The organism is Nonomuraea sp. KM90 (genome assembly GCF_052246675.1).
Classification (GTDB): Bacteria; Actinomycetota; Actinomycetes; order Streptosporangiales; family Streptosporangiaceae; genus Nonomuraea.
In genome coordinates, this window is record NZ_JBQQCB010000003.1 from 283,440 (window position 1) to 339,674 (window position 56,235).

Genomic DNA, 56,235 nt, shown 5'->3' on the forward strand with positions numbered 1-56,235 from the left:
TGGATGATCTCGGTCTTGACGGTCAGGCCCTCTTCCTTGAAGAAGCCGCGTTTCTCCGCGATGAACAGCGACGCCGAGGACGGCACCGGCACCACGCCGACCAGGAGCTGGGTCTTCTCCAGCCCGCCGGGGGACGCGGCACCGGTCGCGCCGCCCTGTTCCCCTCCGCCTCCGCACGCGCTGAGCGCCAGCGCCACTGCCATACCCGCGACTACGATCCTGGTCAGTTGCATCGCCACTGCCTTTCTGAGTCCGGTGATCCGGTGGAGGGGTGAGAGAGGTCAGCGGCGCCCCGCCTCGATGAGGTTGGCGCCGGAGCCGAGTTCCACGACGTCGCTGAGGGCCAGCCCCGCCCGGTCGAGCAGGGAGGCGTACTCGTCGCGGCTGCGTTCGGTGCCGCCGTTGAAGATCGCCAGCATCCGCATGTCGATGTCCTTACCTAGGTGCGGCTCCTCGTCGTCGGGGAGCACCACCTCGAGCAACAGGACGCGCCCGCCGGGGCTCATGGCCTCGCGGACGTTGCGCAGGATCTTGACCGCGTCCTCATCGTCCCAGTTGTGCAGGACGCTGGCCAGCAGGTAGATGTCGCCGCCGGCCGGGACCCCGGCGAAGAAGTCGCCGGCGACGACCTCCGAGCGGTCGGCCAGGCCCGCGTCGGCCAGCGTCCGCCTGGCGTGCTCCACCACGTGTTCCAGGTCGAACAGCAGGCCGCGCATCCGCGGGTTGGCGCGCAGGACCGTGGCCAGGATGTGGCCCTTCCCGCCGGCCACGTCCACCATGGTCGCGGTGGCGGGGAAGGAGTAGCGCCTGACCAGGCCCTCGGTGAAGGCGGCGGCGCGGGCGGTCATGTAGTCGTCGAACAGGGCGCTCGCGCCCGGGCTCCTGGCGAGGTGGTCGTACAGGTTGCCGTAGCGCTTGATGAACGCCGAGCTGCCCTGGCGGACGGTGGCGGGCAGCATGCCCATGGCGTACCAGAAGCCCTCCTCGCCGAGCATGCGGATCGAGGAGCGGACGGAGCCGGGCACGTCCGAGCGCAGCGCCGCGCCCTTCTCCGTGAGTCCGTACGCGTCCGGCCCGGCGGCCGTGACCAGGCCCATGCCGGCCAGCTCGCGCAGGACCCGGCGCAGCGAGGGAGCGTGCGCCCCGCAGCGCGCGGCCAGCTCGGCGGTGTCCAGCGGGCCGCTCGCGAGGTGGTCGGCCACGCCCAGCTCGGCCATGGTCAGCAGGGCCGCGAAGCGCGAGATGTCGCCTACTGCTCCCCACAGGAGGTCTGCGGAATGCGGCATATGTCCTTCCAGAAAACTGGGGGCTTGCCTGCCTCAGACGAACGCGGTGTCCGGCGGGAGCCCGGGAACGCCGCGCACATGATCGTAGCCCAGACGGGGCCGCCGCCGAAGGAGTAACAGGGCGGGTGCCAGGGGCCTTTGCTGGTTACGCCCCTTTCGTGGCAGGCTCGGCTCCGAGCTCATCTGATCATCGGTCCACCCCCTGCCTGCTTGCTGACTGAGGAGGAAATCTGATGAACGCCAAGGAGTACATGGCCGGTGTGTTCGACCGTGCGTCCGGCACCTACGAGCGGGTCGGCGTGCCGTTCTTCGGGCCGGTCGCCGCCGAGCTGGTACGGCGCGCCGCACCCGGGCCCGGCGACCACGTCCTCGACGCGGGCTGCGGGACCGGCGCCTCCCTCGTGCCGGCGGCACGGGCGGTCGGCCCCACCGGCCGGGTCGTGGGCCTGGACCTCGCGCCGGGCATGGTCGCCGCCGCCACCGCCGAGATCGAGCGCCACGGGCTGAGCCAGGCGACCGTCCTGCTGGGCGACGCGGAGCGGGCCGAGGAGCTGCTGCCCGGGGAGCGGTTCGACATGGTGCTGGCGGGGATGATGCTGTACTTCCTGCCGGACCCGCTCGCCGCCGTCCGGTCCATGGCCGGCTTGTTGCGCCCCGGCGGGCGGCTGGCGGCCAGCCTGCTGGTCAGGTCGAGCCCGGCCGAGGCGGAGTTGCTCGGGCTGGTGGCGCGGGCGCTGGAGCCGTACACCACGGGTGCGGGCAGCGCGCCGTTCCAGCACACGCTGGGCGGGCCGGAGGAGCTGAGAAAGTTGTTCGAAGAGGGCGGCCTGAGCGACGTCACCTGCGCGGATGTGGTGTTCGAGGTGCCCGTCGCCGCCGGGCAGGTGTGGGACTGGCTCTGGTCGGCCGCCCGCAGGGCCCCGCTGGAGACCATCCCCGAATCCCTGCGCGGTGAGGCCAGGGCCGCCTTGGACGCGGCGTTGCCGCAGGATGGCTTCGTCCTGGAGCGCACGGTGCGCTATGCCACAGGACGCCGGTAAGAGAGACGGAGAGCATGAGCACGACCCCGAACACCGACCCGCTGCTCGACGCGGTACGCGGCGGTGTGACGATCTACGACCTGGGCAGGCCGCTCTTCGCCGGCATGCCCCAGTCGCCGAACCACCCCGCCTACACCCACACCCTTCCGCGCCGGCACGGCGACAAGGTCCGTCCCGACGGGGGCTCGGCCGCCAACGACCTGATCTTCATGGGCACCCATGTCGGCACCCACATCGACGCCCTCGCGCACGTGTCGCAGGACGGCAGGTTGCACGGCGGCGCCGACGCGGCCGCGGCCTGCGTGGGCGGCCGCTATCCCGATCACGGCGTGCACACGGTCGCGCCCATGGTCCGCCGCGGCGTCCTGCTGGACGTGCCCGGCACGCTGGGGCTGGAGTGCTGCGCGCCCGGCTACGAGATCACCCCGGCCGACCTGGACGCGACCGTCGAGCGGCAGGGCGTCGAGCCCGGCCCCGGCGACGTCATCCTGGTCCGCAGCGGGTGGGGCCGCCACTTCGCCGACCCGGACCGGGAGGTCTACATCGGCGCGGAGTCGGGCGTGCCCGGGGTGGGCGAGGCCGGCGCCCGCTGGCTGGCCGGGCGGGGCGCGCACGCCGTGGGCGCCGACACCATCGCCTTCGAGCGCCTGGCCCCGGGGCAGGGGCACAGCGTGCTGCCCGGGCACCGGGTGCTGCTGGTGGAGTCCGGCATCTTCATCGTCGAGGCGATGGACCTGGACGCCCTGGCCCGCGACGGCGTCCACGAGTTCACCTTCGTCCTGTCACCGCTGGCGTTCGTCGGCGCCACCGGCTCGCCGGTGCGCCCGCTGGCGCTGGTGTCCGCCGCTCAGAAGCGCGAGGTGGCCCGTGGCTGAGCCGACGCTCGGCCGCCGGCTGGCCGACTTCGCGGTCGACACCTCCTACGCCACCCTCCCGGAGGCGGTCGTCGACAGCGTGCGCAAGCGCGTGCTCGACGTGATCGGCCTCTGCGTGGCCGCGCATCGCCTGCCGACCAGCAGGAGCATCCTCGACTACGTCCACGACCAGGGCGGCCGCCCGCAGGCGCACATCGTGGGCGGCGGCGCGCCGGTGCCCGCGGCGCTGGCCGCGCTGGCCAACGGGGTGCTGGCCCACTCCCTCGACTACGACGACACCCACCTGCCCTCGGTGCTCCATCCCAGCGCGCCGGTCGTCCCGGCCGCGCTCGCCGCCGCCGAGCTGGCCGGCGCCTCGGGCCGGGACACGATCCGCGCGATCGCCGTCGGCCTGGAGGTATGCGTACGCCTGGGCATGGCGGGATACGACCCCGAGGCCGGCAACTCCGTCTTCTTCGAGCACGGCCAGCACGCCACCTCGATCTGCGGCACCATGGGCGGCGCCGTCGCGGCGGCCCTGCTGCTCGGCCAGTCCCGCGAAGGCGTGCTCGACGTCCTGGGCGTGGCCGCCTCCACGGCCTCGGGCATCATCGAGGGCAACCGGACGGGCGGCACGGTCAAGCGGCTGCACTGCGGGTGGGCGGCGCACGCGGCGGTGACGGCGGCGGACCTGGTCCGGCGCGGGTTCACCGGCCCGCCGACCGTCCTGGAGGGGCGGTTCGGCTTCTTCGAGGCGTTCCTGCACGGCCGTTACGCCCCCGAGGAGATCACCAGGGGCCTCGGCTCGGAGTGGGCCGTGCCCGGCATCTTCTTCAAGCCCTATCCGGCCAACCACTTCACCCACGCCGCGATCGACGCCGCGATCGGGCTGCGCGAGCAGGGGCTCGACCCCGCCCGCGTGGAGCGTCTGACGCTGGGCGTCCCCGCTCCCGTCATCCGGACGATCGGGCAGCCGATCGAGGCCAAGCGGGCCCCGGAGACCGGGTACCAGGCCCAGTTCAGCGGGCCGTACGCGGTGGTGGCCGGGCTGCTCGGCGGCGGCGGCCTCGGCGCGGGGCTGGCCGACTTCACCGACGAGCTGGCCCGCGACCCGCTGCGGCGCGAGCTCATGGCCAAGGTGGACGTGGTGCCGGACGACCGCGCGACGGAGATCTTCCCGCACCAGTTCCCCGCCGTGCTGACCGCCCGCGACCTCGACGGCCGCGAGTGGCGGCAGGAGGTGCTCGCCAACCGCGGCGGCCCGGCCCGCCCGCTGTCCGCGGCGGAGCTGGCGCTGAAGTTCCGCGACAACGCGGCCGGCCGGCTCTCCGCCGCCACCTCCGAGGCCGTGGCCGGCCTCGCGGGCCGGCTGGAGGAGGCGGACGACGTCGGCGAGCTGCTTCGCCTGGTGGCGGAGTTCGAGCCGGGAGCGTGACCCCTCAGCCGCGGCCGGCCTGCCGGTGCCAGACCAGGACCCGGCGCTCGGCCAGCACGAACAGGGAGTTCACCACGTAGCCGAGCACGCCGAGCAGGGCGATCGCGGCCCACACCCCGGCGCCGTCGAAGCTGCGCTGGGCCTGCAGGAGCTGGTAGCCGATGCCGTCGGTGCCGCCGATGAGCTCGGTGATCACCATGAGGATCAGCGCCAGCGACAGGCTCAGCCGCAGCCCGGCGAAGATCTTCGGCGAGGCGGCGGGCAGGAGGACGACCCACAGCCGCTGCTGGACGGTCAGGTTGAAGACCGCGGCGGTCTCGAGGTAGGTGCGATCCAGCGACCTGGCGCCGTCGATCGAGTTGAGCAGCACCGGCCAGATCACGCCGAACACGATCGTGGCCAGCTGCGTGGCCAGGCCCGCCTGGAACAGCACGAGGAACACCGGCAGCAGCAGCGGCGGCGGGATCGACCGGCCGAACTCGATCAGCGGGTTCACGTAGTCGGTCGCGGTCCTGGAGCGCCCGAGCAGCATCCCCAGCAGGACCCCGATCACCGCGGCCAGGACCCAGCCGCTGAACATGCGGCCGAGGCTGGGCAGGAGGTTGTCGATCGCGCCGTCGGTGAGGAACAGCCGCCCGGCCGGGCCGGAGAACCACAGCTCGTACATGCGGGCGACGATCGTCGTCGGCGGCGGGAAGTCGGTGTCCTCCACCGCGCGGGCGACGAACTCCCAGACGACCAGCACGACCGGGATCGCCCACAGCCTCGCCAGGGCCTTCATGACCCCTCCGTCCGCACCTGGTGCCAGTGGAAGAGGCGGCGCTCGCCGGCCAGCAGGGCCAGGTTCGCGACCACTCCCAGCAGGCCGGCCCAGAACGTGGCCGCCATCATGAGGTCCATCCGGTTGCCGCTGCCCGCCACGTTCACGTAGACGCCGATGCCGGCCGCGCCGCCGGCGATCAGCTCGGCGCTGACGGCCAGGACGAGCGCGATCCCGGCGGCGATCCGGACGCCCGTGGCGACGAACGGGGCCGCGCTGGGCAGGCTCACCCTGGCCAGCACGGCCAAAGGGCCGAAGCCGAAGGAACGCAGGGTGTCCTTGGCCATCGGGTCCACGTCGTGCATGCCGTACAGGGTGTTGATCAGGATCGGCCAGACGGAGGCGTACACGATGACCGAGACCTTCATCAGCTCGTCCACCGGGATCAGCAGGATCGCCAGCGGGATGATCGCCACCGACGGGATCGGCCGCATGAACTCCAGGATCGGCCGGATGGCGCGCTCCACCGGAGGCAGCGCGCCGAGCAGCACACCCACGGGCACGGCCACCGCGATCGCGATCAGCAGGCCGAGCGCCCAGTTCGCGAGCGTCGCGACGACGCCCTCCAGGAACACGCCGTCCGCGAGGATCTCCCAGGCGCCGGCCAGGACGGCGGACGGCGCCGGGAAGACCAGGCCCTCGCCCAGGCCGTAGCGGATGAGCAGCTCCCCGGCGATGAGGAACCCCGCGACGCCGGCCGCGCCGCGGAGCAGTCGTGTACCGGTCATCAGCCCGTCGTCGTCGCGATGACCGACTTCACGTCGATGGGGCTGGTGAGGTACTTGTACTCGAGCATCAGGTCGGCCACCTTCTGCAGGCGGGCCGCGTCGAGCGCGGTCGGGTAGGCGCCCAGGGTGATCGCCGCCGCGGTCTTGGCGTCGATCTTCGTGTACGTCGGCAACATCGCCTCGATCTCCTTGCGGTCCGAGGACGCGAGCTGCTGCGCCTTGGAGATCGCCCGCTGGAAGGCCGCCAGCGTCTTGGGGTTCTCCTTGGCCCAGTCCTCGGTGGCCATCCAGCCCGCGATCGGCAGGTCCGCCGTCGCGCCCGTCATCGTGTCGGCGATCGACCGGAAGCCGAGCGCGTTCGTGTTGGCCGTGATGAACGGCTCGGTGATCCAGCCCGCGTCCGCCTGGCCGGAGTTGATCGCGTTGCCCATCTCGGGGAAGGGCTTCTCTGCGAACTTGACGTCGATCTCGGTGAGTCCGGCGGCCTTGAGCTGAGAGGTCACCGCCAGCGTGGCGATGTTCCTGAGGTTGTTGACCAGGACGGTCTTGCCCTTGAGGTCCGCCACCGTCTTGATGGGGGAGTCCTTCGGAACCATGATGTTGAAGGTGTTGGGCGCCGCCTGGTACATGTCCGCGACCAGCTTGATCTTCTTGCCCTGGCCCACGGCCAGGAACGTCGAGACGTAGTTGGTCTGCGAGATGTCCAGCGCGCCGCTCTCGATCTGCGGCAGCGCCGCCGCGCCACCGGTGATCGTGACCGGCTCCACGGTCAGGCCCTCTTCCTTGAAGAAGCCCTTGGCGTTGGCGATGTAGAGGGCGACGGGGTCCGGGATCGGCAGGGCGCCGACCTTGATCGTGGTCTTCTCTAAGCCCGTGCTGTCGGCGGCGGGGCTGGGAGGCGCGTCACCGCCCCCGCCGCAGCCGGCGAGCACGAGAGCGATGGAAACTCCCAGGACGACTGCCCGGGATCGTGCGTTGCGGGTCATCAAGATCTCCTACCAGGGGGTGGATGGCTCTTGGAGAGCGACCTACGTCACTGGGCGGGAGCGTACCCGAGTAATGATCACTTCGGCACCGGCGTACGTTCTGGGGCGTTCAGGCAGGTCGGGACACGTACCGCCCGATGGGGGAACCCACGACCTTGCCGGACTCCAGCACCCGGTTGCCGCGGACGAACGTGTCCGACACCCTGGCGGTCAGTTCGAACCCTTCGAACGGCGTGTACTCCTGCGTCGACTCCGAGTCCTGCGCCCGCACCGTCCAGGTGTGCGCGGGGTCGACCAGGCAGATGTCGGCGTCGAAACCGGGGGCGATCGTGCCCTTGGTCCGCAGGCCGAACCGCTTGGCCGGGTTCCAGGAGGTCAGCGCGGCGATCCGGCCGTACGGCAGGCCCCTGCGCCGCCCCTCGGTGATCAGGCCGGGCAGCAGGTACTCGGCGCCGCCGAAGCCGGCCTTGGCCACGAAGACGTCGTCGCGCGGCTCGCCGAACTTGAGCTCCTCGCGGCAGCAGGCGTGGTCGCTGACGACCCAGCTCACGGTGCCGTCGAGGACGTACTCCCACAGCGCCTCGACGTCCTCGCGCGGCCTGATCGGCGGGTTCACCTTGCCGCCGATGCCGCTGGCCGTGTCGATGTCGGCGAGCAGATGCCCGATCGTTACCTCGCGCCGGAAATCGATGTGCGGGAACGTGGCCGCCATGCGTACGGCCGCGTCCATGGCCTTGCGGGAGGACAGGTGGAGCAGGTTGACGTTGGCCAGCCCGGTCTCGTGGGCGAGGTAGGAGGCGATGAAGACGGCCAGTCCCTCGGAGTGCGGGGGCCGGGAGGCGCTGTAGGCGGCCAGCCCGCTCAGGTCGCCGGCCTCCTCCACGAGCTTGGTGTAGGCCGTCATGATCTCGGCCGTCTCGCAGTGCAGCGACAGCGAGATCTCGTCCGCCAGCTCGGGCAGCCGCTCCCTGGCCGCCTGCACGCCGCGCATCACGAACTCGAAGTGCGCGTAGTCGTAGCGCTCGCCCTCGGGCAGCATCAGGAAGGCCCGCTGGTCGTCGGAGCGCCCGTGCAGCCCGTGCCCGCCGTAGAACATGAAGATCTTGAACGACGGCACCCCGAACCGCTCGACCAGGTCGGGCAGCTCGCCGATGTGCCCGCTCGACATGGGCGCCAGGTGGAACCCGTAGTCCACGAACGCCCTGCCCTCGGCCTGCTTGAGCACCTCGGGGAAGAACTCGGCGTAGGGGCCGCCCCTGTTGAGGTAGTACTGCCCGGTCCGCATGTACGTGAGCGCCGTCGTGACGCCGCCCTGAGCACTCGCCCGGCTCTCGGACTCGGTGTCCTCCGGCAGCGGGTTGTAGATGCCCCAGTGCTGGTGGGCGTCCACGACACCGGGGAAGGCCAGCTTGCCGCCCCCGTCGATCACCTCGCCGGCCGCGGGCAACCCGGGCTCGACCCGGACGATGCGGCCGTCCGCGATGGCGATGTCCGCGTCGACCGGCTCGTCCCGATCGTGGGTCACGACCTTCACGTTCTTCAGCAACAGCTCGGTCACAGGGGGAGTCTCCTAAGCGATGCGGTGAGCGTCGCGGTGCCAGGCGAGCACGCGCCGCTCCACCATGAGGAACAAGGTGTTGAGTGTGAAGCCGAGCACGCCGAGCAGCAGGACGCCGGCCCAGATGGCCGGCATGTCGGCGTTGTTGCTGGCCAGGTTGAGGAGGTAGCCGATCCCCTCGGTGCTGCCCTTGAGCTCCGAGATGATCATCAGGATCAGCGCCAGCGAGACGCTCAGCCGCAGGCCGGCGAAGATCTTCGGCGACGCGGCGGGCAGGATGATCCGGACGAGCCGGAGATGCGCGGGCACGCCGAACACGGCGGCGGTCTCGATCTTCAGATGGTCGAGGTTGCGCGCGCCGTCGATGGAGTTGAGCAGGATCGGCCAGATGATGCCGAAGACGATGGTCGCGAGCTGCACCTGCGTGCCCATCGTGAAGAGCACGAGGAAGACCGGGAGCATGGCCGGCGGCGGCACCGCCCGGCCGAACTCGATCAGCGGTGAGATGTAGTCGGCCAGCGTGGCGGACCTGCCGATCGCGACGCCGAGGGCCACGCCCACGATCACCGCCACGCTCCAGGCCGAGACCACCCTGACCAGGCTTGGGACGAAGTTCTCGATGGCCTCTTCGGTGAGGATGTACGGCCCGGAGAACCACATCTCGTACATGCGGGACACGATCAGGGTCGGCGTCGGCAGGTACGGGTTCTCCAGGGACCGCGCGAGCAGCTCCCAGCCGCCCAGGATGACGGGGACCAGCCACAACCGCTTGACGATGGTGAGTATCACGTCGCCCGCCACTTGAACAGTCGTCGTTCGGCCCGCACGAGAGCGGTGTTGACGACGAGCCCGATCGCGCCCGCCCACAGCAGGGCCGCGATGACGTCGATCATCGCGTCGGCGCCGATGCCGGTGCTCGCCTCGATGAGGAAGCTGCCGATGCCGCTCGAACCGCCCACGATGTACTCCACGCTGATCGCCAGGATGAGCGTGATGGAGGCGGCCAGCCGTACCCCTGTCGCGATGAAGGGGGCCGCGCTCGGCAGGGACACCCGCCAGATCACCGAGCCGCGTCCGAATCCGAACGAGCGCAGGGTCTCCTTGCCCAGCGGGTCCACGTCACGCACGCCGTACAGGGTGTTGATCAGAATCGGCCAGGAGGCGGCGAAGACGATGAGGGCGATCTTGGCGTTGATCTCGGGCTGGAAGAAGAACAGCGCCAGCGGGATCAGCGCGACGGAGGGGATGGGCCGCAGGAACTCCACGAACACCCTGGTCATCTCCTCCACCACCGGGACCGTTCCCAGCAGCAGGCCGATCGGCACGGCCACCAGCACGGCGAGCGGCAGCCCGATGGCCGCCGCGGTGAGCGTGCCTCGCAGGTCGTCGAGGAAGACGGGGTCGACGGCGAGCGCGGCGGTGCGCGCCAGCGTGTCGGCCGCCGGTGGCAGCCATTTGAGCAGGCCCGACATGCCCAGAATCTGCCAGGCGAGCAGAAAACCCGCCACGCCGGTGGCGTGACGGGCCAGCTTGATCAGCTTGGCGCGGGCGAGCGGGACCCGCTCGCGCCGCGCCGCGGTGACTGTGCTCATCATCCCTGAGAGGCGGAGTAAATCATCGAGGTGACGTCCATCTTCTGCTTGAGCATGCCGGCGTCGACCATGAGGTCCGCGACCCGCTGGATGCGCTGGGCGCTCAGGGAGGTCGGGTAGGCACCCAGGTTGATCGTGGCGGCGGTCTCGGCCGGAATCTTGGTGAACGTCGGCAGGACCTTCGTCACGGCGCTACGGTCCGTGGCCGCGATGTTCTGCGCCTTGGCCATGGCCCGCTGGAACGCGGCGAGCGTCTTGGGGTTCTCCGCCACCCACTTCTCCGTGGCGGCCCAGCCGGTGATGGGCAGGCCGTCGGTCGGGCCGGACATCGTGTCCAGCAGCATGGTGGCGCCGAGGTCCTTCTTGGCCTGGCTGACGTACGGGTCCGTCATCCAGACGGCGTCCACGTCGCCCTTGTCGAGCGCGGAGAGCCAGTTGGTGGTCGGAACCTCGACGTACTCGATGTCCGTGTCGGGGTTGAGACCAGCGATCTTCATGTGCGGGTTCATCGTGAGGGTGCCCAGACCCTTGAGGGCGTTGACGCCGATCTTCTTGCCCTTGAGGCCGGCGACGTCCTTGATGGAGGAGCCCTTCTTCACCATCACGCCGAACGCACCCGCCGCACCCTGATAGGAGTCGGCGATGTACTTGAACTTCTCGGTGCCCGCCTCCTGGATCGTCAGGATGGTGGCGTAGCTGCCGAGTACGACGTCCATGGTGCCGTTGGAGAGCTTGGGCAGCACCATCTGGGGAGCCTGGATCGGCTCCTGCTTGACGTTGAGGCCTTCTTCCTTGAAGAAGCCGCGCTCCATGGCGATGAACAGCGGGGCGGAGTCCGCGCCGGGGTACTGGCCGATCAGCAGGTCGGTCTTCATGCCGGCGGAGGCGCTGGAGCCGGTCGACTCCCCGCCTGAACCGGAACACCCCGTGACGACGAGGGTGGCCACAAGCCCAACCAGAGCAGTGCGCCCTAATGCACCGAACCGCATTGCGGGTCTCCTTTGAACCGAGGGGGGTGAAGTGCGAACGGGAGTGTTCAACGACGGAGGCACCCTAGCGCAGGCAGTACTACTCACCGCAGCCAGTACATAGGAAATTAACGAGATATATGCATATATAGGACGATTGATGTGGTTTTGTCCGATTATCTGGGGTGCCTACCTCTTGACTTGGGGGGCGTGCAATGGGTGTTGTGTTTTGAGAAGATTGTCGGTTTATGTGGTGACTGCGATCTTTGCGGTATTGGCCGATCTCCTGTTGATGTGCTCCAATTAGCTCTCGCCCCAAGGGTGCGTCGGCGTCACACTGCAAACACAGGCAAGACGTGATCTTCGTGCACCAGACCATCCGAGGAGAGGTTGCGGAGGCAAGTGAAGAGTGTTGTCCCCTCTGTGGGCGGGGATCAGGGCTTAGCAGACCAAGCCCCCCGAAACGCATCCCGTAAGCCACAGGCGCCGGTTCCGGGTAAGAAGTCGGAGGCCGGCAGCCGGAGGGCGGGGGCTCGCTTCTCCCTGCGTAACTGGCGGGTACGCTCCAAGCTCGTGGTCCTGGTCGTCATCCCGACCATCGCGGCGCTCACGCTCGGTGGCCTGCGGGTCACCACATCGATCGCCACCGCCAACGAATACGCGCAGGTCAACGAGGTCGCCGTACTGGCGAGCCGGCTGACCGCCCTCGCCCACGAGGTGGAGGCCGAGCGCGACCTGAGCGCCAGTTACGTCGCACAGGGCCGCAGAAGCGGCAGCCCGGCGGACGTCGCCTCCCAGTACGAGCGCGTCGACAAGCTCGTCGTCGAGGTCAGGAGCGGCGTCGAGGACCTGGCGAGCGGCACCAGCCCGCACGCGTCCGAGGCGCTGCGCATCAAGAACCGCCTCGACGAGCTCGCCACCTCGCGCAAGACCGCCATCGACTCCCAGCTCGACGTGAACTCCGTCATCGAGCTCTACGACCGGTCCATCTCGGACCTGCTCTCGCTCAACGACAAGATCGACCGAGGCGCGGTCGACAAGGAGCTGTCGGCGAGCGTCGCCGGCTTCGGCGCCCTGTCCCGGGCCAAGCAGTACGTCTCCACCCAGCGAGCCCTCCTCGTGTCGGCCCTGGCCACCCGGAGCTTCGGCAAGGACGAGCTCGACGCTTTCATCGCCGCCCGCGCCCAGAAGAACAGCGAGCTGAGCACCTACAGGTCGCAGGTCCCCCTGGTGCTGCGCCAGCTCTACGACGACACCGTCAGCGGCAAGGCCGTCGACCGCGCCGAGATCCTCGCGGCCCGGGCCCTGGTCCTCCAGGAGGCCGGCCTCCCCCTGATCGACCGCCAGGTCGGGCTCACCCGTGACGGCGAGGCGTGGTACGACGCCATCACCGAGACCATCACCGGCATGCGCAAGGTCGAGCAGCAGGTCGCCGAGAGCATCGTGCTGCGCAGCCGCACCCTGGAGGGCGCGGAGCAGCAGGGCGCCATCATCGTGGCCGGCGCGATCGTGCTCCTGCTCATCCTCGTGCTGCTGGTCACCGTGATCATGGCCCGCTCGCTGAGCGGCCCCCTGCGCAGGCTGCGCAGGGAGGCCCTGTTCATCGCCGGGCGTCGCCTGCCCGACACCGTCCGCCAGCTCCGCGAGGCGGAGACGGTCTCGGACAACGTCGACGTCGAGCCGATCGGAGTCGCCTCCAACGACGAGATCGGTGAAGTCGCGCGGGCGTTCGACGAGGTGCACCGCGAGGCGGTCCGGCTGGCGGGCGAGGAGTCCCGCCTGCGCAGCAACGTCAACGCGATGTTCGTGAACCTGTCGCGGCGCAGCCAGACGCTGGTGGAGCGGCAGATCACCCTGATCGACGGCCTGGAGCAGGGCGAGCAGGACGAGCAGCGGCTCGGCAACCTGTTCAAGCTGGACCACCTGGCCACCCGCATGCGCCGCAACAGCGAGAACCTGCTGGTCCTCGCCGGCCAGGAACCGCCGCGCCGCTGGAGCAAGCCCGTCAAGCTGGTCGACGTCGCCCGAGCCTCGCTCTCCGAGGTCGAGAACTACGAGCGCGTCGTCCTCCAGGTCCCCGACGGGGTCTCCGTGGCCGGCCAGGCCGTCAACGACGTCATCCACCTGATCGCCGAGCTGGTCGAGAACGCGCTGTCGTTCTCGCCCCGCGAGACCAGGGTGACCGTGTCCGGCAGCCGGATCGACGGCGGCGGCGTGATGCTGTCGATCACCGACTCCGGCATCGGCATGACCCAGGACGAGCTGGCCCAGGCCAACGACCGCCTCATCGACGCGCCCAGCGTGGACGTGTCGGTGTCGCGCCGCATGGGCCTGTTCGTGGTCGCCAGGCTGGCCCACCGGCACGGCATCCGGGTGCAGCTGCGCCCGCACGGCTCCGGTGGCCTGACCGCCATGGTCCTCATGCCCGAGGCGCTCCTGGGCTCGCAGTCCCCCGCCTACCCGGGGGGAGCGGCGGCCCCGGGAATGCCGGGCGGCATGCCCGGCGGCATGCCGAGCCAGGACGAGGGCTTCGGATTCGGCGGACCGCCGTCCGTGCCGCCGCCTCCCGTGCCCCAGTGGGGCGGGGGCGAGTACCGCCCGGGCCCCGGGCACCCGTCGTTCCCCTCCCAGCCGAGCATGGACACGGGCTGGCCGTCGGCCGACACGCGCGGCAACGGCGGTCCCCAGTACGACAGCACCGACGTCTGGGTTCCCTCGCGCAACCCCATGAGCTCGCCGTCCGGCGGCTGGACGAACAACGCCGCCCTGCCGCCGCAGCGCCCCGCCGCCGACGACCGGCCGGACACCGGCTGGGGAGCGGACACCGGCGGATCGGACATGGGCTTCAGGCGGTCACGGTACGAGATGCCGGAGACCGAGTCCGCGGCCACCGGCCCGATCCCCGTCGTGAAGCCCGCCTCCTCGGGTGACGAATACCTGCCGATCTTCGCCTCGGTCGAGTCCAAGTGGTTCGACCAGGGCGCCGAGGGCGAGGCCACCTGGGGATCGGCCAAGGCCGACGCGGGCTGGAACGCGGCCCAGGCGGTGGTGGAGCCGGTACGTGACGGTGCGACGGCGGCGGGACTCCCCAAACGGGTTCCCAAGGCCAACCTGGTGCCCGGCTCGGCGGACACCGTCTCGGCGCCGAAGGGGGTCGCGCCCATGCCGGCCGTCTCCCCCGAACGGGTACGCAGCCGTCTTTCGAGCTTCCAGCAGGGTTTCAGGGCAGCACGAGACGACATCAGCGAGGGAAGAACGTATCCCTCCGGTCCGAGAAGTGTTGAGAGCAGGGATGAACGCGCATGAACGACCTGAGCCAGTCGGCACGTGGGGTGGATTGGTTAATCACCGACTTCGTCAGCACGGTCCCGGGGGTCGCACACGCCGTGGTCGTCTCGTCCGACGGTCTGCCGCTGGCGGCGTCGGCGGGTTTTCCGGCGGATCGGGCTGACCAGCTCGCCGCGATCGCGTCCGGGCTGGTCTCTCTGACACAGGGCGCGGCCCGGGTGTTCGAGGGCGGCGCGGTGAACCAGACGATCGTGGAGATGCAGCGCGGGCTCATGCTGATCATGTCGATCAGCGACGGTTCGTGCCTCGCCGTGCTGGCGGCCCCCGACTGTGACATGGGGTTGGTGGCGTACCAGATGACGCTGATGGTCGATCGCGCCGGTCAGGTACTGACTCCGGCTGTGCGCGCGGAGCTGCGCGCCAGCCAGACCAGGTGATGTAGGTGACGAATCCCACGTGGAACAGCGGAGGCTGGAACAGCGGCGGCTGGAACAGCGGTGGCTGGGAGCCGCCGCCGCCCCAGCCACCCAGCTCCGACCCCGCCTCCCCGGTACGGCCCTACGCCGTGACGGGCGGGCGGACCGCGCCCAAGGTCAAGCTGGCGATGGAGGCCCTGGTGTCCTCGGCGACCGCCGAGCACCGGGAGTTCTCGCACATCACGCCCGAGTACAAAGCGATCAGCCAGCTCTGCCTGCAGGTCCGATCGGTGGCAGAGGTGTCGGCGCTGCTGCGGATCCCGCTCGGCGTGGTGCGTGTTCTGATCGCGGACATGGCGGCCGAGGGCCTGGTTCGGGTGCATCAGCCGCAGCTGGATGAGGGTAGGCCGGACGTCAACCTGCTGGAAAGGGTGCTAAGTGGACTTCGCAGGCTCTAGCCCCGGATTGACCTCGACGAAGATCGTGGTCGCCGGCGGGTTCGGGGTTGGCAAGACGACGTTCGTCGGTGCCGTGTCGGAGATCATGCCGTTGACGACGGAGGCCGTCATGACGGATGCCTCCGCCGGAATCGACGATCTGGGCATGACACCGCTGAAGTCGACCACGACCGTGGCCATGGACTTCGGCCGCGTGTCGCTGGACCGCGACCTCATCCTGTACCTGTTCGGCACGCCCGGACAGCACCGCTTCTGGTTCATGTGGGACGACCTCGTACGCGGTGCCATCGGCGCGGTCGTGCTGGTCGACACCCGCCGCCTGGCCGACAGCTTCCCGGCCATCGACTATTTCGAAGAGGCCCAGCTCCCGTTCATCGTGGGGGTGAACGGGTGGGACGGCCAGTACGCGCACAGCGACTCCGAGGTGCGCGACGCCCTTACCCTGGCCCCGCACATCCCGATGGTGCGGCTCGACGCCCGCTCCAAGGACTCGGTCAAGAGCGCTCTGATCAACCTCGTCGAGCACGCTCTCACGGTCCGGATGGCCGTGCCAGGCTGGAGCGGCTAGCGGAGCGGATAGGCTGGAGTCTTAGACGTACATTCGCTTCGAGGACTGGCCAACCACGTGTTCGAGACGCTATCCGACCGGCTGACATCGGTCTTCTCCTCCCTCCGATCCAAGGGGCGGCTGTCCGATGCCGACATCGACGCCACCACCCGTGAGATCCGCATCGCCCTGCTAGAGGCCGATGTCGCACTGCCGGTGGTCAAGGCGTTCGTCGCCCAGGTCAAGGAGCGTGCCCGCGGTTCCGAGGTCTCCCAGGCGCTCAACCCGGCGCAGCAGGTCGTCAAGATCGTCAATGACGAGCTGATCGGGATCCTCGGCGGCGAGACCCGCAGGCTTCGCTTCGCCAAGACGCCACCGACGGTCATCATGCTGGCGGGCCTCCAGGGCGCGGGCAAGACGACGCTGGCGGGCAAGCTGGCCAAGTGGCTGCGCGAGCAGGGTCACGTGCCCATGCTGGTCGCCGCCGACCTGCAGCGGCCCAACGCCGTCCAGCAGCTCCAGGTCGTGGGCGAGCGCGCCGAGGTCGCGGTCTACGCGCCGGAGCCCGGCAACGGCGTGGGCGACCCGATCTCGGTCGCCCGCACGTCCATCGACGAGGCCAGGCGCCTGCAGCACGACATCGTCATCATCGACACCGCGGGTCGCCTGGGCATCGACCAGGAGATGATGAAGCAGGCCGCCGACATCCGCGACGCGGTCTCGCCCGACGAGGTCCTGTTCGTGGTCGACGCCATGATCGGCCAGGACGCCGTCACGACGGCGCAGGCGTTCATGGAGGGCGTCGGCTTCGACGGCGTCGTGCTGACCAAGCTCGACGGCGACGCGCGCGGCGGCGCGGCGCTCTCGGTCCGGCACATCACCGGCCGGCCGATCATGTTCGCCTCCACGGGCGAGAAGCTGGAAGACTTCGACGCCTTCCACCCCGACCGGATGGCCTCCCGCATCCTCGACATGGGTGACATCCTCACCCTGATCGAGCAGGCCCAGAAGACGTTCGACGAGGAGCAGGCCGCCAAGATGGCCGGCAAGCTCACGTCGGGCGAGAACTTCACGCTCGAGGACTTCCTCGAGCAGATGATGATGGTCCAGAAGATGGGGCCCATCAAGAACCTGCTCGGCATGATGCCCGGCATGGGGCAGATGCGCGACCAGATCAACTCCATCGACGACCGCGACCTCGACCGCATCGCGGCCATCATCCGCTCGATGACCCCGGCCGAGCGCCAGGACCCGAAGATCATCAACGGTTCCCGCCGCGCCCGCATCGCCGCCGGTTCCGGCGTCACCGTGAGCGCCGTGAGCAACCTGGTCACCCGCTTCTTCGACGCGCAGAAGATGATGAAGCGGATGGCCGGCGGCATGGGCATCCCCGGCATGCCCGGGGGGCGGGGCAAGGCGAGCAAGGCGCAGAAGAAGGCCAAGAAGGGGCGGCGCGTCAGCGGCGACCCGCGCAAGGCCGCGCTGGGCAAGGCCGCCGCCGAGGAACCCGACGGGGAGCAGCCCGCGAAGGGCGGCGTGCTGGGCAACCTGGGCGGCAAGCTGCCGCCGGGGATGGAGCTCCCGCCCGGCTTCGACCCGTCCAAGCTGCGGCTGCCCGGCCAGAAGTAACCGGTCGGCGCCCGCCGCCGCGGCGGCGGGCGTACGCCGATATCCGGTCCTTGCCGGACCTTTGCGGTGCGCTGCCGTGACAAGTCGTAGGCAGTGCCGTCGATCTGGCACAATGACATGTTGGAACACCGTGACCAGGTGGGTGCCCTCTCATCTCCCACAGGTCACGCCTGTCCCTGGAGCGTCATCCCGTCGTGCCCCACTCGGCGAGGTGCCGTTCACCCACGCTCGAATGCAGGAGAGACCACACCCGTGGCAGTCAAGATCAAGCTCAAGCGGCTCGGCATGATCCGCAACGCTCAATACCGTATCGTCGTCGCCGACAGCCGCACCAAGCGTGACGGCCGGGCGATCGAGGAGATCGGCCTGTACCACCCGAAGGAGCACCCTTCGCGCATCGAGGTCAACGCCGAGCGTGCGGCTTACTGGCTGGGTGTCGGCGCGCAGCCGACCGAGCCGGTGCTCAAGCTGCTCAAGCTCACCGGCGACTGGCAGAAGTTCAAGGGCGAGCCCGCCCCTGCGCCGCTTCTGGTCGCCGAGCCCAAGCCTGACCGGCACGCCCTCTACGAGGCCGCGGCCAAGGAGACGCTGTCCGGTGGCGACACCGGCACGGCCGCCACCACGCCGAAGAAGGCCAAGAAGAAGGACGAGGCCGAGGCCGCCCCCGCCGAGACCCAGACCGAGGGCGAGGCCTGACGTGCTCGAGGAGGCTCTCGAGCACCTCGTTAAGGGCATCGTCGAACATCCTGACGATGTCCGGGTCCGCGCACGCCGCATTCGCAGCGGGCGCGTCCTGGAGGTCCGGGTGCACCCCGAGGACCTGGGCAAGGTCATCGGACGCGGCGGGCGCACCGCCAAGGCGCTGCGCACGGTCGTGAACGCCCTGGCCGACGGGAAGTACGTACGGGTCGATCTGCTCGACCTGCACGAAGCAGTCCGTTAGCGTCAGGTTTGCGCGCCCTCATCGGTCTCGTTCCGATGGGGGCGCTTGCGTTGATAAGAGAGGGCAGGTTCACGTGCAGCTGGTCGTCGGCCGGATAGGCCGCCCGCACGGTGTACGCGGTGACGTGACCGTGGAGGTGCGCACCGACGATCCCGAGCTGCGCTTCGCGGCCGGCATCTCGATCGAGACGGACCCCGCGGACCGGGGGCCGCTCGTCGTCACGTCCCGCCGCTGGCACAAGGGCATGCTGCTGGTGTCGTTCGAGGGGGTCGCCGACCGCGACGCCGCCGAGGAACTGCGCGGCACCATGCTGGTCATCGACTCGGCCGAGGTGACGCCGTCCGACGACCCGGACGAGTTCCACGACCACCAGCTCATCGGGCTGGCGGTGCGGACCGTCTCCGGCGAGCCGGTCGGAGAGGTGGCGGACGTCCTCCACCACGGCCAGGACCTCCTCGTGGTGCGCCGCGAGGGCCAGGACGACGCGCTCATCCCGTTCGTCAAGGAGCTGGTGCCCGAGGTCGATCCGGAGGCGGGGCGGCTGGTCGTCGATCCGCCCGAGGGGCTGCTCTGATGCGGCTCGACATCGTCTCGATCTTTCCCGAATACTTCGCCCCGCTCGACGTCTCGCTGATCGGCAAGGCGCGTGAGCGCGGCACTCTCGACGTACACGTGCACCAGCTCCGCGACTGGGCCCACGACGTGCACAAGACCGTGGACGACACCCCGTACGGCGGGGGGCCGGGCATGGTCATGAAGCCCGAGGTGTGGGGCGAGGCCATCGACACCGTGATCGCCGCCGGCCCCGAGGGCCCGGACGGCGGGTTGCCGCGGATGATCGTGCCGACGCCGAGCGGGCGGCCGTTCAGCCAGGAGCTGGCGCAGGAGCTGGCGGGGGAGCCGTGGCTGCTGTTCGCGTGCGGGCGCTACGAGGGCATCGACTCGCGGGTCATGGCCGAATACTCCTCCCGGCTGCGCGTCGACGAGGTCAGCATCGGCGACTACGTGCTGGCCGGTGGCGAGGTGGCGGTGCTGGTCATGGTGGAGGCCGTCGGCAGGCTGCTGCCCGGCGTGCTCGGCAACGCCCAGTCGGCCGTGGACGACTCGTTCGCGCCCGGCTCCATGCAGAACCTCGTCGAGGGTCCCGTCTACACCAAGCCGCCCGTGTGGCGGGGACACGAGGTGCCCGCCGTGCTGCTGTCGGGACATCACGGAAATGTCGCCAGATGGCGGCGCGACGAGGCGATCCGGCGTACCGTACGGAACCGGCCCGAACTGGCGGCGGCGCTCGACCCCGCGACACTGGACAAGCACGACAGAAAGCTCCTTGAAGAGCTCTCGTTTCGCCTCCAGCCGGAAGATATGGCAAACTGAATCGCTGCCAACCGTCGTACGGTTGGTCCGTCATGCCCGGGAAACGATCCCGGGTTCATCAAATCAGCAAGCGCGTCCGCCGCGAGCCTCGGCCGGGTGGACCTCCGCGTGCTCGCGAGGACTTGAGGACAGCTCTCATGCACACGAAGATCCAGGAGCTCGAGAAGGCGACCCTGCGCGGTGACGTGCCGGCGTTCCGCCCGGGTGACACGCTCGAGGTTCACGTACGAGTCGTCGAAGGCAACCGCTCCCGCATCCAGGTCTTCAAGGGCTTCGTGCTGCGCAGGCAGGGCAGCGGCGCCCGCGAGACCTTCACGGTCCGCAAGGTCAGCTACGGTGTCGGCGTCGAGCGCACCTTCCCCGTGCACAGCCCGGTCATCGAGAAGATCGTGCTCGTGACCCGCGGCGACGTGCGCCGGGCCAAGCTTTACTACATGCGCGACCTGCGCGGCAAGGCCGCCCGCATTCGCGAGAAGCGCGAGACGACGGCCGCCAAGTAGGCTCCGTTGTTCTCTTCCGATGGCCCGCGCACCGCGCGGGCCATTCGGCTTTACAGGGCCGTTTCCTTTATGTGGAGCGACTCGTGCGTGGGTGTAACGTCGGTCGAGGCTTGTCGAGCCGGTGCATCATCTAGGCTCGTCAGCGATGACTAGCGAGAGCCAGGAGCACGGCGCGGCGCGCCGCCCTGTCGAGGACGAGGTGGACGTGGTCGCCGAAGAGACTCAGAAGCCGGCCAAGGGTGAAAAGACGGAGAAGAAGGGGTCGTTCTGGAAAGAACTTCCCGTTCTTATCGTCGTAGCCCTGGTGCTGGCCCTGATCATCAAGACGTTTGTGGTCCAGGCCTTCTACATTCCGTCGGAGTCGATGGAGAACACCCTGCTGAAAAACGACAGGGTCCTGGTCAACAAGCTCGTCTACCACACCCGCGACATCGAGCGGGGAGACGTGGTGGTGTTCTCGGGAGTCGACTCGTGGGACGGCGAGTTCCAGCTGGAGGAGCCGCCCAACGCGTTCGCGGCGTTCTTCCGGTGGGTCGGCACCGCGTTCGGCGTCGTGCCCGGCGAGAAGGACTACATCAAGCGGGTCATCGGCGTCGGCGGTGACCACGTCAAGTGCTGCGACTCCAAGCAGCGCATCACGGTCAACGGCACCCCCATCGACGAGGAGAGCTACCTCTATCCGGGGAACGTGCCGTCCGACAAGTTCTTCGACATCACGGTGCCGGAGGGGCGGCTGTGGGTGATGGGCGACCACCGCTCGGTCTCGCTCGACTCCCGGTCCCACACCGGTGATCCCGGCGGCGGCTCCATTCCCGAAGGTCAGGTCATCGGCCGGGCCTTCGTGATCGTCTGGCCGTTCAACCGGTTCGACTCGATCGACATCCCTGACACGTTCGCGCAGCCCGCGCTCCAGGCACTCGGCGGGTCCGTGCCGCTGGTCGCCGGGTTCGGGCTGGCCGTACCCTTGGTGCTGGTTCGTCGGCGCCTGCGGAGGAGGCGTTGATGGCCGTCACCAAGAAGGCGGAGGGCGTGGGGAAAGAGAAGAAGAAGGGCGGTTTCCGCGAGACCGTTCTGCTGCTCATCATGGGCGTCGGCATCGCGCTGCTGCTGCAGGCGTTCGTGGTCGGCTCGTTCTACATCCCGTCCGTGTCGATGGAGAACACGCTGCTGGTCAACGACCGCGTGTTCGTCAACAAGCTGGCGGGCAAGCCCGAGCGCGGCGACATCGTGGTGTTCAAGGGCTGGAACGGCGAGGACACCATCAAGCGGGTCATCGGCATCGGCGGCGACAAGGTGGTGTGCTGCGACAAGCAGAAGCGCATCACGGTCAACGGCACGCCGCTGGACGAGCAGTCCTACCTCTACCCCGACGATTTCGCTTCCGGCGATAAGTTCGACGTCACGGTGCCCCCCGGGAAGCTCTGGCTGATGGGTGACCACCGCAGCGCCTCGGCCGACTCCCGGGCCCACATGGAGGAGCCCGGAGGCGGCTTCATCTCGGAAGACGCGGTGGTGGGCAAGGCCGTGGTGCGCTACTGGCCGCTGTCGCGGGGCTATCTCTTCTCCCGTCCTGACACTTTCGACAAGGTCAAGTAGCGGGGGCTTTCGGTCGCGGTTTGCGGCGATTGGGGCGTACGCTGCCTGTGTCATGACAGTTGCGTTCCGCCCTCGACCGAGCGTCGTCCGGCGCGATTCCGGACTCTACGCCTATGAGCGGGCGCTCGCCCGCCGCGGCCTCACCCCTATAGCGGGCGTCGACGAGGCCGGGCGTGGCGCGTGCGCGGGGCCGCTCGTGGTCGCCGCCGTCATCCTGCGCAGGCAGATCGACGGCCTGGCGGACTCGAAGCTGCTCACCCCGCTGGTGCGCGAACGCCTCTACGACCAGATCATGCGCGTCTCTCACGTAGGCATAGTGATCATCCCGTCGGGGGAGATCGACGCCAAAGGTCTTCACAAATGCAATGTCTCAGGAATGCGGCGAGCCGTCGCACAGTTGCCCTGTGACCCGGAGTACATCCTGACGGACGGTTTCCCGGTGCCGGGCCTGCCGGCGCCGTCGCTGGCCGTGTGGAAGGGGGACCAGGTGGCCGCATGCGTGGCGGCCGCGTCCATCGTGGCCAAGGTGACCCGGGATCGCCTCATGGTCGCGCTGGACGAGCGCTACCCGCAGTACGGCTTCGCCGAGCACAAGGGGTATGTCACACCAGGACACCGGCTGGCGCTGGAAACGCACGGCCCGTGTCCCGATCACCGTTACTCCTTTGTCACGGTGGCGAGGGGGATGGGTGAAAATGAAATGGGGGCCGGGGTTGCCTGAGCAGGCAAACCGGGGGACCGGTACGACAGGAGGACCGCGATGAGCGCAGAGGATCTCGAAAAGTACGAAACCGAGATGGAGCTGCAGCTTTACCGCGAATACCGTGATGTCGTCGGTTTGTTCACATACGTGGTGGAGACTGAGCGGCGGTTCTATCTGACCAACTCGGTCGACCTCGACGTCCGTACCGCGGAGAACGGCGACGTCTTCTTCGACGTGAAGATGCAGGACGCTTGGGTGTGGGACATGTATCGGCCGGCGCGGTTCGTCAAGAATGTGCGGGTGGTCACGTTCAAGGATGTGAACGTGGAGGAGCTCGCCAAGGCGGACCTGGAGATGCCGAAGGAAGGGTTCTCGGGGTAGCGAGGGGTGGGCCGGGGTCCGGGGGTGGATTCGAGCTTCGGGACGGCTCAGGCGTGGGCTCGGGGCTGTGGCGGCTGGTGGCGCCCCTGGCCATCGGCTGAACCTCGACCACCGGCTCGCCGGTGATCCCCGTCTTGGCCCGGGCCTGTGCGTCTATGCCTGCCGCCTGTGAGAGGCGGTGGGGGGTGTGTGGTGTTGGGCCGGTCGGGTGGCTGGTTCAGCCGCGGGGCCGCCTGCCTGGTACGGCCGCCGACATCTGGTCGGGGATGCCGCCCGCCGTCTCGATGCGGGCCTCCCGCACCTGGTCAAGGGTGTCCCCGGCCGTCTCGAAGCGCCGCCGATGTCTGATCAGCGGTGGCTCGCCCGTCTTGACACGGGCCTTCCGCACCTGGTCAGGGGGGCCGCCGCTCTCTCGACAGCGCCGCCCACATCTGACCGGCGGTGCCGCTGTCGTATCGACACGGCCTTCCACCCCTGATCGGCCGCGCCACCGCCTCATCGGGACGTTCGCCACCTACAGCTGGTCGGCCACGCTGCCGCCGCACCCTTCACCGCCATGGCCGTCGTCCACGCCGGGACAGCCAACGTTGCTCGCCGTCCCAGCACGGCGCGCCTATCCGCCCCCGGGTTTGGCCACACCCCCGGCCTCTTGGCCTGTCGGCATCCACACACCGGTGGCCATCTGGACTCCCTGCACGGCCGTCACCCACGCCCTTCCTCCGACGCGCTTCCTCCCACGCGCTTCCTCCCACGCGCTTCCTCCCACCGCCCTTCCTCGCACATCCTCCCGCGGCCCCTGACGCCCTCCCAAGCCCTGCTGACATCCTCCCTACGGCCTGGAACCGCGCCGATCCCGCCCACCGGGCCGCGCCGACCGGGCCGCGCCGACCGGGCCGCGCCGACCGGGCCGCGCCGACCGGGCCGCGCCGACCGGGCCGCGCCGACCGGGCCGCGCCGACCGGGCCGCGCCGACCGGGCCGCGCCGACCGGGCCCCCGGCTAGCGGCCCCCGGCCTTCGCCAGCTCCGACCCCGGTCCGCCAGCTCAGGCCCCGGTCCCAGCCTCAACCAAGGGCCGAGTCAAGCTGAGCCGTGCCGACCCGAGCCGTTATCCACAACCCCCACTCAACCCACCCCCGCCATCCCCAGAACCCCGTTCGGTCCCGCCACCACCACCCCGCATCCACGAAGGTCATGACCAGACCCGCACCGATCGACCGGACGGAGATGGCACATGGCCACGGAGAGCAAGCTCGAGCTAGGCAAACGCGGCGAACAGGCAGCCGTGACCTACCTGGAGGCCGAGGGGATGAAGGTGATCGAGCGCAACTGGCGCTGCCGCCATGGCGAGATCGACATCATCGCGGAAGAGGGCCCCAACCTGGTCGTGGTCGAGGTCAAGACCCGATCGAGCAGATCCCACGGCTCGGCCCTGGAATCGGTGAGCCCAGCCAAGCTCGCCAGATTGCGCATGCTCGCCGCAAAGTGGCTGACCACACAGTCCTCCCACACGTACGAGACCGTACGAGTCGACGTGATCGCCCTGGAGCGCTTCGCCGGAGACTTCGCCCTGCGCCACGTACGGGGGGCGATCTAGGTGGCCGTGGCCCGCACCCGCAGCGTGGCCCTGGTGGGCGTCGCCGGCCGCACTGTCGAGGTCGAGGCCGACGTGGGCAACGGCCTGGCCGGCATCCACCTCATCGGTCTGCCGGACACGGCGCTCAGCGAGGCCCGCGACCGGGTGCGATCAGCGGTCGTCAACAGCAGTTATCCCTGGCCCGACGCCCGCATCATCGTCAGCCTCTTCCCGGCCAGCCTCCCCAAGCGCGGATCGCAGTTCGATCTGGCGATCGCGGTGGCAATCCTGGGTGCGGCAGGCGTGGTCCCCGCCGAACGCATCGCGGAGCCGTTCTTCCTCGGAGAGCTCGGCCTCGACGGGCGCATAAGACCCGTACGCGGCGTGCTTCCCTCCGTCCTGGGCGCGGCCAAGCACGGCGATGTCACGGTGGTCGTCCCGTCGGCGAACTCAGCGGAGGCCGTCCTCGTACCTGACGTGAAGGTGGTCCCCGTCGCCCACCTCCGCCAGCTCGTGGAGTGGCTGCGCAAGGGAGACGACCCACCCGAGGCCGAGGTCGAGGAGTGCCCCGAGCCGCCCAAGTCCACCGTCGTCCCCGACGTCGACCTGTCGGATGTCGTGGGCCAGCCGACCGCCCGGCGCGCCCTCGAAGTCTGCGCGGCCGGTGGCCACAATCTCTGGATGCTCGGTCCGCCTGGCACCGGCAAGACCATGCTGGCCGAACGCCTCCCCACCCTCCTGCCGGATCTGGAGCTCGACCACGCCCTGGAGGTCACCGCCATCCACTCGGTCGCAGGCGTGCTCCCGACCAACGCCCCCATGATGAGCCGGCCTCCCTTCATCAGCCCGCACCACACAGCGACCTCGGCCGCGATCATCGGAGGCGGCAGCACGATCGTCCGCCCCGGAGCCGTCTCCCTGGCACACCGAGGGGTCCTGTTCATGGACGAGGCCCCGGAGTTCCCGCGCCATGTCCTGGACGCGCTCAGGCAGCCGCTGGAGTCCGGCCGGGTGACGGTGTCGAGGTCGGCGGGCTCGGTCACGTTCCCCGCCAGGTTCATGCTGATCCTGGCCGCGAACCCCTGCCCCTGCGCCCAGGCCGAGGACCAGGGCGAAACCTGTAAATGCTCCCCCACGATCAGACGCCGCTACCTGGGCAGGCTCTCGGGCCCACTCCTCGATCGCATAGACATGAAGGTCACGGTCGCCCGCTCCACCAGACGCGAGCTCCTGGCCGACCGCCAGTTCGTGGAGACCAGCAAGACCGTGGCCGAACGCGTCCTGGAGGCCCGCGAACGAGCCGCGAAACGCTTGGCCGGCACTCCTTGGCGCTCGAACGCCGAGATTCCCTCCTCCATCCTCCACGCCGACTACCGCCCGTCCGCAGAAGCCATGCGCCCCATGACGTCCTGCCTCGACTCGGGCGCCCTCACCGCCCGGGGCCTCGACCGCGTCGTACGAGTGGCGTGGACCCTCGCTGACCTGGCCGGCAACGACAAGCCGGGCCAGGACGAGACAAACGCCGCCCTGAGTTTCTGGCTAGGCGTGAAGTCGTAGCGCCCCGCAAATCCAGCAAGCCCCCGCAGAAACCCACGACTCAACACCCCACCCCTTAGCGACCCCTCCACGTCCCACGACCTGTAGGAGCCCCCATGCCCGCCCTCCACGCAACAATCACCCACCAGCCCCAGTCACCCACATCTGCTTCCCTGACCACCCCACCCCCAGCACCGGCAAGCATCGACATACCACTCGCAGCCACCGACGAGACCCCACAAGCCCCCGCAACCAGCACCCCACCACATGAGATCTCGCTCCACCCCGAAGCAGGAACCGTCAGCAGAGCCAGCCCCAAGAACGAGGCTGAGTCCGTCACAGAGACGCCCATGGCACGGCCCACCCAAGCCAAGACGCACACCCAACCCGGAACGGGAACCCACCCTCCGACGGACACTCACTCCAAGACGGACACCCAACCCCCACCCGGAACCCCAACCCGAACTGGAACAGGACCCGGAACTCGAACCGGAACTCGAACCGGCACTGGCCCCGGCACTGGCCCCGGCACTGGAACCAGGACATCAACTCAGACCGAAGCCGAGGCCAGAGCCGCCCTCATGCGGGCCACCGACGTAGGAGACACCACCATGGGCCGCCTCGTCGCCCAGTACGGCGCTCATCGAGCGGTGGAGGCGATCCGCACCCGCACCCTCCCGCCGGAATTCGTCTCCCGGGAAGCCGAGCGAGACCGCTCACCAGACCACCTCACCTCCCGCCTGAACACGTGGTACGCCCGCCTGGCATCCGCCAACCCCGCAGCCGACATCGAAGCAGGAGAAAGATCCGGCGCCAGATTGATCATCCCCGGCAGCCCAGAATGGCCCACCCAGCTGGATCAACTAGGCCTGAGCCGCCCCCTGGCTCTGTGGGCCCACGGCACAGCAGATCTCCGCTTCTCCTGCCTCCAATCCGTCGCCGTGGTGGGGGCAAGGGCAGCAACCTCGTACGGATCGCACATAGCAGCCGAGTTCGGCGTCGGCCTCAGCGAGTCAGGCTGGACCGTCGTGTCAGGCGGAGCGTTCGGAGTGGATGGCGCGGCCCACAAAGGTGCCCTGGCCGCAGGTTCACCCACTGTCGTGGTCCTGGCCTGTGGTGTGGACATCTGCTACCCGACCGGCCACGACACCCTGTTCGCCGCAGTGCGAGAGCAGGGTGTCGTGATCAGCGAGTGCCCACCAGGCGTTCACCCGACCCGAGCGCGCTTCCTCATCAGAAACCGCCTCATAGCCGCCCTTTCCATGGGAACGGTGGTAGTGGAGGCCGCCCTCCGCAGCGGCGCCCTCAACACGGCAACCCACGCCCTGTCCCTCAACAGACACCTGGGAGCGGTCCCCGGCCCGATCACGTCGGGCATGTCAGCGGGTTGCCACAGACTCCTCCGAGAACGAAAAGCGGTGTGCATCACCTCACCGGAGGAAATGATCGACCTCGTAGGCGTGATGGGCGACGACCTGGCCACACAATCCCGAGCCCCAGCCGTCCCCAGGGACAAACTCAACGAGCCGACCAAAAGAGTCCTTGACGCGATCCCCGCCCGAGGCGGCGCAGGCCCCGCCTCGATCGCGGTGGCAGCCGGCTTGGGCCTGGACACGACGTTGAGCGCACTGGGCGGCCTGGCAGCCGCAGGGTACATAGAAAGAACCGAGAACGGCTGGCGCCTCCGCAAACAGACCACTACATACCGCAAAGCCTCCGACTCCGCCGCCCTGGACCCCCCACCCACCCCACAACCCGACCCCGCCGACTCCCCACCACCCCCGGACGACTTCCCACCCCCGGAGTACGACCACCCCATCTCCTAGGAGACCACCACCACAACTCAGGACTGGCCGCTCACGACCTCGCACCCCGTTCGCAATTCGTAGACCAACGACTTCAAGTGCCGTGGCCACGCAGAATGGCAAGGGGCATGGCCGACAAGTCGTCCCAGATCCACTCCACGGCGCCGGCCATCAGACGCGATCTTCATACGGAACCCAACAAAGTAGGGGCCACCGGTACAGGTTCTGCCTCGCCGCTGTCGCTCAAGCAGCACACTGATTCTGCGGCCATCGTTATGCTCTCCTTCGGTCTCGACCAAGACCCTCTTAGGATCAAGCGGTGGCCGTCACCATTTCACCGGCCGCACGTCGACGTCAGGGCGACTTCGTCGAAGGTTCCCGCGACCAGGGCATTGGCCTGAGATGTGACGCTGTGAGAGCAAGGATCGGGCCACCCTCATCGGGCGGGCATCGCCCTTGCGAGTGGGATCTAGGCACAAGGCGGTGACCAATGGTCGCGGCGGCGACCGGTCAAGCGCGCTCGCACTCGCCCTTCACCCCAGCCCGGGTCCGCCTCGACCCGGATTCGTCTCGACCTTGGCCCGCCTCTGGCACCCGGCCTGACCTCGGCCCGGTTACGACCTCGGCCCGGGTCCGCTCCTGACCCAGCCCGCCTCTGGCCCCGGCTCGCCTTGTTCCCGGTCCCGGTCTTGGTTCCAGCTGCCCATGGTCCCGCTTCGGACCGGGTCCTGTCCCCGGCCTTGGTCTTGGACCTGGGGTCAGCTCGGTCCTCGGTCTCGGTTTGGTTCGCGGTGTCGGTGTCAGCCCGGACACGCTCCGGATTCAGGTTTCGTCCAGGCTCTGGATGGCCGTCGGCCCCTGCCATTGATGGCCTTCACCCTCGGTCATCGACTGCCGTTGCCCTCGGCCCCTTGGCAGTCCTTGCCGTTGAACGGTGCTTGCCCTCGGCGGTCCTTGCCCAGCCCTTTAGCCGTCCTCGGAATTCGTCTCCGGTTCCGGTTCCGGTTTGAGGTTCGGTGTTGAGGTTGGCTGGGTCTCGGATCAGGTGCCGGGGTCGGGCTCGGTCCTGGTTTCAGCCTCGGAGGCGGATTCGGGGTTGGAAGGTGGCGTCTCGAGAGGGAACAGGATCGGGCTGAGCAGGTATTGGGCGCGGTCCGGGGTGGATTGGTTGGCCAGTCGGGGCGCGATGGCGCTGCGTAGGTCGCTGATCAGGTCGTGGAGTTCGTCGTGACTGAGCCAGACGGCGTGCTGCCGGTATCCGACGAGATCCTCCACCGGGTCGGCGTGATCTCGGTCGAGGTAGGCGTTGAACTCGGCCAGCAAGATAGCCATGGCCGTGGCGAAGCCGCGCCGGTGATCGTCGAGCGACAGCGATTCGACCATGGCGTTGTCGATCACCGCCAGGTCCTGGCGCAGGCGATATCGCCGCTCCACCGCTCCCCGTACCCGCCGCTCGTCGGCCACCTCCAGGATTCCCCCGGTCGCCAGCAGGTCGATGTGGCGATAGAGCGTGGCCTTGGAGACGTCGGGGATTCGCGCGCACAGCTGGGAGGTCGTCAACAGACGCCCTCCACTCATCGCGTGTACGACGCGCAGCCGTACGGGGTGTGCCAGGAGCTCCAAGGTGTCCACGTGCTTATGGTCTCATATATGCTACCTTTCTCAACAATGAGAACAATGGAGGTGATAGTCGATGGGAACTGATCAGCTGGCTACGGCCGTTGCGGTCGTGGAGATGGCGCGCGACGGGCGCTTCGGTGAGATCGGGGAGATGTTCGCTCCGGAGTTGCGGGCGGCCGTGTCCGATCAGGCGCTGCAGGTTGCTTGGACGATCGAGATGGGCAAGCGGGGTCCGGTTTCCGCCCTCGGGGAGCCGGTGGGGGAGCCGGTCGACGCTGGATGGGTACGCGTGAGCGTTCCGGTCGTCTGTGAGCGTGATGGGTTCACGGTGGTCATGTCGGTGGATGACGCCGGCGCACTGCATGGGCTGCAATTCGTGCTCGCGACCACCGCCACGTGGGCACCGCCGGACTATGCCGTGCCGCAACTCTTCGTCGAGCAGGACATCACGGTCGGGTCGGGAACTCTTGCCGTGCCCGGGACGCTGAGCCTGCCGCTTGGTGCCGAGCCGCGGCCCGGCATCGTGCTGCTCAGCGGAGGCGGGCCGTTCGACCGCGACGAGACCATCGGGCCGAACAAGCCACTCAAGGATCTCGCGTGGGGGCTGGCGAGCCGGGGCGCGGCCACCCTGCGGTTCGACAAGGTGACGCATACGCACAGCCAAGTGACGAGCGCGCCCGACTTCACGATGGCCAGCGAGTACGTGCCGCACGCGGTCGCCGCCGTACGCGCCCTCCAGAACCAGCCGGGAGTCGATCCCACGAGGGTGTACATCCTGGGGCACAGCATGGGAGGCAAGGTCGCTCCGCGGGTGGCGGCCGCCGAACCGTCCGTGGCCGGTCTGGTGATCCTCGCCGGTGACACGCAGCCGATGCATCGTGCCGCCGTACGCGTCGCCCGCTACCTCGCCTCCCTGACCCCCGGCCCGCCCGCAGACGCCCTCGTGAAGGGGATCATGGAGCAGGTGGCGATGGTCGACAGCCCTGACCTGTCGCCCTCGACACCGGCCAAGGCGTTGCCGTTCGAGCTGCCCGGCTCGTACTGGCTGGACATGCGCGCCTACGACCCTGTAGCGGCCGCGGCGGCGCTGGACAAACCGATGTTCATCGGTCAGGGAGGCCGCGACTATCAGGTGACCGTCGCGGACGACTTGTCGGGGTGGCGGGACGGTCTCGCGCACCGGCCGGATGTCACGATCCGGGTGTACGACGCCGATAACCACCTGTTCTTTCCGGGCGTGGGTCCGTCAACGCCCGCGGAGTACGAACCTGCGCAACATGTCGATCCGGCTGTCGTCGGTGACATCGCGGAGTGGCTGGCATTGCGGGGCGGGGCCGCTCTCTCCGTGTGACGCCCCTTGATCGGGTGCGGTTGGGCGGAGCTGGTGGGCAGCTGTTGGGGGTGGTGGTGTCAGTGGGGGTGCGGTGGCCGCCGATGAGCCGATGTGACCGGTACGCCGATGCGGTCAGTACGCGGGTCACGTCACGGCCGATGCGCCGATACACCACCGATAGGCCGATGCGGGGTTCGGCGGATTGGTGGGTTGAGGTGGTGTGGCCGCTGTGGCCGGTGTGGGCCGCTTCTTATGGCGGGTGTGATGGCGGATGGCCCCCTGTGCTGGGTGCGAGAGGGTCTGGCAACTATGAGCGGCGGCGTCGATGATGTTGTGGGTTGATCGAATGCGGTCTCGTCTTTGGGGCTGTGGACACCCGGGATGATCGATCGCGGCGGCGTGGCGACGCCTTCGGTAGTGGCCTGTGGCACGGCGGGCAGGCGCGAAGCGTCCGGATCGGCTCCGTAGGCGCGCACCGTCGCTTGCCTGTCGAGCCCTTTCGTGCGGAGCGGACAAGGTGCGTTTGTCGGTATCGGTGGTTGGTGCCTGTGGCAGGGCTTCGGCAATTGGTGGTTGTTGCGGTGCGACGGGCGCTTTCAGGGTGCGTCGGTTGTTGCGGTGAGTTGGATGGTTCGGTATTGGTCGTCGTGCGGGCGGCCGATCTACGGCCTTTGGGTAGTTCCGGTGCCGAAGGGGGTGGGGCGTGGACAGGGATGAGGTCGTAGCGGAGTTCGGGCGGTATTTGCGGCTTGAGCGTGATCTTTCTCCGCATACCGTTCGGGCGTACCTGACCGACGTCAACTCTCTGCTCGACCACACCGGTGGAGTGCTTGAAGGCCTTGATATCGGGATGCTCAGGGAGTGGTTGGCTGGGCAGCATGCGGCAGGGAAAGCGCGGGCCACGCTGGCCCGCAGGACGGCCTGCGCCCGTACGTTCACCGCGTACTGCTATCGCCGGGGATGGCTGACGGTCGATCCCGGGCTGCTGCTTGGGAGCGCCAAGGCGCCTCGGCCTTTGCCGGCCGTACTCGATCAGCGGCAGGCGGAGGCCGTTCTGGAAGCGCCCCCTACGGGGGAGCCCAAGGAACTGCGGGATCAGGCGCTGCTTGAGATGTTGTACGCCACTGGTGTGCGGGTGAGTGAACTCTGCGCGCTCGATGTCGATGACGTGGACCGCGAGCGAAACGTCATCAGGGTGTTGGGCAAGGGGCGCAAAGAGCGGTCGGTGCCGTTCGGGGCGCCTGCTCTGCGGGCGTTGGACCGGTGGTGCATCCATGGGCGGCCATTGTGGGTGCGGGCCGGGTCGGGGCCGGCTCTCTTTCTCGGGGTGCGGGGTGGTCGCATTGACGCGGGGACCGTACGGCGAGTGGTGCACGCTCGGCTGGCTCAAGTAGATGGGGTGCCTGACATGGGTCCGCATGGGTTGCGGCACAGTGCGGCGACCCATCTGCTCGAAGGCGGTGCGGATCTGCGTAGCGTTCAGGAGTTGCTTGGGCATGCGTCGCTGAACACCACGCAGATCTATACACATGTCTCGATCGAGAGGTTGCGTGCGGCCTATCGGCAGGCGCATCCGAGGGCGTGATCGGTGAGTGGGCGCCGTTCGGCTGGGGTGGTTTGGTGGGTGAGTGGGTGAGTGGGTGAGTGGGTGGATGGCTTTCGGAGGTTGAGGTCGGGGTTGGTGGGTGATTGATCGGTCCGTACGCCCATGTCGGGGTGGTTTCAACGCGGGCCGGGGGACGTTGGAGGGCGGCGTTTGCGTGTCTGGCTTCTGTGACGCCGGCGCTTGCGGTGTTGGCCCTTGGGCGGGGTGTGCTGGATTGGGCGGGTATGGCGTTTGAGGCGGGTTCGGCGTAGGGCGACGATCAAGATGACGGTTCCTAGCACTGTCCCGAGGCCGATGATCGTGGTGGTGGCGTCTGTAGCGGCGGTGAGCGGTGTTGTGGCGGCGCGTGTTAGGGACTGGATGCTCTCTGTTAAGCCGCGGTCGCGCGGCGGCGGTGGGATGGCTGTCTGGGGAGTATGGCCGTTGTTGTCGCTTTGGCTGCTCTGGCGGCTGTAAGAGGCGGTGACGGTGAGAGTGAGGTCGGCGCTTGTGATGGGTGGTGGCGTGATCTGAAGGGACTCTGCTGGTGCCGCTGACCGGTGGTGTGTGCGATCGAGTGGTTGCTGCTTGCTCGGCATGGTGATGTGGGGTGGGCGATGGGACATTCGGGGACTGGCGGCAACAAGCCTGTTCGGGGGTGGAGAGTTATGGGTTTCAAGAGGGTTGAGGTGGTCGGCGGTTGTTGTCTTGGGCCAGAAGGGGAGTAGGCGGGTGGGGGCGTGGCCCAGGAGTTGGAGTGGGTTGAGGTAGCGGGCGTCGCGTATGAGACCCCAATGCAGGCACGACTCCTCGCAGTGCGGTTTCGCGGCTTCTAGAACGCCCAGTTTGGCTCCGGGTGCTATGGGATCGCCGCGGCGTACAGAGGCTGTCACCGGAAGGTAGGTCGTGCGTAGGCCGTTGGGATGATCGATGGTGACGACGCCTTTGCCGGCGACGGGGCCGGCGAAGCGGATTGTGCCTGGGCCTGCCGCCAGGACCGGAGTGGCAGCGGGGGCGGCCAGATCGATGCCACGGTGGCCGGCGAGCCAGGGCTCGGGTGGTGGGGTGAAGCGGCGCACGATCCGGGGCTGTCCGTCCAGCGGCCAGCGCCAGGTGGAAGGAGAGGCTCTGGCTGGGGTTGTCGGCGTTGACAGGACCAGGGCCGTGGAGATGAGCGCCAGCAGCGTGGCGGCTCTTCTGGAAGCTGTTGAGGGGTGGCGTTCGGGTGATGGTGGTGTTCTGGTCGGGTCGCGGTTGGGCAGCGTCGGTGCTGGTGGGTGGTGGGCGGAGGCTGGGGTCGGTGTTCGTGGGTGGGGGTTGAAGTGTGGTGTCTGGTTCGTTCTGGGGTGGCGGGATGGACTAGCCGGTCTTGGTCTATGGGGGATGGGATTGGCGAGGTGGAGCCGTGGCCACGGTCGAGGCTGTGGCTGTGAGGGGGGCTTGGTCGCGGTGGGTGTTGGGGCGTGGGGGATGTTGGTGCGGTGGGCTGCGGGAGTTGGCGAGAGGGTCGGCGAGGCGGGGGTGGGGGTGGTGTGGGTGTTCATGGTGGGCAGTTTGGCTGCGGCGCCTCGGGTTGCGAGGCGGTGAACCTCGTTCTGTGGATGAAGGGGCGAGCCGGTGTCTGGCCTGTGGATGAAGCGGTTGGGCGGTGGTGCTGAGGCGGAATGATGAGGTGCGGGTTCAAGGGCTGCGGTCGGAAGTGAACCTGCGGTCGGAAGGTGGGGCGGCGGCCTACGGCGGGTCTGCGGTCGGACGGCGGGGGCTGCGGCCCGACGGCGGGAGCTGTGGTCCGGGGGCGGGACCGTAGGGACTGGCGGTGTGGAGGGTGGGGTGCCGGTTGGGAGAATGAGGCCGGCTGGTTAGAGCCAGGAATGGCGCCTGGAATCGATCAAGTGGTTCACGGACTTGGTGAACGACGGGGCGGGAACTCTGAGGTCGGGGGATGCGAGCTCGGGGCGATGGGGGCGATGGGGGCGGATGGGAGACGTCCAGATCCAAATGGTGCTCAGGGCTATGCCTGCCGCGCAGATGAGGACGACTGAGCGCAGGCCGAGGAGTTCGGCCAGGAAACCGCCAGCGAGGCCGCCCAGGGCGAGGACGCCTTGCACTGCGAAGGTCATGGTGGCGTTGACGCGGCCGCGGAGCTCCGGGGTGGTTTCGCGGAGGATGATCGCACCCATGCAGGTGGCGAAGGCTACGACTATGCCGCCTGTGATCGTGCCGGTCAGGGCGAGTAGCGAGAGTTTCCACCACAGGGGGCCTGTCAGCAGGCCTACCGCGAGGATTTCCACGGGGAAGAAGATCACTGCGAAGAGGAGAATGCGGTTCTCGCCGTAGCGCTTGCACAGGCGGGCCGTTATCCAGGCTCCGAGCAGGCCTCCGGCTCCGCTCAGGGCGATGAGGACGCCGATCAGGCCCTTGGGGATGTTGAGGGTGTTCAGCATGTAGAGCATGTAGACGGCTGTGTAGGCCATGGCGAAGAAATTGATCGTTACGCCGGCGCCGAGGAGAGCGCGTAGCACCGGGTGGGTGACGCTGGCCTTCAGGCCTTCCACGACGTCGCGCCACATGCCTTTGGAGGCCGCCGGGGTGGTCTGCTCACGGGTTCTTATCGTGCGCAGCAACAGGGCTGAGGTCAGGAATGACAACGCCTCCGCCAGTACGGCCAGAGGCGCTGTGAGGAGCTGTACCAAGAGGCCGGCCAGGCCGGGGCCGCTGACTGAGGCGACTGAGTAGGAGGCATGGAAGCCCGCCATCGCCTCGGTGCGCTGGGTCGGCTCGACCACTGCTGCCACATGAGGGAAATTCGCGGCTTTGAAGAGCACCCCAGCTGTGCCGATCACGAGGGCCACGACGATCAACCAGACGACATTCAGTACGCCGAGGAGCCAGGCGACGGGGATCGTGGCGGCGGCTGCGCAGGAGACAAGTTCGCAAGCGATCATCAGCGGGCGGTGGCGGGTGAGCCGGTCGGCGATGGCGCCCGACTGGAGGCCGAACAGGAGAGCCGGGACGGAGGCGGCGGCGGTCAGCATGCCCATCTGGGAAGGCGAGGCGGTGAGCAAGGTGATCGCGGTCATGGGGATGGCCAGCTTGGACACTTCTGAGCCGGTGATCGAGATTGTCCGAGCTGTCCAGAGCAAGCGGTAATCGCGTTGTTTTCTCAGGGGGATGGGGGAAGGAGGGCTGGAGTGATCGATCACGGTGTTTGGAGGGTGCGGGGGCGTTGCCGCTTTGGGTGGTTCGGGGGTGTGGTCGGGGGTGGTCTGAGTGCAGTTCAAGGGGGTGGGTGGTGGTGTTGGTGATGGGATCCGAGGGCTTGGGTGCTGGCCTGCACCGGTCCGGGTCGTCCCGTTGTCGGCCGCCGCGGTCCCGGTCATCTCGGTCTTGGAGGCCGTGGTCCCGGTTGTCCCGCTGCTGGTCGCCGTGGACTCGGCCGACCTGTTGTCGGCCGCTGCGGTCCCGGTTGCTCTGCTGCTGGCGGCCATCCCAGTCCCCGTGCAGTCGGCCGCCGCGGCGGGTGGCTCGGGGGTGGCGTTCTCGGCGCGTGGGGTGCTGGGAATCTTCTGAAGGGAATGCTTCATAAGTGTGAAGGTATTCCTTCACAACTGTGAAAGCAATGCTTCGGATCTGGGGATGGGTAGTACCTTTGGCACATGACGCAGGGCAGCGAGGGGCTCAGTGATCCCAGGGCGATGCGGGCGCTGGCTCATCCGGCGAGGTTGATGATCCTGAACAGGCTTGCCGTGGAGGAGAGCGCCACCGCCACCGAAGTGGCGGAGATAGCGGGGATCACGCCTAGCGCCGCGAGCTATCACCTGCGGATGTTGGCCAAGTACGGGTTCGTGGAGGACGCGCCGCCACGGGGAGATGGCAGGGAGCGGCTGTGGAAGGCCGTGGACAAGCGGCTCAGCGTGGGGATGGAGCCCGATGATCAGCCTGAGGTTCGGGCTGCGAAGGTCTCGTTGATCGCGGCGTTTCGGCGAGAGGTCAATGAGGAGGCGGAACGGGCCCTGGCGCATGTCGACCAGGAATCCGCGGAGTGGCGTGACGCGACCCTGTTCGGCCGGTATCGGATCAGGGTTGACGCTGAGGAACTGGCGCGGCTGAACCGGGAGATCGAGAAGTTGCTCGAGCCGTATGCTGCGCGGCATCGGAGCGAGAAGGTTGCGCCGGAGGGGGCCAGGATCGCGGAAGCGCAGGTCAATCTGTTTCCGGTCGCGCCGAGGGCGGTGCCGGGGCTGCCTACCGAGGACCATGACGCGCCGCGCCCTGAGTGAGCTGCGCCAGTGTGGCTGTGGCGGTGCGGTTTGTGGCAGGGGGGGTGGCAGTGGGGTGGGGACGCGCGACGATCTGCGAGTACGGGGTGGCGCGCGGCGAGGCCGGGGTGGGTCGGTGGTGCTTGCTGAGCTTGGGTGGTGCCAGGCGATCCGAGGCAGCGGGGGATGGCGTGCGTGGTGAGGCTGTGCCGATGGGTGGTGTCGCGGCAAGCGACGGCGTGGGTAGTGGCGCGTTGTCTTGGGACGGCTGTGGTGTGTTGATGGTTGTCGTTATCGCAGCTCCTCATGGTGGTGGGTAGGGCACGGCCGACTGGACGGTCGGTTGAGCGTCCTGTTGCCTTCCCCAATGGTTGGGTGGGCTAGGGCCTTGAGGTGGTTGGTGGCGTCTGGGGTGGGGGCTGGTGGGGTGGCCCATGGGTCTTTTGAGGTGGGTGGGTGGTGGTGTCGCGGAGGGGTGGGATGTCCGTTTGACCGCAGACGGTCAGCCTGGGGTGGTGTGGGAGGTAGACTTTTCGATGGCCTGTGACCACAGGCCGACTTCGCATGCCCCATTGCGGACCGTGCCATCGGTCCGGGCCAAGTGCCCGGCGGGAGCGGGTTCGGGGCATCAGGGCGGCAGACAGCGCGCTGCCGCGGCACAACCGAGAACCGCGCCCATCCGCAGGGCGCCCAGACCTGGAGGACCAGCACATGGCCCCCGTCGTCACCATGCGACAGCTGCTCGAGAGTGGCGTTCACTTCGGTCACCAGACTCGGCGCTGGAACCCGAAGATGAAGCGCTTCATCTTCACCGAGCGCAACGGCATTTACATCATCGACCTGCAGAAGTCTCTGTCGTACATCGACCGCGCCTACGACTTCGTGAAGGAGACCGTCGCTCACGGCGGCACGATCCTGTTCATCGGCACCAAGAAGCAGGCTCAGGAGGCCATCTCCGAGCAGGCCGCCCGTGTCGGCATGCCGTATGTCAACCAGCGTTGGCTGGGTGGCATGCTCACCAACTTCTCCACCGTGCACAAGAGGCTGCAGCGTCTGAAGGAGCTCGAGGAGCTCGACTTCGACAACGTCGCGGGCTCGGGGCTCACCAAGAAGGAGCTCCTGATGCGCCGCCGCGAGAAGGACAAGCTCGAGCGTACGCTCGGCGGCATCCGTGACATGGGCCGCGTGCCCAGCGCGGTGTGGATCGTCGACACCAAGAAGGAGCACATCGCGATCAGCGAGGCCAAGAAGCTTGGCATCCCTGTCGTCGCGATCCTCGACACCAACTGCGACCCCGACGAGGTCGACTACCCGATCCCGGGCAACGACGACGCGATCCGCGCCGTCGGCCTGCTCACCAGGGTCGTCGCCGACGGTGTCGCGGCCGGTCTGATGGCTCGCTCCGGCGCCGCTCGCGGTGACGAGAAGCCGGCCGCCGCCGAGCCGCTGGCCGAGTGGGAGCGCGAGCTCATCGAGCAGGGCACCGGCGAGCGCGCGGCCGACGAGGCCGTGGCGGCTCCTGAGGCTGCTGCCGAGGCCGCTCCCGAGGCCGCTCCGGAGGTTGCCGCTGAGGCTGCTCCCGAGGCTCCCGCTGAGGAGAGCGTCGCTGCCGCCGAGGAGAGCGCTCCGGTTGAGGCCCCCGCTGCCGAGGGTGAGACCGAGCAGCAGGCCTGAGGTCTGAGCCAGAGGCCTTGGTGAGGGCGCGGGTAGGCTGCTGACGGCCCCGGATTCGAGGGTCGGCAAGGGCTTACGGCAGTTCGGCCGCAGGCTTCTCGTGACCTGAATGAAGGTCTCGGGTGGCCGGGGCTCCTGGCGACAGGGGCTCGGGCGGCCGGACTCGTGAGATTCCGATCTTGGGTGGCCGGGCTCCTGGCATTTCGATCGCGGATGGTCGGGGTGCGAGGGGTCGGCCAGCAGGGTCGGGAGCAGTGTCCTGATCATGGCTTGGCCGCGCAGGGCAGGCGTTCCTGACAGGAGCACAGCCTGCGCCAGCAGGGTTGTGGCGCCGGGTGAGGGCAGTTGCCCAGGCTCGGGTGAACACGGCGATGCAGGGCAAGGCGAGCGGAACAAGCAAGGCAACGTGACAGCTGAATATGGAAACCACCGGCGGGTCAGAGTCCTGGGTGGTCGGTCAGGCAAGGTGCGTGTCCTGGCTCGGCAAATGGCTGAGCTAGGACGGCACGCCGGGCGAGGCGACTCCAGGGCTCAGGCGGTAAGCCAGGCCGAAGCGACGTGGTACCGGGCCGAATCGAAGTAGTGCCGGCCCGGACCGAAGCAATGCTGGGCCGGACTGAAGCAGTGCTGGGCCGGACGGAAGCGTCAGGCGTCGAGGTGAGGTGGGTGGTCGGACAGGGCTGGGGCGGGTGCCTCGGTCAGGCCCGATGGCCGCCGAGCCGAGATGGCACGACGAGGTTAGGCGCAGTGAGGTCGATCGCCGGGCTGAGCTCAGAAGATGGGCGAGGTGAGGTGGTTGGCGGGCCGGGAGCGCGGTGCTGAGGTGAAGCGGTCGCCGATCCGTGGTGGTGCCCTGGTGAGGCGATTGCCGATCCGAGGTGTGCTGCCCAGGTGAGGCGGTGGCTGCTCCGAGGCGGTGTCCAGGTGAGGCGAAGGTCGAATCTGGGTGCCGGGCCTTGGTGGGCGGCGGCTGAGCCGGGGTTACCGCGTTCGGGCCGGCTGGTGGCTGATCTTCGGCACGGCGCCGGGGTGAGGCGATTGCCGTCCTACGGTCCGGTGGGCCTGGTGAGGTGGTTGCCGAGCTTCGGTGCGAGGGCCGGGGTCAGGTGGCTGGAGCGGGGCCGTGAGCTTATGTGAGGCGGTGCTGAGCTGAGGTGGTAAGCCGAGGCAAGGCTGGGCAGTATGCCGGGCGAAGCAGCAGCAGAGCCGGGCTGAGCCGAGCCCCGCGCAAGACAACGCTCCTGTACGGCACACGCCTGCCGTACGAACCCAGGGTGGGTGACCGGATCCCGGTGCCCGCCCGATCCACGATGACGACGACGAAATCCCACAAGGAAAAAGAGCAATGGCTTCCGTGAACATGGCCGACGTCAAGCGGCTTCGCGAGATCACCGCTGCCGGCATGATGGACTGCAAGAAGGCGCTGGAGGAGTCCGAGGGCGACTTCGACCGCGCCATCGAGCTGCTGCGTCTCAAGGGCGCCAAGGACGTGGGCAAGCGTGAGGCCCGTACCGCGTCCAACGGCCTGGTCGCGCTCAAGCAGGACGGCGACTCCTCTGCCGCGCTGCTCGAGCTCAACTGCGAGACCGACTTCGTGGCCAAGGGCGAGCGCTTCCAGGAACTGGCCTCCCAGGTCGTCGCGCACGTCCTCGAGACCAAGCCCGCCGACGTGGCGGCGCTCCTCGAGTCCGCCTTCGACGGCAAGACCGTCAAGGAGCACCTCGACACCGCCAACGCCGCGCTCGGTGAGAAGATCGAGATCCGGCGGTTCGCGGTGCTGGAGGGCGGCTACATCGGCGCCTACATGCACAAGACCGACCCGGCCCTCCCGCCGGCGGTCGGCGTGCTGGTCCAGCTGGACAAGCCGAACGCCGAGGTCGCCAAGGACATCGCGCAGCACGCTGCCGCGATGGCCCCGCAGTACCTCAAGCCGGACTCCGTGCCCGCCGAGGTCGTCGACAAGGAGCGCAAGCTCTTCGAGGAGATGACCCGCGAGGAGGGCAAGCCGGAGGCCGCCATCGGCAAGATCGTCGAGGGTCGCGTGAACGGCTGGTACAAGGACTTCACGCTGGTGCAGCAGGCCTTCGTCAAGGACAACAAGAAGAGCGTGGGCAAGTACGCTGACGAGAACGGCGTCGAGGTCCTCGGCTTTGTCCGCTTCAAGGTCGGTCAGGCTTAGGCTTAGGCAAGCTGCCAGCTCAACGATCCACCGAATGAAGGAGGCCGCCGCCGTGCAGGACCACCGGGAGTCAGCCCACGAATCCACACGGACGGCGGCTTCCTCATCTCAAAACCCGCAAGGTCCACTCAGGTGGAAGCGGGTGATGCTGAAGCTGTCAGGAGAGGCGTTCGCCGGCAGCGAGCCGCTGGGCATCGATCCGGTGGTCGTCGATCACCTGGCCGATTCGATCGCCGAGGCGGTCAAGGAGGGCGTGCAGGTCGCGGTCGTGGTCGGCGGCGGCAACATGTTCCGTGGCGCCACCCTGTCGCAGGGCGGCATCGACCGGGCCAGAGCCGACTACATGGGCATGCTCGGCACGGTCATCAACTGCCTGGCACTGCAGGACTTCCTCGAGCGGCGAGGCGTGGAGACCCGCGTACAGACCGCCATCACCATGCAGCAGGTCGCCGAGCCGTTCCTGCCGCGCCGCGCGATCAGGCACCTCGAGAAGGGGCGCGTGGTCATCTTCGGCGCGGGGCTCGGCTCGCCGTTCTTCTCCACCGACACCGCGGCGTCCCAGCGGGCCCTGGAGATCGGCGCCGAGGCGCTGCTCAAGGGCACGCAGGTGGACGGGATCTACGACTCCGATCCACGCAAGAACCCGGACGCGGTCAGGTTCGACCATCTTGACTACGGCGAGGTGCTGCTGCGTGACCTCGCGGTCATGGACGCCACCGCGATCAGCCTGTGCAAGGACAACGATCTGCCGATTGTGGTCTTCGACCTCATGGGCGAGGGCAACATCCTGCGAGCGGTGCGCGGTGAGAAAATCGGCACGCTGGTGAGTCCCGCAGGCAAATGAGGGAGCGAGCCCGACACCGCCAGCTAGAAGACAGGGAGCCGCTGTGATCGACGAAACCCTCCTCGAAGCCGAGGAAAAGATGGACAAGGCCGTTTCGGTCGCGAAAGAGGACTTCGCGAGCATCCGTACGGGCCGCGTCACCCCCTCGATGTTCAACAAGATCAACGCCGAGTACTACGGCACGCCGACGCCGATCCAGCAGTTGGCGTCGTTCCACGTGCCCGAGGCGCGCATGGTGCTGATCCAGCCTTACGACAAGAGCTCGATGACCGCGATCGAGCGGGCCATCCGCGACTCCGACCTCGGCGTCAACCCCACCGACGACGGTAACGTGATCCGCGTGACGTTCCCGGAGCTGTCCGAGGAGCGCCGCAGGGAGTACATCAAGGTCGCCAGGAACAAGGGCGAGCACGCCAAGGTGTCGATTCGCAACATCCGTCGCTCCGCCAAGGAAGTCCTCGACAAGATGATCAAGGACGGCGATGCGGGCGAGGACGAGGTCAGGCGGGCCGAGAAGGAGCTCGACGACCTCACCCAGAAGCACGTCGCCAAGATCGATGAGCTGCTCAAGCACAAGGAAACCGAGCTGCTCGAGGTCTGAGCGGCGCGCCGCACGGCGGACCGCGTCCAGTGGGCCGCCGCAGGTCTGCACCTACGGCCCTCGCCCGACGGCGGGGGCCGTGGCTCTTGGAGAACTCTGTGGAAGAACGTACGGCTGGCACCAGCTCGAGCGGCGGCAGCCGTACCGGTAGGAACCTGCCTGCCGCGATCGCGGTGGGCGTGGTGCTGGGCGCACTGGTCATCGGCACCGTCTACACGATCAAGGAGCTGTTCCTCCTGGTGGTCGCCGGGGCCGTCGGCGTCGGTGTGCTCGAGCTGACCAAGGCCTTCGCCACCCGTGACATCAAGGTTCCGGCCGTGCCGGTGCTGGTGGGCCTGGTGGCGATGCAGGCGGGGGCGTACTGGGGCGGGCCGCTCTGGTTGCTGGCCTCGTTCGCGGTGTTCGCGTTCGTGCTGCTGATCTGGCGGATGTTCAGCGACGGCACGGAGGGTTACGTACGCGACGCGTCCGCGTCGGTGTTCACGCTGTTCTACCCGGCGATGCTGAGCGCGTTCGTCGCGCTGCTGCTCAGCGAGGACGACGGCAGCCACCGGGTGGTGATCTTCATCGCGGTGACCGTGGCGAGCGACATCGGCGGATACATCGCGGGCGTGCTGTTCGGCCGGCACCAGATGACGGTGATCAGCCCGAAGAAGACGTGGGAGGGCATGGCCGGCTCGATCGTCGCGTGCGTCGCGGTCGGGGCCTGGCTGGTGACGTGGCTGCTCGGCGGGGAGCTCTGGCAGGGTGCGCTGATCGGGGCGCTGGGGGCGCTGCTGGCCACCGTGGGCGACCTGATCGAGTCGATGATCAAGCGGGATCTCGGCATCAAGGACATGGGCACGATCCTGCCGGGACACGGCGGGCTGATGGACCGGCTGGACTCGCTGGTGACGACGCTGGTGCCGGTCTGGCTGCTGATGACGCTGTTCTTCTAGTGCCGCTGAGCTTCCACAGATTGCTGTTCTGGTGCCGCTGAGTCTGCTCTTCTAGTGCCGCTGGGCCTCCAGGGCCTGTGTGGTGACGGGGGAGAGCCAGAGCCAGCGGACGGCCTCGCCGCCGAACGCGAATCCTGACATGTCGGGCATGTGGGGTGGGTTGGCCTGCATGAGGACGCCCGAATACTGCGCGCCCAGCGGGAACGTCGACGGATCGTGATACCACTTCGCCGTGTGCCCGTGGCCCAGCCACGTGACCGAGTGCCAGGGATACTGTGACAGCCACACCAGCAGCAACGCCGCGTCCCGCGGGTCCTCGCGGGTGGCCACGGCCAGCTCGATCCGGGCGTACGCGCCCGGTTTGTCGATCCACTGCTCCACCGTCGGCATCCGCTGGCAGCTCATCCCGACCGTGGACAGCACGGTGAAGGCGCGGTCGTGGTGCGGCGGGCGTTCGGTGATGCCGACGGTCGGCAGCCGCTCGCCGCTGGCGTCCCAGTATCGGCCCGCCGGTCCCAGCGCCCGGTCCAGGTGGCCCATGACGAACTGCTGGAACGACGGCCAGGAGCCTTCGCTGTGCCGCCAGCGCCAGTAGGATCTGGCGTTCGAGATACGGGGTTGCAGCCCTTCGAGCGCCTCCGACAGCGCCCACGCGAACGGTGACTCGCCCACCGCGTCACGCGCGTAGCCGGGCATGCCCCGGCTCATGTCGGCCCAGCCGGGGATGACCGCCAGCAGGTCGTCGTCCTCGTAGAGGGCCACGCCGTCGCCCTCCTCGAACCACAGCGGGCTGAGTTGCCCGAGCGGCCGGCGGCCCTCCGGGTGCAGCGTGTTGGGCCTGGGCATCAGCGGCGGCAGGCCGGCGTTGATCCGGGGAAGGTCCACCACGGGCGGGGCGGGGCGATGGTTGGCCAGCCAGACGGCGCCGTGGACCGTGCCGTCGGGCGAGCACAGGTAAGCTACCGAGGAGTCCTCGTCCCGCTCGACCACGAGCGTCCGGCTCCCGTACGGGTTGCCGGCGGCGAGCACGACCTCGGTGCCACCCTCGCCAGATGCCGACCGAAAAATCGCCATACGAGATGACTGTAGATCGGGCGGCGACCAAGACGCGAGCCGTACCGTGACCAGGAATGCCACCTCCGATCCGAACGTTCACTACCCTGGTCGACAACCCCTCAAGCAAAGGCAGTAACGTGTCCCAGCCTCCAGGTCAGCTCACCTTCGTCGCGCCCCGGCGGGCCAAGCCCGCCCGGCATCTGGCCGACCTGTCGATGGCCGACCGGCGGGCCGCGGTCACCGAGCTGGGCGAGAAGGCCTTCCGGGCCGACCAGCTCTCGCGCCACTACTTCGAGCGCCTGACCACCGACGTGGCCGCCATGACGGATCTGCCGGCGACGTCCAGGGAGAAGCTGTCGGCGCTGCTGCCCGACCTGCTCACGCCGGTCAAGGAGCTGACCACCGACGGGGGCACGACCCGTAAGACGCTGTGGCGGCTGTTCGACGGCGCCCTGGTGGAGTCGGTGCTCATGCGCTATCCCGACCGGGCCACGATGTGCGTGTCGTCCCAGGCCGGTTGTGGCATGAACTGCCCGTTCTGTGCCACGGGCCAGGCGGGGCTGACCCGCAACATGTCGACGGCCGAGATCGTCGAGCAGGTCGTCTCCGGGGCCCGTGCGCTGGCCGCCGGGGAGGTGCCCGGTGGGCCCGGGCGGGTGAGCAATGTCGTGTTCATGGGCATGGGCGAGCCGCTGGCCAACTACAAGCAGGTGATCGGTGCGGTGCGCCGCATGGTCGAGCCGGCGCCGCACGGGCTGGGCATCTCGGCGCGGGGCGTCACGGTCTCGACCGTCGGGCTGGTGCCGGCCATCGGCAAGCTCGCCGACGAGGGGCTGCCGGTCACGCTGGCGCTGTCGCTGCACGCGCCGGACGACGAGCTGCGCGACACGCTGGTGCCGATCAACACGCGGTGGAAGGTGGCCGAGGTCCTCGACGCGGCCTGGGCGTACGCGGCCAGGACGAAGCGGCGGGTCTCGATCGAGTACGCCCTGATCAAGGACATCAACGACCAGGAGTGGCGGGCCGACCTGCTCGGCAAGCTGGTCAAGAACAAGCTCGTGCACGTCAACCTGATCCCGCTCAACCCGACGCCCGGGTCCAAGTGGACGGCCTCGCGGCCGGAGGACGAGCGGGCGTTCGTGCGGCGGCTGCAGTTCCACGGGGTTCCGGTGACGGTGCGCGACACGCGCGGGCGCGAGATCGACGGCGCCTGCGGGCAGCTCGCCGCCGCCGAGTAGCCCCACCCGCAACCGGCACAGCGCGCCGTCGAGTAGCCACTCCCGGCACAGCGCGCCGCCGAATAGCCGCTCCTGGTACGGCGGCTCCCGGCGGTGGCAAGTCCGGCGCAGGGGTCAGTGGGGGCGATGGAGCGGGTGGCGAAGTACGGCGGCTTCCGGCGGTGGCAGGTCCGGCGCAGGGGTCAGTGGGGGGCGATGGAGCGGGTGACGAAGCCCTCGACGAGGTCCGCGATCATGGCCGCGCCGCGCCCGTTCAGGTGGATCGTGTCGGTGGTGAGCTGGAGGCCCCGGCGCTTCGAGATCGTGTCCAGGCTGCGGCCCAGCAGGAAGTGCTGCATCGCGGCTGTTTGCGCCAGCAGGCCCTCCGCGCGGTAGGGCGTTCCGGGCGTCCGGCCCCGCCCCTCCAGGTACGCGGTCATCCGTTCGTTGAGCGGCAGGTACGTGACGCCCTCCCGAGCCGCGACCCGGCGGACGATGTCGCTGTACTCGGCCGCCCGCCGTACCGGGACCGAGGCGAGGTCCTCGCCGATCACCGGCAGGGAGATCAGCGCCACGCGGGCCATCGTCTGGTCCTGCAGCCGCCGGGCGACGGCGGCGAGGTTCGCGGCGTAGTCCGCGGCGGTGGGGTCGGCGGCGAGCTTCCAGCGCCTGCGCAGCGCCCGGGCGCGCTTGCCGCTCAGCGTGGCGTTCGCGTCGTTGGTGCCGATCAGCACGGTCACCACGTCCGGGTCCTGCGCGATGACGGCGTCGAGTCGCTTGACCAGCTCGGATGACGGCTCGTGGTTGACCCCGGCGTTGATCACGGTGTCATCGGGCAGCCGGGCCCGGAGCAGGGCCACGTAGTCGGCGCTCACCTGGCCGCGCGTGATGCTGTCGCCCAAGCAGATCAGTTTCACCGTCGCCTCCTCCATGGGTGGGTGAGTGCTTACTAACCTACACCCTCCGCCGGACCCACACGTAGGCTCCCAGGCCGACGACGCACCAGGCCAGCGAGATCGAGGCGAGCTGGGGGAACTGGGCGACGAGGTCGCCGGAGTTCGCGGCCTTCATCCAGCGCAGCAGCGGGACCGTGAGCCAGTACAGCGAGGTGGCGCTGACCAGCAGCATCGCGATGAAGCCGAACAGCAGCGTCATGATCGACACGGCCGGGGACGGGAGGACGGCGCGGCTGGTGATAGCGCCGAGCGCGGTTCCGGCCAGCGCGGACAGGGCGTACAGGAGGAGGGCCGCGCCCAGCACGCCGGAGGACGGCGATCCCGTGATGCCGAGCAGCATGGCCCAGCCGAGGGCGAGCGCCGCCAGCACGGCACACGCCGCGAACGCCGCCAGCAGCCCCGCCACCACCTCCCTGCCCCGCCCGCCGACCTGGACCGCCGACATCTCGCGCTGCCGGTCGGGCTCGGTGTCGAGCAGGCTCCTGGCCGTCCAGGCCAGGACGGGGATGATCAGGACGCCGCCGTCCGTGAGCACGGTGGCCTCCTCACCCCTCGGCGCCCGGTTGCCGTGGATGACCGCCTGCATGGCCAGCATGAGGAGGAGCGCCTGGTAGACGCGGTGCGAGCGGACGTACGCGGCCAGGCGGAAGGCGGCCAGGGCGATCACCGGGTCTCCTCGATCTCGCGCGTCCGGTAGCCCTCGTCGCGCATCCTGGCCAGGAAGCGCGGGAGCTCGTCGGCGGGCAGGGTGACGGCCACGGTGACCGGTGCTGTGGCCTTGGAGCGTTCGGCGGCGGGCGCCGCCGTGCCCTCCTTGAGCCGTCCGTCCACCACGGACCACTGGCGGACACCCGGGAGGCCGCGCAGGCCGCCCTGGTGGTCGCTGGCGATGACGATGCCGCCCCGGCCCGCCACCTCGGTCGCGATCGAGGGCAGCGTCTCGCGCGTGTCGACGTCCAGACCGGCGAACGGCTCGTCCAGGATCAGCAGCCCCGGCTCGGCCATCAGCGCCTGGACCAGGCCGACCTTGTGCGCGCTGCCCTTCGACAGGTCGCCCAGCGGGGTGTCGAGGAGGTGCCCCATGTTCAGGCGCTCGGTCCACGGCTCCCAGCGGGCGCCGCCGCGTACGCGGGACATGTGCCGCAGGTAGGCCGTGACCGTGAACGGCTGGCCCGTGGGGAACCGGTCAGGGGCGAAGCCGACGACCGGCGGGCGGTCGGCGATCGTGCCCGCCGTCGGCCGTGCCAGGCCCGCCAGGAGGCGGAGCAGAGTCGACTTGCCGGCTCCGTTCACGCCGGTCAGCTCGATCACGTCGCCGGGGGCGAGGTGGGCATCGGCGTCTTCGATGACGAAAGAATCACGCCTTCGGTAGCGGAAAGAGACCCTGGACAGACGCATGGTCCTGTAACGGTATATGTCGGGTCGCAGGGCCGTCATAAAGGTCCGACAATGGAGGGACCCCAGCACATCTCAAGAGGAGTGAGGCTTGAACCGCTTTCCGCGCGTCATGGGTATGCGTTCAGGCTATGACCCCGTCGAAGTGGACGCCCTGATCGGACGGATCGAGGCGACCCTGGGCCGGGGATCGCACACCCTGGAGCCCGTCACCGCTGACGAGGTACGTACGGCCACGTTCCGCGCCAAGCGCGGCGGCTACCAGGAGACCCCGGTGGACTTCGCCCTGGAGGCCTTCGTGGTGGCACTGGAGACCCAGGCCAAGCGCCCCGTACGCCTGGCCATGGCCGAGCCCACCGGCGAGCTGCTCCGCGAGGAGTGGTTCGAGTCCCAGGCCGCCCGGGTGGAGCGCGTGGCCTTCCGCCCCGGCCGCATGGGCACCGGCTACAACGAGGACGAGGTCGACACCTTCCTCGACCGGATCGTGGCCACGCTGCGCGGCACGACCGACTACCCGCTGACGGCCAAGGAGGTGCGGGAGGCGAAGTTCTCGACCGTGATGTTCAGGTCCGGCTACCTGATCGCGGACGTGGACTCCTTCCTCACGGGCATCGCCGAGGTACTGGAGCAGCGGGTCTAGGCGGCCTCCACCGCGGTGAGGAGGCCGCGCAGGTCGGGCAGGACCCGCTGGACGACCGTCGGGTCGGCCGGCCGGTCGCCGTGGCGGTTGATCCACACGCGGGGCAGACCCAGCCGGTGCGCGGGCACCAGGTCGTGGAAGTAGCTCTGGGCCACGTGCACCCACACCTCCGGCTCGTACGAGCGCCGGAACAGCTCGAAGTGCGCCTCCGCCGGTTTGTACGCCCCCGCGTCCTCCGCCGTCACCACCGCGTCGAACGGCACGGGCAGCCGCCGCCGGGTCTCGGCGATGAGGTCGCGGTCGCAGTTCGTCAGCAGCGCCAGGCGCCACCCGGCCGCGCGCAGCGCCGACAGCTCGGGTCCTACCTCGGGGAACACCGGCCAGTACGGCAGCGTCGCGGCCAGCACCGAGGCGTCGTCCGCGGCCAGCTCCACCTTCTCCTCCGCGCACGCCCTGCGCAGCGCCTCCGCCAGCACGTGGCGGTAGCGCAGGCCGGGGGACTCGGTCTGGACGGCGTGCTCGTGCCGGTTGTACGCCTCCAGCAGCCGTGCCCCCTGCCCGGGAGCGATCAGCTCGGCGCTGGTGAGGATGCCGTGCCGCCAGTCGATCAGAGTTCCGAAACAGTCGAACGTAGCCCATCGCATAGGTCTCATAATGACGGTCATGGCAATCTCCGTGCGTTCCATCCGGCCGGACGACCTGCCCGTGGTCACGCGGGTGATCAGCGGGAGCTGGCGCGGCACCACCCTGATGGTCCTGGGGCGCGGCGAACTGGTGGACACCACGAAGCTGCCCGGGTTCGTCGCCGAGGTGGCCGGTGAGGTGGCCGGCGTCGTCACGTACATCGAGGACGGGGACGCCGTGGAGGTGGCCTCGCTCGACGCCGTGCTGCCCGGCAGGGGCGTCGGGCGGGCCCTGCTCGACGCCGTGCGGGCGGCGGCGGCCGAGCGCGGCGCGGCCCGGCTCTGGCTGGTCACCACCAACGACAACACGCACGCCCTGCGCTTCTACCAGCGTTACGGGTTCGACCTCGTCGCGCTGCGCAGGAACGCCATGGACCGCGTGCGCGAGCTCAAGCCCGGCATCCCGGCCGAGGCCGACGGGATCCCGATCAGGCACGAGCTGGAGCTCGAACTGCTCCTCGATCCCTAGCGCGACGGCCGTGGCGGCCCGGAGCGGTCAGGCGGTCTTCGTGCGGTGCAGCAGGGCGACGATCACCGAGGTCACCGGGGCGGCCAGGAAGGCGCCGGCGATGCCCGCGATCACGCTGCCCACCGTGATCGCCACCAGGATGACCGCGCCGGGCAGGTCGAGCGCCTTGCCGTAGATCTGCGGCGCCAGCACGTGCCCCTCGATCTGCTGCACCGCCACGGTCACGGCCACCACGATCAGGGCCACCAGCACGGCCTTCGACACGAGCGCCACCACCGCGGCCAGCAGCCCCGCCATGAACGCCCCCACCACCGGCAGGAACGCCCCCACGAACGTCAGCACCGCCAGCGGCAGCGCGAGCGGCACCCCGAGGATCCACAGCGCGATCCCGATGAAGAACCCGTCGGCCGCGCCCACGATCGCGATGCCGCGGATGTAGCGGCCGATCACCGAGAAGACCAGGTGGCCGGTCTCGGCCAGCCGCGTCCTGGCCGAGGCCGGCGCCAGGCCGATCAGCCAGCGGAAGAGCCTGTCGCCGCCGTGCACGAAGTAGACCGACAGGATGACCGCCAGCACGGCCCCGATGACGATCTCGCCCACCGTCCGCACCCCGGCCAGGGCCCCGCTGGTGACCTGCCGGCCCTGGGTGGACAGGTAGTCCCTGGCCTGGTCGATGAGCTGCCGGTCGTCGAGGCCGAACCGGGCGGTCAGGCCGTGCAGGTCGTCGAGCACCTTGCCGACGCTGTCACGCAGCTGCGACACGCTGTCCACCGTGGGCGGCACCAGCAGCGCGAAGAGCGCGCCCGCCAGCAGGAGGCCGCCGGTGAAGACGATCGCGGTGGCGAGCGCCCGGCCGAGCCCGCGTGACCTGAGCCACCTGGCCGGGGGCAGCAGCAGGGCCGTGAGGAAGACGCCGATGATGATCGAGATGGCCACCGTCCGCACGTGGTAGAGGCAGAAGAAGGCCACCGCGATGACCGCGAACCAACCCAGCAGCCGCCACGGCCCCATCCCCTGCCCCCTATCGTGCCTGGTCAGAGGAGTTCCCCCAGGTGATCGGGGGCAACCCTGCTCAGCCGGGCGGTGCCAGGCTCGGGCGCTGGGAGCGCTTGTTCGCCTCGTACGTCTCCCGCGCCGCGTACGTGGCGCTCGTCGTCGCCACCTGCGCCACGGGCACGTCCCACCACGCCTCGGAGGACGGCGCGTCGTCGGCCAGGGGGTCGGTGCGGACGTAGATCACCGTGGTCTCCGCCGCCGAGCGGGCCGCGTCGAGCGCCTTGCGCAGGTCGGAGATCGACTCCGGGCGCAGCACCGTGGCCCCGAGGCTGGCCGCGTTGGCCGCCAGGTCCACCGGCAGCGGGCCGCCGTCGCGGCGCTGGTAGGAGGTGCCGAGCCGCTCCGCGCCGACGCTCTCGGACAGGCGGCCGATGGAGGCGAAGCCGGAGTTGTCCACCAGGACCACGACCAGCTTGACGCCCTCAGAGACGGCCGTGACCAGCTCCTGGGCCATCATCAGGTAGGAGCCGTCGCCGACCAGCACGAACACCTCGCGCTCCGGGGCCGCCATCTTCACGCCCAGCCCGCCGGCGATCTCGTAGCCCATGCAGGAGTAGCCGTACTCGACGTGGTAGCTGCCCGGGCCGCTGGGGCGCCAGAGCTTGTGCAGGTCGCCGGGCATCGACCCGGCCGCGCACACCACCACGCCGTCGTCGCCGGCCGCCGCGTTGACCGCGCCGATCACCGCGGACTGCGCGATGAGGGGCCCCTCCGCCGCGTACGCCGCGTCCACGGCCGCGTCCCACACCCGGGTGAGCTCGGCGGCCCGCTCGCGGTAGGCGGCGGGAGTGCTCCAGCCCGCGCACGCCTCGGTCAGGTCGGCCAGCCCCTCGCGGGCGTCGGCGACCAGTTGCAGGCCGGACAGCTTGGCGGCGTCGAAGCCGGTGATGTTGAGGTTCACGAATCGGGCGCCAGGGGCGAAGATCGTCCTGGAGGCGGTGGTGAAGTCGCTGTAGCGGGTGCCGACGCCGATGATCAGGTCGGCGTCGCGGGCCAGCGCGTTGGCGGCCGTGGTGCCCGTCGCGCCGATGGCGCCCATCGCCAGCGGGTGCCCGTGGGGCAGCGCGCCCTTGCCCGCCTGCGTCTCGGCCACCGGGACACCGTGCGCCTCGGCGAACGCGCGCAGCTGCCCGGTCGCCTCGCTGTAGATCGTCCCGCCGCCGGCCACGATCAGCGGGCGTTCGGCCGCCCTGATCAGCTCGGCGGCCCGTGCGAGGGCCGAGCGCTCGGGGCGCGGCCGGGGGATGTGCCAGACCCGGCGGGCGAACAGCTCGTCCGGCCAGTCGAACGCCTCCGCCTGCACGTCCTGCGGCAGCGCCAGCGTCACCGCGCCGGTCTCGGCCGGGTCGGTGAGCACCCGCATGGCGGCCAGCAGCGCCGAGGGCAGCTGCTCGGGGCGGTTGATCCGGTCCCAGTAGCGGGAGACCGGCTTGAAGCAGTCGTTGACCGAGATGTCGTAGGAGCGCTGGTCCTCCAGCTCCTGCAGCACCGGGCTCGCGACGCGGGTGGAGAAGATGTCGCCGGGCAGCAGCAGCACGGGCAGGCGGTTGATGGTCGCGCCCGCCGCGCCGGTGATCATGTTGGTCGCGCCGGGGCCGATCGAGGTGGTGCAGGCCAGGGTGGCCAGCCGGTTGCTCGCGCGGGCGTAGGCGGCCGCCGTGTGGACCATCGCCTGCTCGTTGCGGCTCAGGTGGTAGGGCAGGTCCTCGGTGGAGGTGGCCAGCGCCTGGCCGAGGCCGGCGACGTTGCCGTGGCCGAAGATGCCGGTGCAGCCGCCGAAGAACCGGCGCTCCGCGCCGTCGCGCTCGCTCCACTGGTGGGCCAGGAAGCGTACGACGGCCTGCGCGACGGTCAGCCGGATCATGGGGTCCTCCCGAACGGCAGTCTGGGGTCGATGGGCCGGCCGTCCCAGGAGGCGCGGATCCAGGCGTGGCGGGGGTCGTCGCAGAACGCCATCGAACGTTGCTCCGCGGGGCCTGCCAGGACGTTCAGGTAGTAGAGGTCGTAGCCGGGGGCGGCCATCGAGGGGCCGTGGTAGCCGTACGGGACGAGCACCACGTCGCCCGAGGAGACCTCGGCCAGGGTGTCGATCTGGCCGCGCTCCGAGGAGTAGACGCGCTGGTAGCCGATGCCCTGGTCGGCGACCTCGAAGTAGTAGATCTCCTCCAGCACCGCCTCGCCCGGGTTGGGGGTGTCGTGCTTGTGCGGCGGGTAGGAGGACCAGTTGCCGTCGGGGGTGAGCACCTCGACGGCCATGAGCTTGTCGCAGCCGTCGAACGCGTCGGGGGAGCAGAAGTTGTTCACCTGGCGGGTGGCCTGGCCGGCGCCCCTGATCTCGACGGAGACCTCGGCGGCGGCGACGTAGCGGGGGGCGAGCGCGCGGGTGGCGCGGGCCGAGGGGAGCGCGATCCGCCCGGAGCCCTCCAGGGTCACATGCGTAGAAATCGGGATATAGGCGAAATCAGAGGGGCCGTCGAAGACCGACGACCGGCCGTTCAGCACGAACAGGTCACCCGGGATCGTGACGGTGCAGGAGCCCGCCAGGGGGAGCACCAGCAGCTCCTCCTCGCCGGTGTCGAACGAGATCGGGGCGTCGGTCAGGTCGGCGATGCGCAGGCCCGAGTAGGTCCAGCCCGCCAGGGACGGGGTGATCTCCACCGACCAGGGGCCGCTGGCGGTCTTGCCGTACGGAAGGTAGGTCATGCGCGGGCCTCTCGCACCAGTGCCGCGGCGCCGTCCACGGCCGTGGCGACGTCGTCGTCCGGAGGGTAGAGCAGGGCGCGCCCGACGACCAGGCCGCGCACGCCGGGCAGGCTCAGCGCGCGGTGCCAGTCGGCGTAGGCGGCGTCGATGTCGGGCGGGTCGCCGCCGAGCAGCAGGGCGGGCAGCGTGGTGGCGGCCATCACCCGCTCCATCTCGGCCACGGCCGGAATCTTCAGCCAGGTGTAGGCCGAGGTCACGCCGAGCGCCTGGGCGACGCTGATGGCGCGGATCACGGCGTCGGGCGACAGGTCGTTGCGCAGCACGCCCGACTCGGAGCGCAGCGACCAGAACGGCTCCACCATGGCCACCAGCCGCCTGCGGGCCAGGTCGGTGACCGCGCGGGCGCACGACTCCAGCGTGGCCACGGTCGCGTGGTCGGAGGGGTCGATGCGGCAGAGCATCTTGCCGCCGTCGAGCCGCATGGTGTCGATCGAGGCGGCGTCGAAGCCGGTGAAGCGGTCGTCCAGCTCGAACACCGAGCCCTGCAGGCCGCCCCGGTTCATGGAGCCGAAGGCCAGCTTGCCCTCCAGCGCCCCCAGCAGGAGCAGGTCCTCCAGGACGTCGGGGGAGGCCAGGATGCCGTCCACCCCTGGCCTCGACAGGGCCAGGCGCAGCCGGTCGAGCAGGTCGGTGCGGCTGGCCATGGCCAGCGGCCGGTCGCGTACGCCCAGGGCGCCGCGGGCCGGGTGGTCGGCCGCGATGATCAGCAGCCGCTCACCCTCGCCGGGCAGGCCGCGCCGCTCCCGGCGGGCAGCGGCCGCGGCGATCTCCTCGGGGCTGGTGGCGCGGATGTGGGTGAGCCGCCCATAGTCGGCCGCCCTGGACAGCGTGATGTCGCTCCAAAGCGCGCCCCGTTCAGCAGATCGTCGACCTCGGCGGTCGTCGGCATGGCGTCGGCGCAGGCCAGGCGGGCGGCCACGAAGGCGCCGGCCGCGTTGGCGAAGCGCAGCGTGCGCTCCAGCGGCCAGCCGCGCAGCAGCCCGAGGCAGATGGCGCCACCGAACGCGTCTCCCGCCCCGATCCCGTTGACCACCTTCACCTCCATGGGCTCTACCAATGCGCTCTCCTCGGAGGTACGCGCGAAAACCCCTTCGGGGCCCATTTTCACGATCGCGACGCGTACCCCGGCGTCCAGCAGCGCCTGCGCGGCGGCCTCCGGATCGCGTACGCCGACCGCGACCTCGACCTCCTCCAGGTTGCCCACCGCGACGTTCGCCCGCGGCAGGGCCCGCCGCGCCGCCTCGTGCGCGGCCTCCGGCGACTCCCACAGCGCGGCCCGGTAGTCGAGGTCGAACACCGTCCACCCGGACGAGCGGACCGCCAGCGCGGCGGCGTGGGCGGCGGCGCTCGGCTCCTGGCTCAGCCCCGTCAGCGAGAACCAGAACAACCCCGTCGCCGCGATCGCCTCCAGGTCCAGCATGGACGGCGAGAGCTGCAGGTCGGGCGGGTGCTCGCCGCGGTAGAAGTAGATCGGGAAGTGGTCGGGAGGGAAGATCTCGCAGAACGTCACGGGCGTCGGCGGGCCCTCGATGGTGTGCACGAAGGCGTCGTCCACGCCGAAGCCGCGGATCGCCCGGCGCACGTAATCACCGAACGGGTCCGCCCCCACGCCGGTGATCACGGCGGGGCGCAGCCCGTGGCGCGCCGCGGCGACGGCCACGTTGGTCGGGCTGCCGCCGAGGAACTTGCCGAAGGTCTCGACGTCGGCCAGCCCGACACCGGTCTGCAACGGATAGACGTCGACGCCGCAGCGGCCGATCGTGATCAAGTCGTACAACAGCACCTCCAGGGACGGAGCTTACCCGCGACACTATGGCATATTGTCATGACATCTGGATGTCCGCTATGTTGCGCAATGTGCCCCGGCCGAAACCCCGGCGCCGCACATCGCATAGTGTCGGACGGTTAGATCGCTCCCGGTCGAGCAAAGACGCAGCATGCGGGCACATCCTCGAATTATGGCCAGGTCTTTACGTCATATGGATGTCATGACATATTGGCCCATGGCTCCTCCCTTTTAGGACACGTCGGAGGGTTTGCATGGCATTGCGGAAACGGTCGATGGGTGTGGTCGCGGTCATCACCGCGGCCGGTCTGGGGCTCGCCGCCTGCGGCCAGTCGTCCGGCGGGGACGGTGACGCGATCGAGCTGACGATCGCCCAGAACGCCATCGCGGGCGGGAAGAACGCGGCGGCCGCGAAATACATCGCCGACTGGGTGATCCCCAAGTTCGAGGCGGCCCAGAAGGCGAAGGGCAAGGACGTCACGGTCAAGTTCGTTCCCAGCGGAGTGGACGACGAGCAGTACAAGACCAAGCTCTCCCTCGACCTCAAGTCAGGCAAGGGCGCGGACGTGATCGACATCGACAGCATCTGGGCCGGTGAGTTCGCCGAGGCGGGCTACATCAAGCCGCTGTCGGAGCTGGTCGGGGCGGAGGCGGACAGCTGGGACGGCTGGGCGCAGATCCCCGAGGCGGTGCAGGGGATGGCCGAGTTCAACGGCAAGAAGTACGCCCTGCCGATCGGCACCGACGGCCGGGTGCTCTACTTCAACAAGACCCTCTTCGCCAAGGCGGGGCTGCCGGCCGACTGGCAGCCGAAGAGCTGGCAGGAGGTCCTCGACGCCGGGACCAAGCTCAAGTCCTCCGGCGTGCCCGTGCCGATCCAGATCAACGCCGGCACCGCCATGGGCGAGGCCACCTCGATGCAGGGCGTGCTGCCGCTGCTCGCGGGCGCGGGCGGCGAGGTGCTCAAGGACGGCAAGTGGAGCGGCGCCTCCCAGCCGCTGAAGGACGCGCTCGGCCTCTACCAGAAGATCTACGGCGGCGGCCTCGGCGACCCCAAGCTCCAGCAGGAGGCCAAGGGCCGCGACAAGTCGTTCCAGCAGTTCGCCGAGGGCAAGATCGGCATTCTGATGGAGGGCGACTACTTCTGGCGCGGCGTGGTCAACC

At 69.2% G+C, this 56,235-nt stretch carries 56 protein-coding genes (2 of these 56 running past the window's edge); 33 read left to right on the top strand and 23 right to left on the bottom strand.

Annotation, left to right across the window (positions count from 1 at the left end; translation table 11 throughout):
• Positions 1-203, bottom strand: the 5' portion of a protein-coding gene (locus ACTWPW_RS05790) for an ABC transporter substrate-binding protein (protein ID WP_443168120.1). The gene continues 748 nt to the left of window position 1, outside the view; the window shows 203 of its 951 coding nt (coding positions 1-203); the start codon lies at positions 201-203; the stop codon falls past the left edge of the window.
• A 78-nt stretch (positions 204-281) separates the two neighbouring features.
• Positions 282-1,286 (bottom strand): methyltransferase, encoded by a 1,005-nt coding sequence (locus ACTWPW_RS05795; protein ID WP_375115032.1) that lies wholly within the window; start codon positions 1,284-1,286, stop codon positions 282-284.
• 233 nt (positions 1,287-1,519) lie between these two features.
• Between ACTWPW_RS05795 and ACTWPW_RS05800 the strand changes: the two genes are divergently transcribed.
• From ACTWPW_RS05800 to ACTWPW_RS05810, 3 genes are read left to right on the top strand one after another with little or no spacing between them, the layout of a single operon-like run.
• On the top strand, positions 1,520-2,326 hold the full coding sequence (locus ACTWPW_RS05800; protein WP_375115033.1) for a class I SAM-dependent methyltransferase: 807 nt from the start codon (positions 1,520-1,522) through the stop codon (positions 2,324-2,326).
• 14 nt (positions 2,327-2,340) lie between these two features.
• A complete protein-coding gene (locus tag ACTWPW_RS05805; RefSeq protein WP_375115034.1) occupies positions 2,341-3,201 on the top strand; it encodes a cyclase family protein in 861 nt (286 codons plus the stop codon).
• A complete protein-coding gene (locus ACTWPW_RS05810; protein ID WP_443168121.1) occupies positions 3,194-4,615 on the top strand; it encodes an MmgE/PrpD family protein in 1,422 nt (473 codons plus the stop codon). The genes ACTWPW_RS05805 and ACTWPW_RS05810 overlap by 8 nt, the downstream gene beginning before the upstream one ends.
• 4 nt (positions 4,616-4,619) lie before the next feature.
• Here the strand turns inward: ACTWPW_RS05810 and ACTWPW_RS05815 are convergent, their stop codons facing one another.
• The 7 genes from ACTWPW_RS05815 to ACTWPW_RS05845 all read right to left on the bottom strand — a co-directional run bounded on the left by ACTWPW_RS05815 (position 4,620) and on the right by ACTWPW_RS05845 (position 11,246).
• The gene (locus ACTWPW_RS05815; protein ID WP_375115036.1) at positions 4,620-5,396 is read right to left on the bottom strand and encodes an ABC transporter permease; all 777 of its coding nucleotides are present in this window, start codon (positions 5,394-5,396) and stop codon (positions 4,620-4,622) included.
• Positions 5,393-6,163 carry an ABC transporter permease gene (locus tag ACTWPW_RS05820; RefSeq protein ID WP_375115037.1) on the bottom strand — a complete coding sequence of 257 codons (771 nt, stop codon included), beginning with the start codon at positions 6,161-6,163 and terminating at the stop codon, positions 5,393-5,395. The genes ACTWPW_RS05815 and ACTWPW_RS05820 overlap by 4 nt, the downstream gene beginning before the upstream one ends.
• Complete coding sequence (locus ACTWPW_RS05825; protein WP_443168122.1) at positions 6,163-7,149, bottom strand: ABC transporter substrate-binding protein; 987 nt, start codon at positions 7,147-7,149, stop codon at positions 6,163-6,165. Before ACTWPW_RS05825 ends, ACTWPW_RS05820 begins: the two co-directional genes overlap by 1 nt.
• 109 nt (positions 7,150-7,258) lie before the next feature.
• Positions 7,259-8,707 (bottom strand): dihydroorotase, encoded by a 1,449-nt coding sequence (locus ACTWPW_RS05830; RefSeq protein ID WP_364114720.1) that lies wholly within the window; start codon positions 8,705-8,707, stop codon positions 7,259-7,261.
• A 12-nt stretch (positions 8,708-8,719) separates the two neighbouring features.
• Positions 8,720-9,508: an ABC transporter permease gene (locus ACTWPW_RS05835; protein WP_375115039.1), complete on the bottom strand. Its 789-nt coding sequence runs from the start codon at positions 9,506-9,508 to the stop codon at positions 8,720-8,722.
• Positions 9,493-10,302: an ABC transporter permease gene (locus ACTWPW_RS05840; protein WP_375115040.1), complete on the bottom strand. Its 810-nt coding sequence runs from the start codon at positions 10,300-10,302 to the stop codon at positions 9,493-9,495. The genes ACTWPW_RS05835 and ACTWPW_RS05840 overlap by 16 nt, the downstream gene beginning before the upstream one ends.
• A complete protein-coding gene (locus ACTWPW_RS05845) occupies positions 10,299-11,246 on the bottom strand; it encodes an ABC transporter substrate-binding protein (protein WP_375115041.1) in 948 nt (315 codons plus the stop codon). The genes ACTWPW_RS05840 and ACTWPW_RS05845 overlap by 4 nt, the downstream gene beginning before the upstream one ends.
• Before the next feature lie 594 nt (positions 11,247-11,840).
• Between ACTWPW_RS05845 and ACTWPW_RS05850 the strand changes: the two genes are divergently transcribed.
• From ACTWPW_RS05850 to ACTWPW_RS05915, 14 genes are all read left to right on the top strand, one after another.
• On the top strand, positions 11,841-14,573 hold the full coding sequence (locus ACTWPW_RS05850) for a nitrate- and nitrite sensing domain-containing protein (RefSeq protein WP_375115042.1): 2,733 nt from the start codon (positions 11,841-11,843) through the stop codon (positions 14,571-14,573).
• Positions 14,570-14,992 (top strand): roadblock/LC7 domain-containing protein, encoded by a 423-nt coding sequence (locus ACTWPW_RS05855; RefSeq protein WP_346104683.1) that lies wholly within the window; start codon positions 14,570-14,572, stop codon positions 14,990-14,992. Before ACTWPW_RS05850 ends, ACTWPW_RS05855 begins: the two co-directional genes overlap by 4 nt.
• 5 nt (positions 14,993-14,997) lie before the next feature.
• Positions 14,998-15,429, top strand: coding sequence for a DUF742 domain-containing protein (locus ACTWPW_RS05860; protein WP_375115043.1), 432 nt, complete (start codon positions 14,998-15,000; stop codon positions 15,427-15,429).
• Between the two features lie 7 nt (positions 15,430-15,436).
• Positions 15,437-15,997 (top strand): GTP-binding protein, encoded by a 561-nt coding sequence (locus ACTWPW_RS05865; RefSeq protein WP_195899383.1) that lies wholly within the window; start codon positions 15,437-15,439, stop codon positions 15,995-15,997.
• A gap of 57 nt (positions 15,998-16,054) precedes the next feature.
• Positions 16,055-17,605 (top strand): signal recognition particle protein, encoded by a 1,551-nt coding sequence (ffh, locus tag ACTWPW_RS05870; RefSeq protein WP_375115044.1) that lies wholly within the window; start codon positions 16,055-16,057, stop codon positions 17,603-17,605.
• 252 nt (positions 17,606-17,857) lie between these two features.
• Positions 17,858-18,301, top strand: coding sequence for a 30S ribosomal protein S16 (rpsP, locus tag ACTWPW_RS05875; RefSeq protein WP_364126915.1), 444 nt, complete (start codon positions 17,858-17,860; stop codon positions 18,299-18,301).
• A gap of 1 nt (position 18,302) precedes the next feature.
• The gene (locus ACTWPW_RS05880; protein WP_043634919.1) at positions 18,303-18,548 is read left to right on the top strand and encodes an RNA-binding protein; all 246 of its coding nucleotides are present in this window, start codon (positions 18,303-18,305) and stop codon (positions 18,546-18,548) included.
• A 73-nt stretch (positions 18,549-18,621) separates the two neighbouring features.
• Positions 18,622-19,122: a ribosome maturation factor RimM gene (rimM, locus tag ACTWPW_RS05885; protein WP_375115045.1), complete on the top strand. Its 501-nt coding sequence runs from the start codon at positions 18,622-18,624 to the stop codon at positions 19,120-19,122.
• Positions 19,122-19,922 carry a tRNA (guanosine(37)-N1)-methyltransferase TrmD gene (gene trmD, locus ACTWPW_RS05890; RefSeq protein ID WP_375115046.1) on the top strand — a complete coding sequence of 267 codons (801 nt, stop codon included), beginning with the start codon at positions 19,122-19,124 and terminating at the stop codon, positions 19,920-19,922. Before rimM ends, trmD begins: the two co-directional genes overlap by 1 nt.
• A gap of 137 nt (positions 19,923-20,059) precedes the next feature.
• Positions 20,060-20,422 (top strand): 50S ribosomal protein L19, encoded by a 363-nt coding sequence (gene rplS / locus ACTWPW_RS05895; RefSeq protein WP_080042338.1) that lies wholly within the window; start codon positions 20,060-20,062, stop codon positions 20,420-20,422.
• A gap of 145 nt (positions 20,423-20,567) precedes the next feature.
• The gene (lepB, locus tag ACTWPW_RS05900) at positions 20,568-21,425 is read left to right on the top strand and encodes a signal peptidase I (protein WP_375115047.1); all 858 of its coding nucleotides are present in this window, start codon (positions 20,568-20,570) and stop codon (positions 21,423-21,425) included.
• Positions 21,425-22,018 (top strand): signal peptidase I, encoded by a 594-nt coding sequence (lepB, locus tag ACTWPW_RS05905; protein ID WP_375115048.1) that lies wholly within the window; start codon positions 21,425-21,427, stop codon positions 22,016-22,018. Before lepB (ACTWPW_RS05900) ends, lepB (ACTWPW_RS05905) begins: the two co-directional genes overlap by 1 nt.
• 52 nt (positions 22,019-22,070) lie before the next feature.
• Positions 22,071-22,739, top strand: a complete 669-nt coding sequence (locus ACTWPW_RS05910) for a ribonuclease HII (RefSeq protein WP_375115049.1) — start codon at positions 22,071-22,073, stop codon at positions 22,737-22,739.
• A 39-nt stretch (positions 22,740-22,778) separates the two neighbouring features.
• A complete protein-coding gene (locus ACTWPW_RS05915; RefSeq protein ID WP_026215037.1) occupies positions 22,779-23,102 on the top strand; it encodes a DUF2469 domain-containing protein in 324 nt (107 codons plus the stop codon).
• 217 nt (positions 23,103-23,319) lie between these two features.
• Here ACTWPW_RS05915 and ACTWPW_RS05920 read toward each other — a convergent pair whose 3' ends face one another.
• Positions 23,320-23,490 carry a hypothetical protein gene (locus ACTWPW_RS05920; RefSeq protein WP_443168123.1) on the bottom strand — a complete coding sequence of 57 codons (171 nt, stop codon included), beginning with the start codon at positions 23,488-23,490 and terminating at the stop codon, positions 23,320-23,322.
• Positions 23,491-24,334: 844 nt separating this feature from the next.
• Here ACTWPW_RS05920 and ACTWPW_RS05925 point away from each other — a divergent pair.
• The 3 genes from ACTWPW_RS05925 (at position 24,335) to dprA (ending at position 28,038) form a co-directional block, all read left to right on the top strand.
• On the top strand, positions 24,335-24,697 hold the full coding sequence (locus ACTWPW_RS05925) for a YraN family protein (protein WP_375115050.1): 363 nt from the start codon (positions 24,335-24,337) through the stop codon (positions 24,695-24,697).
• Entirely contained in the window at positions 24,698-26,233 is a 1,536-nt protein-coding gene (locus ACTWPW_RS05930; RefSeq protein ID WP_375115051.1) for a YifB family Mg chelatase-like AAA ATPase, read from the top strand.
• A 590-nt stretch (positions 26,234-26,823) separates the two neighbouring features.
• Positions 26,824-28,038 (top strand): DNA-processing protein DprA, encoded by a 1,215-nt coding sequence (gene dprA, locus ACTWPW_RS05935; protein WP_443168124.1) that lies wholly within the window; start codon positions 26,824-26,826, stop codon positions 28,036-28,038.
• A 1,020-nt stretch (positions 28,039-29,058) separates the two neighbouring features.
• Here the strand turns inward: dprA and ACTWPW_RS05940 are convergent.
• Positions 29,059-29,649 (bottom strand): helix-turn-helix domain-containing protein, encoded by a 591-nt coding sequence (locus tag ACTWPW_RS05940; protein WP_443168125.1) that lies wholly within the window; start codon positions 29,647-29,649, stop codon positions 29,059-29,061.
• Positions 29,650-29,752: 103 nt separating this feature from the next.
• Between ACTWPW_RS05940 and ACTWPW_RS05945 the strand changes: the two genes are divergently transcribed.
• Together ACTWPW_RS05945 and ACTWPW_RS05950 are read left to right on the top strand one after the other, a co-directional pair.
• Entirely contained in the window at positions 29,753-30,988 is a 1,236-nt protein-coding gene (locus ACTWPW_RS05945) for an alpha/beta hydrolase family protein (RefSeq protein ID WP_443168126.1), read from the top strand.
• Between the two features lie 685 nt (positions 30,989-31,673).
• A complete protein-coding gene (locus ACTWPW_RS05950; RefSeq protein WP_375115055.1) occupies positions 31,674-32,555 on the top strand; it encodes a tyrosine recombinase XerC in 882 nt (293 codons plus the stop codon).
• A 137-nt stretch (positions 32,556-32,692) separates the two neighbouring features.
• Here ACTWPW_RS05950 and ACTWPW_RS05955 read toward each other — a convergent pair whose 3' ends face one another.
• On the bottom strand, positions 32,693-34,099 hold the full coding sequence (locus ACTWPW_RS05955; protein ID WP_443168127.1) for a peptidoglycan DD-metalloendopeptidase family protein: 1,407 nt from the start codon (positions 34,097-34,099) through the stop codon (positions 32,693-32,695).
• A 315-nt stretch (positions 34,100-34,414) separates the two neighbouring features.
• Positions 34,415-35,758: an MFS transporter gene (locus tag ACTWPW_RS05960; protein ID WP_443168128.1), complete on the bottom strand. Its 1,344-nt coding sequence runs from the start codon at positions 35,756-35,758 to the stop codon at positions 34,415-34,417.
• Between the two features lie 193 nt (positions 35,759-35,951).
• Here ACTWPW_RS05960 and ACTWPW_RS05965 point away from each other — a divergent pair, with 193 nt between their 5' ends.
• The 7 genes from ACTWPW_RS05965 (at position 35,952) to ACTWPW_RS05995 (ending at position 43,050) form a co-directional block, all read left to right on the top strand.
• Positions 35,952-36,125 carry a hypothetical protein gene (locus ACTWPW_RS05965; protein ID WP_443168129.1) on the top strand — a complete coding sequence of 58 codons (174 nt, stop codon included), beginning with the start codon at positions 35,952-35,954 and terminating at the stop codon, positions 36,123-36,125.
• An 86-nt stretch (positions 36,126-36,211) separates the two neighbouring features.
• Positions 36,212-36,835: an ArsR/SmtB family transcription factor gene (locus ACTWPW_RS05970; protein WP_375115059.1), complete on the top strand. Its 624-nt coding sequence runs from the start codon at positions 36,212-36,214 to the stop codon at positions 36,833-36,835.
• 690 nt (positions 36,836-37,525) lie between these two features.
• A complete protein-coding gene (rpsB, locus tag ACTWPW_RS05975; protein WP_375115060.1) occupies positions 37,526-38,488 on the top strand; it encodes a 30S ribosomal protein S2 in 963 nt (320 codons plus the stop codon).
• Between the two features lie 1,345 nt (positions 38,489-39,833).
• Positions 39,834-40,667 (top strand): translation elongation factor Ts, encoded by an 834-nt coding sequence (tsf, locus tag ACTWPW_RS05980; protein WP_364126954.1) that lies wholly within the window; start codon positions 39,834-39,836, stop codon positions 40,665-40,667.
• A gap of 145 nt (positions 40,668-40,812) precedes the next feature.
• Complete coding sequence (gene pyrH / locus ACTWPW_RS05985) at positions 40,813-41,511, top strand: UMP kinase (protein ID WP_043634871.1); 699 nt, start codon at positions 40,813-40,815, stop codon at positions 41,509-41,511.
• Between the two features lie 43 nt (positions 41,512-41,554).
• Positions 41,555-42,112 (top strand): ribosome recycling factor, encoded by a 558-nt coding sequence (frr, locus tag ACTWPW_RS05990; RefSeq protein WP_364126957.1) that lies wholly within the window; start codon positions 41,555-41,557, stop codon positions 42,110-42,112.
• Between the two features lie 98 nt (positions 42,113-42,210).
• On the top strand, positions 42,211-43,050 hold the full coding sequence (locus ACTWPW_RS05995) for a phosphatidate cytidylyltransferase (RefSeq protein ID WP_375115061.1): 840 nt from the start codon (positions 42,211-42,213) through the stop codon (positions 43,048-43,050).
• A gap of 51 nt (positions 43,051-43,101) precedes the next feature.
• Here ACTWPW_RS05995 and ACTWPW_RS06000 read toward each other — a convergent pair whose 3' ends face one another.
• Complete coding sequence (locus tag ACTWPW_RS06000) at positions 43,102-44,124, bottom strand: suppressor of fused domain protein (RefSeq protein ID WP_375115062.1); 1,023 nt, start codon at positions 44,122-44,124, stop codon at positions 43,102-43,104.
• 119 nt (positions 44,125-44,243) lie between these two features.
• On the opposite strand from ACTWPW_RS06000, the gene rlmN reads away from it, so the two are divergent.
• A complete protein-coding gene (gene rlmN / locus ACTWPW_RS06005; RefSeq protein WP_375115063.1) occupies positions 44,244-45,344 on the top strand; it encodes a 23S rRNA (adenine(2503)-C(2))-methyltransferase RlmN in 1,101 nt (366 codons plus the stop codon).
• A gap of 182 nt (positions 45,345-45,526) precedes the next feature.
• Here the strand turns inward: rlmN and ACTWPW_RS06010 are convergent, their stop codons facing one another.
• Genes ACTWPW_RS06010 through ACTWPW_RS06020 form a run of 3 tightly spaced genes read right to left on the bottom strand, consistent with a single transcriptional unit; the run spans position 45,527 to position 47,677 of the window.
• On the bottom strand, positions 45,527-46,240 hold the full coding sequence (locus ACTWPW_RS06010; RefSeq protein ID WP_443168130.1) for an SGNH/GDSL hydrolase family protein: 714 nt from the start codon (positions 46,238-46,240) through the stop codon (positions 45,527-45,529).
• Positions 46,241-46,277: 37 nt separating this feature from the next.
• Complete coding sequence (locus tag ACTWPW_RS06015; RefSeq protein ID WP_443168131.1) at positions 46,278-46,946, bottom strand: hypothetical protein; 669 nt, start codon at positions 46,944-46,946, stop codon at positions 46,278-46,280.
• Complete coding sequence (locus tag ACTWPW_RS06020; RefSeq protein ID WP_443168132.1) at positions 46,943-47,677, bottom strand: ABC transporter ATP-binding protein; 735 nt, start codon at positions 47,675-47,677, stop codon at positions 46,943-46,945. The genes ACTWPW_RS06015 and ACTWPW_RS06020 overlap by 4 nt, the downstream gene beginning before the upstream one ends.
• 115 nt (positions 47,678-47,792) lie before the next feature.
• On the opposite strand from ACTWPW_RS06020, the gene ACTWPW_RS06025 reads away from it, so the two are divergent.
• Positions 47,793-48,314, top strand: a complete 522-nt coding sequence (locus ACTWPW_RS06025) for a DivIVA domain-containing protein (protein ID WP_375115067.1) — start codon at positions 47,793-47,795, stop codon at positions 48,312-48,314.
• On the opposite strand, the gene ACTWPW_RS06030 is transcribed toward ACTWPW_RS06025, so the two are convergent.
• Positions 48,311-48,958 (bottom strand): HAD-IA family hydrolase, encoded by a 648-nt coding sequence (locus ACTWPW_RS06030; RefSeq protein WP_443168133.1) that lies wholly within the window; start codon positions 48,956-48,958, stop codon positions 48,311-48,313. The genes ACTWPW_RS06025 and ACTWPW_RS06030 overlap by 4 nt on opposite strands.
• Before the next feature lie 19 nt (positions 48,959-48,977).
• On the opposite strand from ACTWPW_RS06030, the gene ACTWPW_RS06035 reads away from it, so the two are divergent.
• Positions 48,978-49,466, top strand: a complete 489-nt coding sequence (locus ACTWPW_RS06035; RefSeq protein ID WP_443168134.1) for a GNAT family N-acetyltransferase — start codon at positions 48,978-48,980, stop codon at positions 49,464-49,466.
• Positions 49,467-49,493: 27 nt separating this feature from the next.
• Here ACTWPW_RS06035 and ACTWPW_RS06040 read toward each other — a convergent pair whose 3' ends face one another.
• From ACTWPW_RS06040 to iolC, 5 genes are all read right to left on the bottom strand, one after another.
• Positions 49,494-50,477 (bottom strand): AI-2E family transporter, encoded by a 984-nt coding sequence (locus tag ACTWPW_RS06040; RefSeq protein WP_443168135.1) that lies wholly within the window; start codon positions 50,475-50,477, stop codon positions 49,494-49,496.
• Between the two features lie 61 nt (positions 50,478-50,538).
• Entirely contained in the window at positions 50,539-52,386 is a 1,848-nt protein-coding gene (gene iolD, locus ACTWPW_RS06045; protein ID WP_375115071.1) for a 3D-(3,5/4)-trihydroxycyclohexane-1,2-dione acylhydrolase (decyclizing), read from the bottom strand.
• Positions 52,383-53,225 carry a 5-deoxy-glucuronate isomerase gene (gene iolB / locus ACTWPW_RS06050; protein ID WP_443168136.1) on the bottom strand — a complete coding sequence of 281 codons (843 nt, stop codon included), beginning with the start codon at positions 53,223-53,225 and terminating at the stop codon, positions 52,383-52,385. The genes iolD and iolB overlap by 4 nt, the downstream gene beginning before the upstream one ends.
• Positions 53,222-54,076 carry a Cgl0159 family (beta/alpha)8-fold protein gene (locus ACTWPW_RS06055; protein WP_443168155.1) on the bottom strand — a complete coding sequence of 285 codons (855 nt, stop codon included), beginning with the start codon at positions 54,074-54,076 and terminating at the stop codon, positions 53,222-53,224. Before ACTWPW_RS06055 ends, iolB begins: the two co-directional genes overlap by 4 nt.
• A complete protein-coding gene (iolC, locus tag ACTWPW_RS06060) occupies positions 53,989-55,062 on the bottom strand; it encodes a 5-dehydro-2-deoxygluconokinase (RefSeq protein ID WP_443168137.1) in 1,074 nt (357 codons plus the stop codon). Before iolC ends, ACTWPW_RS06055 begins: the two co-directional genes overlap by 88 nt.
• 263 nt (positions 55,063-55,325) lie before the next feature.
• Here iolC and ACTWPW_RS06065 point away from each other — a divergent pair, with 263 nt between their 5' ends.
• A protein-coding gene (locus ACTWPW_RS06065; protein ID WP_375115075.1) for an extracellular solute-binding protein crosses the window boundary here: on the top strand, positions 55,326-56,235 show its 5' portion. It continues 479 nt past the right edge of the window; only the first 910 of its 1,389 coding nucleotides appear in the window; it begins with the start codon at positions 55,326-55,328; its stop codon lies off the right edge, out of view.

Excerpts from the sequence above, each read along its gene's own strand:
- ACTWPW_RS06025 (WP_375115067.1), top strand. The coding sequence starts at position 47,793 with ATGCGTTCAGGCTATGACCCCGTCGAAGTGGACGCCCTGATCGGACGG.
- tsf (WP_364126954.1), top strand. The coding sequence starts at position 39,834 with ATGGCTTCCGTGAACATGGCCGACGTCAAGCGGCTTCGCGAGATCACC.
- ACTWPW_RS05795 (WP_375115032.1), bottom strand. The coding sequence starts at position 1,286 with ATGCCGCATTCCGCAGACCTCCTGTGGGGAGCAGTAGGCGACATCTCG.
- dprA (WP_443168124.1), top strand. The coding sequence starts at position 26,824 with ATGGGCCGCCTCGTCGCCCAGTACGGCGCTCATCGAGCGGTGGAGGCG.
- ACTWPW_RS05840 (WP_375115040.1), bottom strand. The coding sequence starts at position 10,302 with ATGATGAGCACAGTCACCGCGGCGCGGCGCGAGCGGGTCCCGCTCGCC.
- trmD (WP_375115046.1), top strand. The coding sequence starts at position 19,122 with ATGCGGCTCGACATCGTCTCGATCTTTCCCGAATACTTCGCCCCGCTC.
- ACTWPW_RS05945 (WP_443168126.1), top strand. The coding sequence starts at position 29,753 with ATGGCGCGCGACGGGCGCTTCGGTGAGATCGGGGAGATGTTCGCTCCG.
- ACTWPW_RS05955 (WP_443168127.1), bottom strand. The coding sequence starts at position 34,099 with ATGAACACCCACACCACCCCCACCCCCGCCTCGCCGACCCTCTCGCCA.
- pyrH (WP_043634871.1), top strand. The coding sequence starts at position 40,813 with ATGCTGAAGCTGTCAGGAGAGGCGTTCGCCGGCAGCGAGCCGCTGGGC.
- ACTWPW_RS05925 (WP_375115050.1), top strand. The coding sequence starts at position 24,335 with ATGGCCACGGAGAGCAAGCTCGAGCTAGGCAAACGCGGCGAACAGGCA.
- lepB (WP_375115048.1), top strand. The coding sequence starts at position 21,425 with ATGGCCGTCACCAAGAAGGCGGAGGGCGTGGGGAAAGAGAAGAAGAAG.
- ACTWPW_RS05805 (WP_375115034.1), top strand. The coding sequence starts at position 2,341 with ATGAGCACGACCCCGAACACCGACCCGCTGCTCGACGCGGTACGCGGC.
- iolB (WP_443168136.1), bottom strand. The coding sequence starts at position 53,225 with ATGACCTACCTTCCGTACGGCAAGACCGCCAGCGGCCCCTGGTCGGTG.
- ACTWPW_RS06040 (WP_443168135.1), bottom strand. The coding sequence starts at position 50,477 with ATGGGGCCGTGGCGGCTGCTGGGTTGGTTCGCGGTCATCGCGGTGGCC.
- ACTWPW_RS05910 (WP_375115049.1), top strand. The coding sequence starts at position 22,071 with ATGACAGTTGCGTTCCGCCCTCGACCGAGCGTCGTCCGGCGCGATTCC.
- rplS (WP_080042338.1), top strand. The coding sequence starts at position 20,060 with ATGCACACGAAGATCCAGGAGCTCGAGAAGGCGACCCTGCGCGGTGAC.
- ACTWPW_RS06030 (WP_443168133.1), bottom strand. The coding sequence starts at position 48,958 with ATGCGATGGGCTACGTTCGACTGTTTCGGAACTCTGATCGACTGGCGG.
- ACTWPW_RS05970 (WP_375115059.1), top strand. The coding sequence starts at position 36,212 with ATGACGCAGGGCAGCGAGGGGCTCAGTGATCCCAGGGCGATGCGGGCG.
- ACTWPW_RS05820 (WP_375115037.1), bottom strand. The coding sequence starts at position 6,163 with ATGACCGGTACACGACTGCTCCGCGGCGCGGCCGGCGTCGCGGGGTTC.
- ACTWPW_RS06000 (WP_375115062.1), bottom strand. The coding sequence starts at position 44,124 with ATGGCGATTTTTCGGTCGGCATCTGGCGAGGGTGGCACCGAGGTCGTG.
- lepB (WP_375115047.1), top strand. The coding sequence starts at position 20,568 with ATGACTAGCGAGAGCCAGGAGCACGGCGCGGCGCGCCGCCCTGTCGAG.
- ACTWPW_RS05815 (WP_375115036.1), bottom strand. The coding sequence starts at position 5,396 with ATGAAGGCCCTGGCGAGGCTGTGGGCGATCCCGGTCGTGCTGGTCGTC.
- ACTWPW_RS05915 (WP_026215037.1), top strand. The coding sequence starts at position 22,779 with ATGAGCGCAGAGGATCTCGAAAAGTACGAAACCGAGATGGAGCTGCAG.
- ACTWPW_RS05800 (WP_375115033.1), top strand. The coding sequence starts at position 1,520 with ATGAACGCCAAGGAGTACATGGCCGGTGTGTTCGACCGTGCGTCCGGC.
- iolD (WP_375115071.1), bottom strand. The coding sequence starts at position 52,386 with ATGATCCGGCTGACCGTCGCGCAGGCCGTCGTACGCTTCCTGGCCCAC.
- ACTWPW_RS06035 (WP_443168134.1), top strand. The coding sequence starts at position 48,978 with ATGGCAATCTCCGTGCGTTCCATCCGGCCGGACGACCTGCCCGTGGTC.
- ACTWPW_RS05855 (WP_346104683.1), top strand. The coding sequence starts at position 14,570 with ATGAACGACCTGAGCCAGTCGGCACGTGGGGTGGATTGGTTAATCACC.
- ACTWPW_RS06020 (WP_443168132.1), bottom strand. The coding sequence starts at position 47,677 with ATGCGTCTGTCCAGGGTCTCTTTCCGCTACCGAAGGCGTGATTCTTTC.
- ACTWPW_RS05825 (WP_443168122.1), bottom strand. The coding sequence starts at position 7,149 with ATGACCCGCAACGCACGATCCCGGGCAGTCGTCCTGGGAGTTTCCATC.
- rpsB (WP_375115060.1), top strand. The coding sequence starts at position 37,526 with ATGGCCCCCGTCGTCACCATGCGACAGCTGCTCGAGAGTGGCGTTCAC.